Genomic DNA, 55,389 nt, shown 5'->3' with positions numbered 1-55,389 from the left:
GAGCGGACGGGGCCAGGTGATCTCCTCCAGCCGGGTCATGCGCTCCTCGTATTCGATACCGTCCGACTTCATCTCGGCTATCGCCGCGTCGCGCGCGACCTTGCGCTGGGCGAAAAGCAGTGGGCGCGGATCCTCGAGGGTGGACTCGAGGATCGAGAGCACATCGAGTGAGTATGTTCCCGAGTCGGGGTCGAGGATCTCGAAGGCGGCCAGCGCGAACGACGAGAGCGGATTGGTGAGCGCGAAGTTCTCCGGCATGTCCACCGACATCGCGACGTTCTTGCCGTCCGGGTCGGGAGCATCGAGTTGGATGACGATGCCGGACTCGCGCAGGCCTCGGTACAGCTCGATGGTGTGCCGGATGTGGCGGAGTTGCCGGTTGCGTGGCTCGTGATTCTCCTCGAGCAGATGCCGCAGTGCCGCGAAGCAGTCACCCGGCCGCGTCAGCACCTCCATCAGGATCGCCGTGGTCATCCGGAAATGCGACCGCAATGGCTCGTCGGGTGCATCGATGAGTTGGGTGAATGTCTTCTCGCCCCAGGAAACGAAGCCCTCCGGCGGCTTCTTGCGGACCAGCTTGCGGAGCTTCTTGGGGTCGTCGCCCGCCTTTGCCACCGCCCGCGCATTGTCGACGTCGTGCTCGGGCGCCTGGACCACCACATAGCCGATGCTGTCGAATCCGGCGCGGCCCGCGCGCCCGGCGATCTGGTGGAACTCACGCGCGCGAAGACGTCGGACCCGGGTGCCGTCGTACTTGCTCAGCCCCGCGAACAGCACGGTGCGGATGGGCACGTTGATGCCGACGCCGAGGGTGTCGGTACCGGCGACGACCTTGAGTAGTCCTTGTTGCGCAAGACGTTCCACGAGCCGTCGGTAGCGCGGCAGCATCCCGGCGTGGTGCACGCCGATCCCGGAGCGCAGCAGTTTGGACAGGGTCGCACCGAAACCGGTGTGGAAGCGGAAATCGCCGATGGCCTCGGCGATGAGCGCCTTCTCGGTCTTGTCGGCGATCTTGGCCGACAACAGCGCCTGGGCGCGTTCCACTGCGGAGGCCTGGGTGAAGTGGACCACGTAGACGGGCGCGCGACCCGCGGAGATCAGGTTCTCGATGGTCTCGTGAATCGGCGTCATCGCATACGTGTGCTCGAGTGGTACCGGCCGATCGGTGCCGGTGATCGCCGACGTCGGGCGTCCGGTGCGTCGCTGAAGGTCGTCGACGAAGAACGAGACGTCGCCGAGAGTCGCCGACATCAAGAGGAACTGCGTGTGCGGCAGTTCGATGAGTGGCACCTGCCACGCCCAGCCCCGGTCGGTCTCGCCGTAGTAGTGGAACTCATCGGCGACGAGAGTGCCGATGTCGCTGCGCGATCCGTCACGGAGTGCGAGGTTGGCCACGATCTCGGCCGTGGCGCACACGATCGGGGCATCGGCGTTGACGGCGGCGTCGCCGGTCACCAGACCAACGGACGCCGCGCCGAACATCGCACACAGCTCGAAGAACTTCTCACTCACCAACGCCTTGATGGGCGCGGTGTAGTAGACCCGCTCGCCACGACAACGCGCGAAGTGGATCGCGCCGGCAGCGACGAGGGATTTGCCGGACCCGGTGGGTGTCGCGAGGATCACGTTGCTGCCGGCGATGAGTTCGAGAAGGGACTCTTCCTGGTGCGGATAGAGCTCGATTCCCCGGTCATTCCACCAGTCGGTGAACGTTTCGAATGCGGTGTCCTCGTCGGCCACCGGGGTCAGGACGGACCCCGGTGCCGCGCTCACATCGGGGATGGGGGACCGCCTGCGCCGTCGTCCGGACCTTCGCTGTGCGTGTTGCCACCATCGGGGTTGTCACTGTCGCGCACCTGCTCGGCGAGGAAGCGTTCGAGTTCGGCGCCGAGTTCGTCGCCGCTCGGGAGGTCCTCTTCGGCCGCCAGCAGCGACGCACGTTCGGCCTGAGCCTGCGTGAAGGTGTCGTACTGCGTCTCGAGCGCGGCGACCACCGACTCGATCTCGGCGTTGCCCGAGACCTCGTTGTCGACCTGCAGACGGACCTTCTCGGCTGCGTTCTCCAGTGCGACGACCGGCAACTGTAGGCCGGTCACCTCGCCGACCGCGTCCAGCAGACGCGCGGAGGCCGCCGGGTAGTCGGTCTGCGACAAGTAGTGCGGCACATGGACGGACAGGCCCGCTGCGCGGTGGTCATGTTCGCTCATCCGCAATTCCAGCAACATCGACGCGCTGGCCGGCAGCTTCATCTCCGATCCCCAGCGCGGCAGATCGCCGAGCCGGTCCGGATCGTCGCCGTGTGCGGTGATCGACGGCGGGCGGGTGTGCGGGACGGCCATCGGGATGGCGTTGAGTCCGATGACATCGGTCACCCCGAAGCGTTCGGCGAGCCGCCGCACCGCGTCGACGAACTGTTCCCAGCGCAGGTCGGGCTCCGAACCCGCGAGCAGGAGGAACGGTCGGCCCGCGGTGTCGCGGATCGCATGCATCGTCAGTGATGGCATCTCGACATCGGTGAACTTGTCACCGCTGAAGGTGACGGTCGGTCGACGTGACCGGTAGTCGATCAACTCGTCGGTGGAAAACGTCGCAACCAGTTCGGAATCAAACGCATCGCGCAGGTGCCGTGCTGCCAGCGCGACAGCGTGTCCTGCATCCGCAAACCCCTCGAGGGCATGGAGCAGCACCGGTCCGGTGCCCTCGTCGTTCGAGACCTGGGGCGCGGGGAACTCCAGCGAGTACAGCGAACTGTTCTCGGCGGGCCGCTCGTCCATGGGTCGTCCCTCCTCGTCGTGTGTATGTCGATTCTCTCGCATCGGCGCCCGGCAGGGCCAATTTCGCAGATCGATGCGGTATTCGTCAGTGTCAACACGCCGACGCCGGCCCGGATTCCCGGCCGGCCGGATTCGCCGGGGTGTCGGTGCGCCGGGCCCGCACCGGTCGATGGCACAGTAGGCCCTTGTGACCACAACCAAGAGGCACCAGTTACGACGTCCCGTCGTGCTCGCCCCGCTGCTGGTCGGGACGGCGATTCTCGTGGCTTCCGGGTGCACGGTGGACGGGCAGGGGGTAGCCGGAGCGGCCGATCTCTCCGGCGACTCGGTGGCGGCATCGGATTTCCCGGGCGGTTCGGCGAGTCGCGTGCCGGCACCCGCGGTGCCGGCCGCCCTCGCCGACATCACCGGTCGTCCACTCCATGGATCGGTGACCCCGCCGCAGTGCACGCCCGCGGGCCTGCCCTCCGACGGCGCGGCGGTGTTGGTCGGTTCGGATCCCGACGATTCGACCGCGACCTTCACCTCCGCGGTCACCAGGGCAGGCAAGTCCCTCGCCGACGTGACCACGCAGGCCAGGAATTGCCCGCGGGTGCTCTCCGGTTCGGCCCCGACCGCGACATCGCTGGTGACCGTTCAGGTGCTCCAGGCCCCGAAAGCGCAGTCGGTCGACACCGCGGGACTGCGTCGGCAGATCGCGACGGGCAATGTCGGGTCGTCGGCGCTGACAACCGGGACGACCGCTCTGATGGCGCAACGCCGCGGGGTGCGGGTCACCGTCGAGTACCGGCATCAGGGCGCCGAGCCGATGTCGGCACGAGAAAGCGATCAACTCGCGGCACTCTTCGACAAGGCGGTCGACGCGGCCTTCGGTTGATACGGCCGTCGGCCGACCCGAACCCGGACCGCGCGATGTGCTTTCCGCATCGTGCCTGCATGATCTGTGGATTTTCGCGAGTGTGTGGACAACCTCGTGTCAACTGGCGGTCGCAGGGGTCGGCGGCGTCGGTTGCGCCGGTGCCGCACCCGACGATGACCGCATGTCTGCATCCACCAATTCCAGGTCCCTGTCATCATCTGCACTGCTGACGGCCGTGCCGGGTCTGCTCGGCTTCATCCCCGACCGTTCCTTCATCCTGCTCGCATTCGGCGACGACCCGCACGTGGTCCGGACCGCGATGCGTCACGACCTCGTCCTCGACGAGAGCGGCGACATCGTCCCGGCCCTGAAGTCGGTGCTCACCGATCTCGCAGAGGTGTGCGTACGCAACGAGATTCGTGCCGTCGTCGCGGTGATCGTCGATGATCGCCACCCGGCAGGCGACGATCGGTACCGGCGGCTCTGTGCGATAGCTGATCGCCGATTCGTCGAGATCGGCGGGATCTCGGCGGGGTTCGTGGTGCCGGAGTTCGCGGACGGGGTGCGATGGCAACGGATCTGGGACCCACGCCCTGCAGCTGTCCGCCAGATGTGCGCGCCACACACACCGCCGATCGCACCGTCGGCGTCGCCCCGCGGTCGGCTCGGCAATCCGCACACCAGCCCGACCGCTGTTCAGCAAGCGGTGACCACCGGCCGGCGGGTGCTCGCTCGCCGCTCGGACATGGCGGCGATGCTCGCACCGCTCGACCATTGCGCGGGAGACCACTGCGCACGAGACCACTGCGCACGAGACCAGCGCGAAGGAGGCCACGGCGCAGACGATCACGGCGACGATAACCAGTGCGAAGCCGATCCGGCGACCGATGCCGGGCTCCTCCGTGGTGTCGTCGAACAGGTGATCTCCACGATGCCGTCGCCGACGAGCAAGGTGACCGGACCACGGGCGCTCGATTGCGCGACGGTGACGATGCTCGGTACCGCACTGACCCGCCTGCCGGTCCGGGATGCGGCACTCGCGCTCGCGGTGACCGATCTACGGCACGCCGCCGAGATGTTGTGGCGAGAACTGGCGCGGCGGCTCACCGGCTCGCAGCGGGCGAGTGCGGCAACGCTGCTGGCGCATCTGCACTACATCAACGGGGAGGGCGGATATGCCGGTGTCGCGCTCGACTGCGCGCTCGCGGCGGACCCGGAGTGGTCATTGGCAGTGCTGCTCGACAGCGCACTCCGTGGCGGTATGCCACCACGGATGCTCCGCGCGATGATCGACGACAGCTACGAGGTTGCGCACTCCCTCGGCGTTCCGATGCCTGCGCCGACACCGGAGCTCGAGGCGAGCTGAACGATCAGACCTTGTCGACGAAGACCGAGTGGGCCATCTCCTCGGACAGCTCCAGACCGTCATGGCCCGGCGAGGTGACCATTGCCTTCTCGCGATTGATCGTGACCGTCACACGGGCGTTGGGCACCACACCTGCATCGCGCAGTTCGCTGATCAGATCCTGGTCGGACTGGGCATGTTCGGACAGCCGCCGCACGATCACGACGACGGGGTCACCCTGGGGCAGGTCGGACAGCCGGGTGGCGCCGTCGCTCAGCGGCGCCTGCTCGGCGCCCAGCAGTTCCAGCCCGGGAATCGGATTGCCGTAGGGGGAGGTGGTCGGGTTGTCGAGAACGGTCAGCAGTCGCCGCTCGACGTTCTCGCTCATCACGTGCTCCCAGCGGCAGGCCTCCTCGTGGACCTGGTCCCAGGGCATCCCGATGACGTCGACCAGCAGACGCTCGGCCAGGCGATGCTTGCGCATCACGGCGACGGCCAGGTCACGGCCGCGGTCGGTGAGTTCGAGGTGCCGGTCGCCTGCGACGTGCAGCAGGCCGTCACGTTCCATCCGGGCCACCGTCTGCGAGACTGTCGGACCGCTTTGCTCCAACCGTTCGGCGATGCGGGCGCGGAGAGGGACGATCCCCTCTTCTTCGAGGTCGTAGATCGTCCGCAAGTACATCTCAGTGGTGTCAACCAGATCGTTCACTGTGCGCAGTCCCTTCGTCTAGGCCCAAGGGTACCCTGATCAGGCCATGTGACCCTTGCGCGTGTCGGACGACACGCATGGCAGTGCGGCAGTGGGGGGTACGTCGGTGCCGCGCTCGGGACGAAGTGCATCGGTGGCCATCGGAAGCCACTAGCCTGAGGTCGTGACGCGGACGACGAGCGACGAAGCGGCGGCAGTCATCTGGAGCGAGGATTTCCTGTCCTACAAGTGGGCGCACACCCACCCGATGAACCCGGTCCGCCTCGCCCTGACGATGACGTTGGCGCAGAGCCTCGGCGTGCTCGACGGCGTCGACAGTCGCGCTCCTCTCGACATCGATGACTCGGCTCTGACAGTGGTGCACTCCACCGACTACATCGACGCGGTGCGGGCTGTCGGATCGGGGACGGCGTCGCTGTCGGGGCCACTGCTCGAGCGGCTCTTCGGGCTGGGGGATTCCGACAATCCGGTGTTCGACGGGATGCACGAGGCCGCCCGGTTGCTCGTCGGCGGCACGCTGGCCGCTGCGCAGGCGGTGGCGTCGGGGTCCGTGCGACGGGCGGTGAACATCGGCGGCGGGATGCATCATGCGATGAAGGCGAGGGCGGCCGGCTTCTGCATCTACAACGACTGCGCCATCGCCATCCGGTGGCTGCTGGAGAACGGGTATGACCGGATCGCCTACGTCGACATCGACGCGCACCACGGAGACGGTGTCCAGGTCGAGTTCGCCGCGGACCCGCGCGTGCTGACCGTCTCACTGCACCAGCACCCTGCGACACTGTGGCCCGGAACGGGATGGCCCACCGAGGTGGGTGACGGTGACGCCCAGGGGTCGGCGGTGAACGTGGCCCTGATGCCGGACATCACGGATCGATTGTGGCTGCGCGCCTTCCATGCGGTGGTGCCCTCGGTCCTCGAAGAGTTCCGGCCACAGATCCTGATCAGTCAGTGCGGCGTGGACAGTCACCGCGCCGACCCCCTCACCGATCTGGCACTGACGGTCGACGGCCAGCGTGCCGCGATGCAGGCGATGCGCGGGTTTGCCGACAAGTACTGCGACGGGCGTTGGATTGCAGTGGGCGGCGGCGGCTATGGCGTCGTGAACGTGGTCCCCCGCAGCTGGGCCCACCTGATCGGGATCGTCCTCGGCCGTGACGTCGACGTCGAGACCACGATCGACGAATCGTGGTGTGCCACCGCCGAGCAGATCGCCGAGCAGGTGCACTCCGATTACTCGCAGGCCCCGGTGACGGTGATGGGTGACGGCGGAGATGTCGGCTATGTGGCGTGGGACGGCGACACGGGTCAGGACCCGCCCGAGGGGATCAGCGACTCCGCGCAACGCCAGACCGACCGGGCGATCCTGGCCACCCGCCGTGCGGTGTATCCATTGCACGGTCTCGATCCGGAGGACCCCCGTGACTGATCCGAGTGACGACCTGATCCCATCGAGAGACCCTGCGACGGAATCGAAACCGACGGACGCTACGGCGCCGGGGAGTACGGCTGCACCGACCGGGGAGGCGGCCGACCGGCCTCAGCCGCGTGAGCCGTGGGACTACCCTCGCCATTGGATCGCCGATGTGTTGGCCTCCGACGGCGGCGTCGTTCACCTGCGGCCGATCATCCCCGACGACGCCGATCGTGTGGTGCGGTTCCATGCCGGGCTGTCGGAGCGGACCCGATACATGCGGTACTTCGGGCCGACGCCGACGTTGCCGCCGCGCGAGGTGGCGCGCATGACGACGGTCGACTATCAGAAGAGAGTCGCGCTGGTCGCAGTGCTCGGGGGCGACATCATCGCGATCGGCCTCTACGAAGGACTCGAGTTCGACGGCAAGCCCGAGTCGGCCGAGGTCGCCTTTGTGGTCGCCGATGATCACCAGGGCCGTGGGCTCGGCCCGATCCTGCTCGAGCATCTCGCCGGGGCGGCGGCGGAGAGTGGCTTCGTCCGCTTCGAGGCGGAGGTGCTCAGCGAGAACCCGAACATGGTGGCCGTGTTCCGCGATGCCGGGTACCAGCTGTCGCGCAACTTCGACGGCAGCACCGTGCACGTGGAATTCCTGATCGACCCCACCGAAGCGCTGTTGTCGGTGCGCAACGCGCGCGAACGCGCCTCCGAGGCGCGCAGCGTCGCCAACCTGCTCCGGCCGTCGTCGGTGGCCGTGATCGGTGCCTCCACCGACCCGAAGAAGGTCGGTAATGCCTTGCTCGCCAACATCATCGCCGGGGGATTCACCGGCCCGGTGTTCCCGGTCAACGGGCCCGGCCCGGCCGACGACGCCGACGAGACCGCGGCGGCGACCGGCGCGCCACGAACGGCGCACGGACCGGGTCCCGTGCGGTCCACACCGGCGCAGCGACGCAGTCATGAGCGGCCGCCCTCAGTGCGCGGGATCCGGGCGTACCCGACGGTTCGCGACATCCCGGATCCGGTGGATCTGGCGGTGGTCGCGGTACCCGCGGCCAGTGTCGACGAGGTCCTCGACGACTGTCTCGTGAAGGGGGTCCGGACGCTGGTCGTGGTCTCGTCAGGGTTCGGCGAGAGTGGCGAGGCGGGCCTGGAGAGTGAGCACCGACTGCTCGAACAGGTCCGTGAACACGGCATGAGGCTGGTGGGCCCCAACGCACTGGGCGTCGCCAACAACGAGCCGTCGGTGGCGCTCAACGCGACGCTGGCACCACGCATCCCGGCCACCGGGCGGGTCGGCTTCTTCTGTCAGTCGGGCGCACTCGGGATCGCGATCCTCGACACCGCCGCACGCCGTCAGATCGGCCTTTCGACCTTCGTGTCGGCCGGCAACCGCGCCGACGTGTCGGGCAACGACCTGCTCCAGTACTGGGACACCGACACCGCGACGGACGTGATCCTGCTCTACCTCGAGAGCTTCGGAAATCCACGCAAGTTCTCCCGGATCGCCCGACGCGTCTCGCGTTCGAAGCCGATCGTGGCGGTCAAGTCGGGAAAGGGGGCGATGACGGCTGCGCGCGCGGCCCGGTCGTCGGCGGCCAGCCTCGACGACCAGATCGCCCAGATGGTGCTGGAGCAGGCGGGGGTCATCCAGGTCGACACCATCTCCGAACTCTTCGACTGCGCAACGATCTTCGCGTACCAGCCGTTACCGCGCGGCCCACGTACACGCATCATCGGCAACTCGTCGGTGCTGGGCAGCCTGGCCGCGGAGACCGCCCGCGGTGGTGGCCTGGAGGTGACCGACACGATCGACCTCGGCGCGGGCGCGAGTGAAGACGCGTTCGAGGCCGCGGTGACCGACGCGATGGCGGATCCGTCGGTGGATGCGGTGATCGTCGTGTTCGTCCCACCGGTGGCCGTGGACGCCGACTGGCATGCGCGCGCGCTGATGGCGGCGGCCAACACACAGATCCCGCGTGCCGGAGATGCCGCCGGCGGGCCGGACTCGAATCACCCGAAACCGATCGTGACGACATTCCTCGCCGTCGAGGGCATCCCGCCCGGGCTGATGAAGCCGGGCGTCAACGGTCTGCCGGACGTCGGGTCGATCCCGTCGTACGGGAGCCCAGAACGCGCGGCCAACGCGTTGGCCCGCTCGTGGCAGTATGCGCGGTGGCGAGAGCGGCCGGAATCGGAGATCCACCGTTCCGGCAACACCGACCCGGAGGCCGCGCGCGGCTATGTCCGCGAGGCGATGGAGAATCTCGTCACCGGCGGTGGCGACACCGACCCCGGCCTGACTCTCGGACATGTCGAGTCGGCGACCGTGCTGGGCTGGTACGGCATCTCGATCGTGCCGTTCCGAGAGGTCACCACCATGCACGAGGCGTCTGCCGCAGGACGCGACCTCGGGTTCCCGGTCGCGGTGAAGGCGACCTCCCAGACGTGGCGCGGGCGCCTCGACCGTGAGGGCGCCCGGCTCGACCTCCCCGATGCGACCGCGGTTGTCACCGCCTTCGCCGAACTCAGCGAGCTGACCGGTGATCGGGTGCTGCACATCCAGAAGATGGCTCCGAAGGGGATCGGGACGATGATCCGGGTGCGCGACGACCGTTCGTTCGGATCGCTCATCTCGTTCGGACTGTCGGGGCGGACATTCGATCTGTTGGGTGACCACGGATACCGGGCCATCCCGCTGTCGGCGCTCGATGCGTCGGACCTGATCGACGAACCGCGGTCATCCGCACTGCTGCGTGGCTATGCCGGCGAACCGCCGGTGGACCGAGCGGCGCTGGCCGATCTGCTCCTGCGGATCTCGACGCTTGTCGAGGACATCCCCGAGGTCCGCGAGGTGGTCCTCGACCCGATCCTGGCTTCACCGGACGGCGCCGCGGTGCTCACGGCCCTGATACGTGTCGGTCCGGTGCCCACACGAGCGGACACCGGACCGAGACGATTGGGTTAGAGATCAGCTGGCATAGGCGCGCAGGCGCTCGGCGCGCTCACCCTGACGGAGCTTGCCCATGACCTCGCGTTCGATCTGCCGCACGCGCTCGCGCGACAGCCCGAACATCCGGCCGATCTGGTCGAGAGTGCGCGGCTGGCCGTCGTCGAGGCCGTAGCGCATCCGGATGACCTGCTGCTCACGCTCGTCGAGGGTTGCGAGCACCGAGCGGATGTCAGAGTGCAGCAGACCGGCGATCACGGCGTTCTCGGCGGAGGTCGCCTCGGCGTCCTCGATGAAGTCGCCCAACGGCGCCTCCTCGTCGCTGCCGACCGGCATGTCCAGGCTGACCGGGTCACGGCTGTGGTCGAGCAGGTCGGCGATCTTCTCCGCCGGGATACCCGACTCGCTGGCGAGCTCGTCGTCGGTCGCCTCGCGGCCGAGTTGCTGGTGGAGTTCGCGCTTGATGCGCGCCAGCTTGTTGACCTGCTCGACGAGGTGGACGGGCAGCCGGATGGTGCGACTCTGATCGGCCATACCGCGGGTGATGGCCTGACGGATCCACCATGTCGCATAGGTCGAGAACTTGAAGCCCTTCGCGTAGTCGAACTTCTCCATCGCGCGGATCAGACCCAGATTGCCTTCCTGGATCAGGTCGAGCAGCGGCATACCGCGACCGGTGTACCGCTTGGCCAGGGAGACCACCAGCCGGAGATTGGCCTCGAGCAGGTGCGCCCGGGCGAACTCGCCCTCGCGGACGATGACGGCGAGGTCACGCTTGCGGGTTGCCGACAACCGCTTCTTGGTGGCCAGGAGGTTCTTGGCGTAGAGGCCTGCCTCGATCATCTTGGCGAGTTCGACCTCCTGCTCGGCGTTGAGCAGAGCCGTACGGCCGATGCCGTTGAGATAGACGCGAACGAGGTCGGCAGCCGGGGACTGTGCATCCAGATCCTGCTCCGTCATGGCGGGGCGGGTCCGGGTGGAAGTGGGATCGTCGGCGAATCCAGTAGTCGTGGTCGGGCGTGAAACTGTCGAGCGTGACATTCGGCCTCCTGACTTGAGTGCGTTCATGAGGTCCAACGCGTTCGGGGGGGTGAAAGTTCCCGGGGGTTCCCGCGACTGCGTCGTCTGAGATGGACGTGACCAGCGGTTACCACGAGCCGATTCAGCGGGCTACATGAGAAGTTGCTGAGAGTGTGGGTCAGCGGGAACCGCGTTCCGAATCGTCCTCGGCCTGATCGCGTGGGGTGTCCGTTGTCGAGTCGACGACATGGGATTCGGGACTGGCGGCGGTGCTGCCCAGCGACATCGGTTCGACGACGGAATGATCGGCGCCGTATTTGTATTGCGGCGCCTCGCCACGCTTGCGCGGCGGCCGGTCGTTGGCGATCAGGACCGCGACCCACGGGATGGGGATCGAGATCGCGACGATCGCGAGCGCGAGCAGACCGTTGTGTGTCGAGCTGTAGACGATCCCGGCGATCACCAGGGCGGGAACGCGAAAGGCCATCAACGTGAGGTACTTGCGCACCCTCGCGCGCTGCTGATCTTCGAGAGATCGATGGGCATCGGTGATCAGGAAGGCGTCGCGGTCGTCGCGATGGGGTACTCGGGCACCATCCGTACCGGTGCCCCCGCGTGCCCCAGATCCGTCGCCAGCCATGATTCCACTGTCCCACTTTCGGGTGCGGATTGCATCGGCGGGATCGTTAGGTCGGGCTGCCCTGCGACGATCGATCGGACCGCGACGGCGGGCGATCGACGCGGCTGGCAGCGGACACCTGGTGTGTCGCACAATGGAGCACATGGGAACGCAGACGATTGAGCGGCCGGACCTCGACGAACGGACCGACGTCGACGAACGGCCTGATGCCGACGCCACCGACAGGGGCGACGACGACCGCCCCAAATTCTTCCACTACGTGAAGAAGAACAAAATCGCGGAGAGCGCTGTGATGGGGAGCCATGTGGTCGCGCTGTGCGGCGAGACCTTCCCGGTCACGCGCTCGGCCAAGCCCGGGTCTCCGGTGTGCCCGAAATGCAAGAAGATCTACCAGCGGATGAAGAAGAGCTGAGCGTCGCGGTCGCTCACGCGACCGGACCGTCGTCGGGCGGACGTGCACGGGTGGGGCGTGGACGTACCGGTTGATCGCGCCCGGTACCGGGATCATCCGAGGACCGGCCACGCCGGATCGGTCCGGAGGACAGGCGGTCGGGCAGCGTCTTGAGCTGGCCGGTGATGTCAGAGGTCTGCGACGACACCCAGTCGCGCACCTGGGTGGACGCGGCCGGCTTGGCCGGCCACAACGACTGGACCGCGGCGTTGAACTCGGCGCCGACCACGATCGCGAATCCCAGAAAGAACGTGAACAGCAGGAACGCGATCGGGGTCGCCAGCGCTCCGTAGGTGTAGCCGGCCCGGGTGATCGCGGTCAGGTAGATGCGCAGGATATAGCTCGCGATCCAGAAGAACACCCCGGCCACCACCGCGCCGCCGACCAAGCGGTGCCAGGGCAGCGGATTGGGCAGCGCCAGGTGGTAGAGCGTGGTGAGCACGATCAGCATCAGGGCGGCGACGAACGGGAAGTAGCCGTAGTCGATCAGCTGGGTGACGATCGGATCCCAGGATTCGGGCACGATCTCGTGCAGATAGTTGGGGCCAAGGGCGACCAGGGGCAGCAGGAACACCGCGATGATCAGGAACCCCACGTAGAGGAACAGGGCGAAGAAGCGCTGCCACACGGGATTTCGGACCTGGTGCTGGTCGTGGGCTCGCACGATCGACGCGACGAAGCAGGAGACCGCCGACGAGCCGGCCCATAGGGAGATGATGAAGCCCGCCGAGATCACCACGACCTTGCCGCGCCCGAGGACGTTGTCGACGGTGGGTTTGATGATGTCGCTGACGACGTTGTCGGAGAAGGTGCGGTTGGCGAACGCGATGATCCGCTCATAGATCACGTCGACCGTGTCGGGGCCGAACCATCCGGCGATGTAGCCGACGCTCCCGAGGATCCCGAGTACGAGCGGTGGCAGCGAGAGGGCCTGCCAGAAGGCGGCCTGCGCGGCCCAGCCGACGACGCCGTCGTCCCAGGCCTTCTTGATGGTCCGCCATACCAGCCGGTGCAGATTCGGCAGCACCGGCGGGCCGGGCGGGTGCGGGATCTCGACGGCGGGGTCGTCGTGGCCGGTCAGCGCTCGCGTATCGCCGCGGTCCGGTGGACCCTCCTGTTCACGGCCGAGCGTCTCTGGGGCGGGTGACCGTCGGCGGTTGCGCGTGGACCCGGGTTCCGTCTGCCGGCGGTTCGGTCGGGACGCCTGAGGGACGGTCGGTGGGGCAGGATCGACGATGGGGGTGGTCGGCATGCTCCCGTCGGGGCTCCGGCCCGCAACACCCCGGTTCCGCGCGTACGGCCCAGCCGCCGACGACGTGCTGTCCTCGGTGATCGGTACAGGGTTCCGGTTGCGACTGTCTATGGCTCCAGCATCCCTGATCACGCACCGAAGCGGGTGACCGGTCCCGGCGTGGTGTGTGGTGTGTCGGATCCGCCACCCGCAGACGGGACGATCTGTGCCACACCCGCGACCGAGTGCGCGTCGCCCGAGCCGTCGTCGGCGGCCCCCGGTAGCATGGCCCGCGTCCCCTTGAGTGTGCGGATGGATCGGGAGCCGAGCGACCGGGCCGGGCGAAGATCTCGTGCACGAGGGGATGTTTCATGCCCCCGGAACGTGGTGTCCGGCCCCGATGACAGGTGTCAGGAGCAGTGCAGGAGTGACTTCAGCAGCCCACGACGACCCATCCGCCCACGAGGTGCCGGTTCCGGCAGACCCGGCGCTGCGAGCCTGGCAGCGGCGCGCACTGACGAAGTACCTGACGCGCCGTCCCCAGGACTTCCTCGCGGTGGCCACGCCCGGTGCCGGTAAGACCACCTTCGGGCTCCGGGTGGCGCGCGAACTGCTCGACGACCGGACAGTCGACCAGATCGCCGTCGTCGCGCCGACGGAGCATCTGAAGCACCAGTGGGCCGAGGCTGCCGCCCGAGTGGGGATCGCGCTGGACTCTCGGTTCAGCAACTCGACCGGCCAGACCAGTTCGGATTACCACGGGGTGGTCCTCACCTATGCGCAGGTCGCTGCGCATCCCACTCGGCATCGCGTGCGGACCGAGAACCGGCGGACCCTGGTGATCCTGGACGAGATCCACCACGGCGGCGACGCCAAATCGTGGGGCGACGCGATTCGTGAGGCATTCTCCGACGCGACGCGCCGTCTGGCGCTGACCGGCACACCGTTCCGGTCCGACGACTCGCCGATCCCGTTCGTCACCTATGAACCCGAGGCGGGCGGGGTGCTGCGGTCCAAGGCCGACCACACCTACGGCTATGCCGACGCGCTCGCCGACGGAGTGGTCCGCCCGGTGGTCTTCCTCGCTTACAGCGGGCAGGCCAGCTGGCGGACCAGCGCAGGCGAGGAGTTCACGGCGCGCCTGGGTGAGCCACTGTCCCAGGAGCACACCGCGCGGGCCTGGCGGACCGCGCTCGACCCGCATGGCGATTGGATTCCCGCGGTCCTCGAGGGCGCGCACACGCGTCTGCGTCAACTACGCGCCGGCGGTATCCCCGATGCGGGTGGGCTGGTCATCGCCACGGACCAGACGACCGCGCGTGACTACGCCGAGCTACTCACCGCGATCACCGGCAAGCGACCGACGATCGTGCTCTCCGACGATCCCAAGTCGTCGTCGCGGATCGCCGAGTTCGCCGCGTCCGATGACGAATGGATGGTCGCGGTGCGCATGGTGTCGGAAGGTGTCGACGTGCCGCGACTCGCGGTCGGCGTCTACGCCACCAGCGCCTCGACGCCCCTCTACTTCGCACAGGCGATCGGTCGCTTCGTGCGTTCCCGGCGCCCGGGGGAGACGGCGAGCGTCTTCCTGCCGTCGGTGCCGGTACTTCTCGGCCTCGCGAGCGAGATGGAAGCGGAACGCGACCACGTGCTGGGCAAACCACACCGCGAGAGCGACGGTCTCGACGACGCGCTGCTGATCGATGCGAACAAGCAGAAGGACGAACCCGGTGAGGATGAGAAGGCTTTCGAGTCGCTCCACGCCGACGCCGAACTCGATCAGGTGATCTTCGACGGTGCGTCGTTCGGCACGGCGACCTTCGCGGGCACCGACGAGGAGTCCGACTACCTGGGGCTCCCCGGTCTGCTCGACGCCGAGCAAATGCGCGCCCTGCTGCGCAAGCGGCAGGCCGAGCAGGTGTCGGATCGCACGGCCGCCGCGGCGGTGGACGCACCCGCGCCGACCCCCCGCCCCGCCGGCGAGAATCTGCACGCGTTGCGCAAGGAGCTCAACGGGCTGGTCGCGATGCATCACCACCGGACGGGCAAGCCGCACGGCATGGTGCACAACGAGCTGCGGACGCGGCTCGGCGGGCCCCCGACGGCCATGGCCACCGCCGATCAGTTACGAGATCGGATCGCCGCGCTGCGCGAGTGGCGCTGATCGGTCGACGTCGGACCCGGATACGAGAAGGCCCGGCCGGAATCTCCGGCCGGGCCTTCTCGGTTGCTCGTGTCGATCAGACCAATTCGCTCGCGGATTCCACGACCGTGGCGGACAGCTCGACGAGCTTCGCCTCGTGTTCGTTGAAGTGATGACGGCAGAAGAGAAGCTCTCCGCCCGCGGGCAGTACTGCCCGAACCTTGGCGGCTGCGCCGCAGCGGTCGCAGCGGTCGGCAGCGGTCAGCGGCATGGAGATCGGGGATGTGGTGGCGGTGTCTGACATGGTTCCTCCGTCCCGGTCCGGCGGGTCCGTCCGAGGTCGGTCGCCTTTCCCTTCGTGAGCCGACACATCGGTCTGATGCGTCGCCCTCACCTTCTCAGACGTTTGGGGGTTTCGTATTGTTCCGAGAGCCCGCGCGGGTGTGTCGTCACTCACCCGTAACACACCGATCCGCGCCGGCAACAAGCCCAGGATCGGGTGTTACACCGAGTGCGACCCCGATCACACCTCCGATCACACTTCGGGCCGTGCCCGCGCGTCGCCGCGGCGGATCAGCCGGCTGACGACACGGACTCGACAGCGGTCGGTGTCACATCGACCGCACGCTCTTCGCGCTCCCGGCTCACCGCGTCCGAGGACTCGTTCTCGCGGTCGCGCAGGTACTCGCGCAGCGAATAGACGAACGCGGCCGCCCAGACCGCGACGACGACCACGTAGATGGCCGTCTGCACCGCGGACGGGACGTCGACGAGCTCGCTGTGCAGGAGTGAGCGCGTGTTGGTGAGCACGATCAGACCGCCGACCGACGCGCCGAGCAGTCGCGGCGGGATGTGGCGCACCAGCCAGGCCGCGATGGGAGCCGCGACGACACCGCCGACCAGGATCGCGCCGACCCACGCGAAGTTGATGCCCTGGGATCCGAGGCTGAACAGGAAACCCAGGCTGGCGGCGACCGCGATGATGAACTCGCTGGTGTCGATCGAACCGATGACCTTGCGAGGCTCGAGCCGTCCGCTGGCGAGGATCGCCGGCGTGCCGACCGGTCCCCAACCGCCGCCACCGGTGGCGTCGACGAACCCGGCGACGAGGCCGAGAGGGGACAGGAACCGTTTGCGCAGCGGCTTGCCGAGGTGATGGCGGGGGATGCCCTGCAGCGTGAAACGGGCCAGGATGTAGATGCCGAGGAGCAGCAGGATGATCGCCATCAGTGGGGCGGCGGCCTCGGTCGACAGGTTCGAGAGCACTGTCGCACCCAGGAAGGAACCGATGGCACCCGGTATCGCGATCCGTCGGACCACCTTCCAGTCGACATTGCCGAAACGCCAGTGGGAGATCCCGGACACCAAGGTGGTCCCGATCTCGGCGAGGTGGACGGTGGCCGACGCCGCGGCCGGGTTGGTGCCGACGGCGAGGAGCAGCGTGGTGGTGGTCACGCCGTAGGCCATACCGAGGCTGCCATCGACGAGTTGCGCGGCGAGGCCCACGAGGCCGATCAGAACGATGGTTCGCATGGTTGGGGTCTTTCAGGTCAGGTGACGGTGACTGAGCAGAAGTCCACCGGACCCGACCGTGCGCCAGATGCGGCGTCGAGGTACGGAGATCGTGACCGGGACTTCGTGGGTCGACGCGCCGCGGGGATCAGCTGATCGGGCCGCGACGCCGACGACACAACATCGACGCCACGCGCAGCAGGTCGACGGGCCGTCGGGTCACGAGCATGCGCAGAATCGTAGGACGTGCGGCACGCGAACCGGGTATTGCGCACCCGTGGAAATCTCTGCGGGCGCAACCTTGACAAATTGGCTGTCGTCGGGCACTTCTGATCGGCATGACCGGACCCGATGAATCACACCGTGGCATCGACGACGACGGACCGCGATACCTCGTACACCTGTGCACCCGCGACGAATGGGAGACCGCGCGACAATCCGGCCACCGTCAGCCGCCATCGCTCACCGACGCGGGTTTCGTCCACCTGTCGGCTCCTGTGCAGGTGCATCTGCCGGCGAATCGATTGTTCGCCGGACACGACGACCTCGTGCTGCTCATCGTCGACAGCGCGCTGCTCGACGCGCCCGTCGTGTGGGAACCCGGGGTGCCGGACGATCCCGAGAGCATGCGTTTTCCGCATCTCTACGGCGCGCTGCCCACTCACGCGGTGGTCGAGATGCGCGCCTATCGTCCAGACGGTGCCACCGGAATGTTTCTGCCGCCGTCGATCTGAGATCGGCGGCGGCAGAAACAGGATTGCGGCGGTCGGGCGCCTAGTCCAGGTAGTCGCGCAGCACCTGGGAACGTGACGGGTGCCGCAGTTTCGACATCGTCTTCGACTCGATCTGGCGGATACGCTCGCGGGTGACGCCGTACACCTGCCCGATCTCGTCGAGGGTGCGCGGCTGACCGTCGGTCAGACCGAAGCGCAGGCGGACCACGCCGGCCTCGCGCTCGGAGAGCGTCTCGAGCACCGACTGGAGCTGATCCTGCAGCAGGGTGAAGCTCACCGCGTCGACCGCGACGACGGCCTCGGAATCCTCGATGAAGTCGCCGAGCTGGCTGTCACCCTCGTCGCCGATGGTCTGATCCAACGAGATCGGCTCACGCGCATACTGCTGGATCTCCAGCACCTTCTCCGGCGTGATGTCCATCTCCTTGGCGAGCTCTTCGGGAGTGGGCTCGCGGCCCAGATCCTGGAGCAGCTCACGCTGGATGCGGCCGAGCTTGTTGATGACCTCGACCATGTGGACCGGGATGCGGATCGTGCGTGCCTGATCGGCCATCGCGCGGGTGATCGCCTGTCGGATCCACCAGGTGGCATACGTGGAGAACTTGTAGCCCTTGGTGTAGTCGAACTTCTCGACGGCGCGGATCAGACCGAGGTTGCCCTCCTGGATCAGGTCCAGGAACGCCATCCCGCGGCCGGTGTACCGCTTGGCCAGGGAGACCACCAGTCGCAGGTTCGCCTCGAGCAGATGGTTCTTGGCGCGGTTGCCGTCCCGCGAGATCCAGTTCAGATCACGCTTGGACGCGGTGCTGATCTTGTCACCGGAATCGACGAGTCGACGCAGTCGCTCGGTGGCGAAGAGGCCTGCCTCGATGCGCTTGGCGAGCTCGACCTCCTCTTCGGCGTTGAGGAGGGCGACCTTGCCGATCTGCTTGAGATAGGCGCGGACGGAGTCGGCCGATGCGGTGAGCTCGGCATCCTTGCGCGCCTGACGGAGCGCTTCTGACTCGTCCTCGTCCCAGACGAAGTCGCCTGCCGTCCGTTCTTTCTCCTCCGGGACCTGTTTGCTCTTGGCCGCGGCAGGCTTGGCTGCGCCTGCTGCTGCCGGGACCACCACGGTCTCTTCGGCGTCATCGGTCTCGGCGTCCTCGCTGTCGGGCGAGTCGTCATCGTCATCGTCGTCGGCGGCGATGTCGTCGATCTCGACATCCTCGTCGATCTCGCCGTCGGGGGCGTCGATGTCGTCGATCGTGCCGGAGTCTTCGACGTCCTCGGTCGACTCGACACCGTCGGCATCCGACGGTGTGGTGGCCTTCTTGGCTCCGCGCTTCGCAGGGGCCTTCTTTGCCGCCTTCTTGGCGGTTGCCTTGCGAGCGGGCGCCTTCTTGGCCGCTTTCTTTGCGGGTCGCTTGGCCGGCGCGTTCTCCGTGGCGGTCGTCGCGTCTGTCGAATCGTCGACGTCGGCCTGGCGGGTCTGGGTGGCTGCCACGTACAACCTTTCGGAACTGACTATCGTGAATCTCTCACGGCGGCATGCGCCGACGCGGATCAGGGCTTGATTTCTCGGTGCGTGATCACCGGTGAGGACCATTGTAACGACATCGCCCCGCCGGATGTGACAAAGACCAGGTCAGTGAGTTGTCGGGACGGTGCCGACGGTCCACAACCGGACTAGGTGCGAAGGCCGGCATCGACGGCCATCGCCGCACCCACGATACCCGCGGTGTTGAGCAGGGTGGCCGGAACCACGGGCGTCTTGTTGGTCAGGTGCGGGATCCATTTGTCGGACTTGCGGCTGATCCCGCCCCCGACGATGAAGAGCTTCGGCCAGAGCAGTGCCTCGTATGCCTCGAGGACATGCGAGAGCTTGTGCGCCCACTTCTCGTAGGTCCAGCCCTTGTCCTCCTTGACCTTCGACGACGCCCGGTGCTCGGCCTCCTTGCCGTCGATGATCATGTGGCCGAGCTCCGTGTTCGGGACCAGGGTGCCGTTGATGAGGATGGCGGTGCCGATGCCGGTGCCCAGGGTGAGCAGCATGACCACCCCGTCGACGCCTGCGCCGCCGCCGTGGCGGTCCTCGGCCATCCCGGCCGCGTCGGCGTCGTTGAGCACGGAGACGGTCCTGCCCGACAACGCGGAACTGAACAGCTCATAGACGTCCGTGCCGATCCAGCCCTTGTCGATGTTGGCGGCGGTGCGCATGGTGCCGTCGGTGATGACGCCGGGCAGCGTGAGCCCGACCGGTCCGGTCCAATCGAAGTGGTCGACCACTTCTGCGACGCCGCCGGCGACGGCATCGGGGGTGGAGGGTTGCGGGGTCAGCACCTTGAATCGGTCGCCGACGAGCAGTCCGGTGTCGAGGTCGACGATCCCGCCCTTGATCCCGGAACCGCCGACGTCGACTCCGAATCCGAGATTGGCTCCCGGGTGGGCGGTGCTCGCTACCTCGGCGTCGGTCATGTCGGAGTCCTCTCTGATCCACCCAATGGGAACTTGCGCGGCCTCAAGGCTATCCAGCCCGAGCACACCGTGCGCGAGGTCGATGCAAAGTCGTCACCCACTGCACGGCCGCCGTGTAGGACGCGATGGTCAGGACCGAGCCCCTGTGGGCAGATCACGCCGCGGTGTGCTCACATAGGGACGTGACGGATCATTCCGGGCCAGAGGTCCTCGAGCGCGTCGCGATTGATGTGGCGCAGCGTGCGGCCGACCATGTGCGACGACGCCGCCCGGAGCTGTTCGGTCCGGGACCGGGCCACGATCCCGATGCGGTGCGCACGGATGCGGACACCCCGGACGCGGATGCGGCACCCGTCAGCACCAAGTCGACCCCGACCGATCCGGTGACCCTCGCCGATACCGAGACCGAGCAGCTGATCCGCTCGGAGCTCCGGTCCCGGCGCCCGGGGGACGAGATCCTCGGCGAGGAGGCCGGTGGAACCGTGGACGTGCCCTCCGGAGTGCGGTGGGTGGTCGATCCGATCGACGGCACGGTGAACTTCATGTACGGCATCCCGGCTTACGCGGTCTCCGTCGCGGCCCAGGTGGACGGTCGGTCGGTCGCCGGTGCGGTGGTCGATGTGGCTCGCGCCGTCACGTACTCGGCCGCACTCGGCGGCGGCGCCCATGTGGATGCCGGTGACGGGCGGATCAAGCTCTCCTGCAACCCGATCGGTCGTCTGGATCTGGCTCTGGTGGCCACCGGGTTCTCCTACGACGCCGGCCGTCGCGCCACGCAGGGGGCGATCATCGCGGAACTGCTTCCGCGGGTGCGGGACATCCGCCGTGTCGGTGCTGCAGCACTCGATCTGTGCATGGTGGCGAGCGGTGCGGTGGACGCGCATTTCGAACACGGGCTGAGTCCGTGGGACTGGGCCGCCGGTGGGCTGATCGCCGCCGAGGCGGGCGCGCAGGTGTCCACGCCGCCCCCGGACTCGCGTTCGGGTGACGGCCATCCGACGATCGCGGTGGCGCCTGGCATCGCGGACGACTTCCTGCGGCTGCTCGACGGCCTCGGGGCCCGCAACCTGATGCCGTCGGCCTAGATCTCGCCGCCGGCCGGGCCGGCCGGCAGGAGGGCCTCAGCACGACGGTGGCAGCACGAAGGTGTCAGCAGGACGCCGAATGTACGGCCTTGACCAACGTCGGGTCCGCGCCGGTGCGCGGGTCCTTGGGATCGGCCGATCGCAGCGCCTCGAGGGCGGCCTGTGCATCCTGCGATTGCTCGCGGCCCTCGTAGTACTTGCCGAGCGCGACATCGACCCCGGTGCCCTGGCGCCCGTCGTCGACCAGCTGGGCACAGGGGAGTGCCAGCCAGACCGCGGCGGCGCTCGCCTTGCCTGCCGGACCGAATCGGATCTGCGCGTAGCAGGACAGGTCCTGGTTGGTGTAGACGGTGTCGTCGCCATACGGGTTGTCGGGAACCGGATTGAAACCCTGGGCGGTCAGGTCGTCGGACACCGACCGCGCCGCGCCGCGCTGCGACGACGCGTTGAGCACCCGGACCTGGAACGTCGACAAGGCGGCCGGCGTCGCCGCCAGCATCTCGTCGCGGTTGGCCGGGGCGACCGTGGCGGGCGCCTGCGATGGTGCGGGCAGCCCGGGATCCGGAGCGGCCGCGGCCGAGGGTTGAGCGGGTGCCGGCATCGGCTGGTTGCAGTTGGTCGGCACCGCGACCGGACCTGAATCGGCTAGCGCGACCGCCCAGGTGATCAGACCTGCAACCAGCAACACGACCGCGACGATGATCGCCGGACGCATTCGGCGTCGACGAAACGGCCGACCCTTCGCGTCGACCGAGGACCCCGATGTTAGCTGCGACACCACCGTGAACTGGCTCCTTCTCCGACGCGCGACCTTGGCGCCCACTGTAAACGGTGGTCGTCGGCGCGCGACGCAGGCAGGCCGCACTGTGGAATAACGCCTGTACAGGGCGCCCTGCCCGTCGCGTTGGAGCGCGGGTCCGGCGCCGCCGCGCCGTGCGCATCGACGCGCCGGGGAATGATCCGCCCGAGGTGATCGTTGACCGAGCCACGTCGGTGGACTAAGCTTCGGGCGCCCGCCCCTCCAAACAGCGGGGGGCACGTGGATTGAATGTGATGAAGATCACGCCGATCCGCAGGGTTCTGGGTAACGAATTGCACCGGTCACGACGTTGTAGAGACGCCGCCGGCAAGACAATCCCGGCGGGCTCGCGCACCTAGGTTTGTTCGGTCACAAGCCGACATCCGAGAGCGCCCCTCACACTCTCTCAAATAGGTAAGGCACACAATGGCTACTGATTACGATGCGCCACGACGCACAGAGACCGAGGACGTCAGCGAGGATTCCCTCGAGGAGTTGAAAGCGCGACGAAGCGAAGCCCAGTCCTCGGCCGTCGATGTCGACGAGAGCGACACCGCCGAATCGTTCGAGCTGCCCGGTGCGGATCTGTCGGGCGAGGAATTGTCGGTCCGGGTGATCCCCAAGCAGGCCGATGAGTTCACTTGCACGAGCTGCTTTCTCGTCTACCACCGCAGCCGACTCGCCCGCGAGAACGGCAGTTCGATGATCTGCGTGGACTGCGCCTGACGAACCGATGAGGGAGGCGGGTCGTCGATGCAGACCCCGCCTCCACGCTCAGTCGGCGATACCCGCCTCCGCTGCCGCGTCGGGTAGGTCGAGAGCGGCGAGCAGCGCCGACGGATTCCGGGTCGACACGAGCCAATACGGTGTCGGGTCATCGGGATCGTCGAGCACCAGCAGCACCATCGTCTTGACCCAAGCCTTGTGCATGAGGAATGCGGCCGGGTCGAGCTGGCGACCCAGTGCTGCACTCTTCGCGGTCGCGGGGACGGTCGCCCCGCGAGCGATGACCGCCCGCGGCAGCCGGGCGCGGCCGGCATGCAGTTCACGATCCGGGGTCACCCGGACCGATGCGCGGCCCAGCGACCACAGCATCCACGCGCACAGCAATCCGACCACCACGTAGCCCGCCACGCTCCACGTCGCGCGGTGCGCCGACAGCTGGATCTCGTAGCCGAGCACCCCCGTCACGACCGCTGCGGCCACCCACCACCACCACGGCACGTGGAGGCGTTCATGGAAGCGGTCCGACCCCGAGTTGCCTTCTCCCGCCGATCGGTCTGCGTCGCCGGGGAGCCCGGGATGATCGTCGCCGGACGGCGAATCGGCCGGATTCTCAGGTGATGCTGGAGGAGTCACGCGACCAGCGTAGTCTGCCCTCGTGACGCCGAAATCCTCCACTGCGGCATCTGGCCGACCCGACCTGATCGGGGCGCTGCGGGTCCGCCGACTCGATCCGGACATTCCATTGCCCACCCGCGCACATCCCGGCGACGCGGGTGTCGACCTGTGTTCGACGATCGACCTCGAGCTGCCGCCGGGTCGCCGCCAGCTGGTCGGCACCGGCCTCGCCGTGGCTCTGCCCCTCGGTACCGTCGGACTTGTCCATCCCAGGTCCGGCCTGGCCGCACGTGCCGGGCTGTCGATCGTCAATTCGCCGGGCACGATCGACGCCGGATACCGCGGGGAGATCAAGGTCTGTCTGATCAATCTCGACCCCGACGAGCCGATCTCGATCGCACGCGGGGACCGGATCGCCCAATTGCTCGTCCAGCGCGTCGAACTGCCGGAGCTGGTCGAGGTCGACGAGCTCGACGACACGAGTCGCGGTGCCGGGGGATACGGCTCCAGCGGTGGTCATGCGGTGCTCGCAGATGCTGTTCCGGAGATCGACGGGGATTCTGGTCCGTGATCCGACCGGCGATGCACCCGACGAGCGAACACTTCCCGAGGAGTACACGACATGGCACGAGATGAGCAGGGCGAGTTGCGGATCGGCTCGGCCGAGGGCCCGTACGACATCGAGGCCCTCGACACTCCCGCCGAGGAGCTCGAGAACTCGCACCTCGACTTGGGTTCGGTGCTCGTGCCGGTGGTCGAAGGTGGTCAGGTCACGGTGGAGATGTCCGCCGAGCACGAGCCCGAGGCCGTCTACCTGGTGACGCCGCACGGGCGGATCAGCGTGGGTGCGTTCGCCGCACCGAAGTCACCGGGACTGTGGCGTGAGGTGGTGACCGAGCTCGCTGCCTCGCTGCGTGACGAAGGTGCGCAGGTGGCGATCGAGGACGGCCACTGGGGACGCGAGATCATCGCCACCGTCCCCGGCGCGGCTCATCGTTTCATCGGCGTGGACGGCCCGCGATGGATGGTGCGTTGCATCGCAAGCGGGCCCGACGAGACCGCCGACGAGCTCGGCAGGCTCGCTCGGGCGGTCCTGGCCGAGTCCGTGGTGCGCCGCGGTGACGAACCGCATCCGCCGCGGGACGCGCTGCCGATCGTGTTGCCCCCGGTCCTCGCGGAGCAGGTCGCGGCAGCGCAGCAGCAGATGCTCGACGATCAGACGGCGGGCGATGACGCGGGCGCACCGGCAGATTCCGCCGAGGCGTCGGTGCCCGGCGGAGCGCTGGAACAGGTCGCTTCGGCCACCGTCATCAGTGACGACGCGGTGCCGCCGGCGATGGAGGAACCCGCGCCGATCGAACAGCCAGTGGTGGAGGACGACGAGCAGATGCCGCGCTCATCCGGGTCGGCGATGCAGCGCTTCCGTCGCAACCGGCGCGGCTGAATCGGTAGTCGACCGTCTCAGCAGATATCGAGCCACCCTCGCGCGCAACCGAACCCGAGAACTGCAGGGTTGTTCCCCCAGTCCGCGAGGGTCACCTCGGTCAACGCGGACCTCGGTGCCGCGGCCGCCCATTCCCGGCCGACCTCACCGGGATGGACGGGGTCGTCGACGGCCGTGGTGATCGCCAACGGCGCGGTGAGAGTGGCGATCTTCGAGAGGTCGGGGGAATGGAACCCGGCAGCCTCGGTCAGCTGATCGGCGAGACCGGGATGCAGTGCCCGCCATGAACGACTCAGTTCGGCCGCGAGCCAATCGGGACTCGAGGCGGCCATCGCGACGATGGTCGGTTCGAGGCCGTCTGCCGCGAGCGCGCCGGCTGTCGCGCGGGCGCTCCACGCGGCGGGCGCGGCGGCGGGGTCGCCGGTCCAGGCCGGCAGCGCCGCCCACACCCCGGCGCACGGGCTGTGCAGGGCCCAGGAGAGCGCGATGGCGGCACCGATGGACACACCGCCGACGATGAGTGGACCGGCATCGTCGGCGAGTTCGTCGAGACTGCGGAGATGCCCGTCGACCAGGTTTTTCGACGGTTCGAGCGCTATCAGTGTGAGACCGATCTCATCGGCGGCGGGTCCGAACGCGCGGTGCACGTAGTCGGCGTCGGAGCCCGTACCGGGCATGGCCACGATCGTTGTCGGCACCCTCCGATCGGACCCTGCTGTATCGGGCATGTCATGATCATGCCCGACGTTGAACAGGGAGCAAGAAGAGGATTACGCTGGCGAGTGCGAGCAGGGTTTCAGCCCAGCCCACTTCGCCTCGCAACAAGTCACCCAGGAGGGTGTGATGGCCACCACCGGTTATCTCAAACGGTTGACGCGCCGATTGACCGAAGATCTCGGAGATGCCGACGCCGTACAGATCGCGGAGGAGTCGCGTGCCACGGGTGCGCAACGCGCCGCGGAGTGTTGTCGTGGCGATGAGGTCACGATGCACGGTGAGCTGCGAGCGGTGGAGACCTGTTCGCGATCCGCGAAGGTCGGGGTGAAGGCGGAGTTCTTCGACGGTTCCGACACCGTCGTACTCAAGTGGCTCGGCCGGAACCGGATCCCAGGGATCGAACCCGGCCGGAAGTTGACCGTACGGGGTCGGCTGGCCGAACACGACGGCACCAAGGTGATCTACAACCCGTACTACGAACTCTATGGCTCAGACGACGAATGATCCGTCGGCCGGCGGACCCGCCGATGACGCGGCCGGCGTCGACGGCCGACCGGACCGTGTCGACGAATCCACCGATCACGACTCAACGCCCGCTCCGACGATTCTCGAGCAGATGGGCGGGGTCTCCGGGCTGATCTACTCGACGGTGCCGATCGTCGTCTTCGTCCCCGTCAATGCGGTGTGGGGCCTGACGGCCGCGATGATCGCGGCCCTCGTCGTCGCCGTCACGATCTTCGGCGTGCGTCTCGTCCGCCGCGAGCCCCTCAACCCGGCCATCTCGGGCCTGATCGGTGTCGCGATCTGCGTGTTCATCGCGCACAAGGTCGGAGACGCCAAGGGCTACTTCCTTTTCGGCATCTGGACCACGCTCGCGTACGCCGTGGCCTTCGTGGCGTCGATCGTGGTCCGATGGCCGTTGGTCGGCGTCGCCTGGAACCTGATCAGCGGCGATGGCATGGCGTGGCGCAAACATCGAAAGACCTTGGTCGCCTACGACATCGCCACCGCGTTCTGGGCGCTGGTGTTCCTCGCCCGATACCTCACCCAGTCCGAACTCTACGATCACGGCAGTACCGGATGGCTCGCTGTCGCGCGCATCTCCATGGGCTGGCCGCTGACCGCGCTCGCGGTGCTGGCCACCGTTTTACTCGTCCGGCGTGCGACTGGTGAAGAGGAACAGATGGAGATCTCCGACGATGCGGCCGGACCGGACCGGGATGCCGCTGCGGGGGTCGCGGACAACCCGCTTCGCTGACATCCAGCTCTGCTGACGTCCAGCACCACTGAGTACCGAAGGCCCGCCGGTCGCGGCTCGGCGGGTCGCCCCCTCGGCGGGTCGCCCCCTCAGTGGATCTGCCCCCTCAGTGGATCTGCCCCCTCAGTGGATCTGCCCCCTCAGTGGATCTGCCCCCTCAGTGGATCTGCATCGCCTGGTGCAGTTCGGGCTCGGCTTCGGCGGGTGCGATGAAGACGAGCTCGTCGCCGCCCTCGATGGCGTCGTCGCTCTGGGGCACGATCACCCGACCGCCGCGCAGGATGGTGACCAGTGCCACATCCCGGGGGAGTGCCAGTTTCCGCACCGGCTTGCCGGCCAACGGGGTGTTTGGAGGCAGGGTGAGCTCGACGAGGTTGGCCTGTCCCTGCCGGAATGTCATCAGGCGGACCAGATCGCCGACCGAGACCGCCTCTTCGACCAGGGATGCGAGAATGCGTGGCGTCGAGACCGCCACGTCGACACCCCAGTCGTCGCCGAACAGCCATTCGTTGCGCGGATCGTTGACCCGGGCCACCACCCGATTGACCGCGAATTCGGTTTTCGCGAGCAGGCTCACGACGAGATTGGCCTTGTCGTCGCCGGTCGCCGCGACCATCACGTCGAACGTCTGCAGCGATGCCTGCTCGAGATTGCTCAGTTCGCAGGCGTCGGCCTGCACCCATGTCGCCTCCCGCACCGACTCACGATCGATGTGGGAAGGGTTGCGCTCGAAGAGGGTGACCTCGTGCGAATTGAGCAGGAGCTCGCGGGCGATCGAGCGCCCGACTGCGCCGGCACCGGCGATGGCGACCTTCATCGTGTGTTCTCTCTCACCCTCAGTCAGTTGCGGTGTACGGTGCCCGCGCGGTTGCGCGGGCATTGACGAGATTGTCGGTCAGTGTGGCTGCGTAGATGACATCTTCTTGTTGGAGAACAGTTTTCATCTCCGGGAGAATCGGACGGCCGAGCCGGGTGAGGAAGGCGATCCGGGCGCCGGTCTCCTCCTGGAACTTCCCGACGGTCACCCCGATCCACGTTTCGTCGATGTCGAGCTGGGCGATGGCGAGTGATCCCGACGGATCCCGCCACGCAGTGGTCGTCGAGGTCTCCCCGAGGGCCGAGACGAAGCGTTCGGTCGTCCACGGCACGGTTGCGACGGTCGGGATGCCGAGTCGTTCGTAGACCTCGGCCCGCTTGGCGTCGTAGATGCGTGCCACGACGCGCTCCACGCCGAATGTCTCGCGGGCGACACGTGCCGCGATGATGTTGGAGTTGTCGCCCGAGGAGACCGCGGCAAATGCGTCGGCGGTCTCGATCCCTGCCCGTGTCAGGACATCCCGGTCGAAGCCGACGCCGATCACGGTGGTGCCGCGGAAATCGGGACTGAGCCGGACGAAGGCCGAATGATCGCGATCGATGACCGACACGGTGTGGCCGCGCTTCTGCATCGCCATCGCCAGCGCCGACCCCACGCGCCCGCAACCCATGATGACTACCTGCACGTCCATCCTCTCCACGGCGTTTGTGCCCGAGTCTGTGCCCGGCGCGGTACGCGCTGGACGCATCGAACCTACCCGCACGGGTGGACCGGCGCGCGAGACCTCCGACACCGGGTCGTTTGCTCCTTGTGGCCCGGGCCCGTGGGCCCTTGTGGCCCGGGCCCGTGGGCCCTTGTGGCCCGGGCCCGTGGGCCCTTGTGGCCCGGGCCCGTGGGCCCTTGTGGCCTTTGTCTACTACACGCTCTAGTGTTGCCTGGTGTCCACCGTGTCCAAGGCGTCCGTGGCGACAAAACGTCTGCTGCTCGGCCGCCCGTTCCGTAGCGACAAACTGGGTCACACCCTGTTGCCCAAGCGCATCGCGCTTCCCGTGTTCGCCTCCGACGCGATGTCGTCGGTGGCCTACGCGCCGCAGGAGATCTTCCTCGTCCTGTCCGTCGCGGGTCTGAGTGCACTGGCCTTCACACCGTGGGTCGCCCTGGCCGTCGCCGTGGTGATGGTCGTCGTCGTGGCCAGCTATCGGCAGAACGTCCACGCGTATCCGTCCGGCGGCGGCGACTACGAGGTGGCCACGGTCAACCTGGGCCCCAATGCGGGTCTGACGGTCGGCAGTGCGCTGCTGGTCGACTACGTCCTCACGGTCGCGGTGTCGATCTCGTCGGCAGCGGAGAACATCGGCTCGGCGATCCCCTTCGTGTCCCAGCATCGGGTGTGGTTCTGCGTCGCCGCGATCGTCCTGATGGCCGCCGTGAACCTGCGCGGGATCAAGGAGTCGGGCTCGGTGCTCGCCATCCCGACGTATGCGTTCATCATCGGTGTTCTCGTCATGCTCATCTGGGGATTCACCGAGCTGTACATCCTGGACGAGCCGGTCCGGTCGGAGGCCGCAGATTTCGGCATCCGTCCCGAGCAAGATCACCTGACCGCGATCGCCTTCGTCTTCCTGATCGCGCGGGCGTTCTCGTCGGGTTGTGCGGCGCTCACCGGTGTGGAGGCCATCAGCAACGGAGTGCCGGCCTTCCGCAAGCCGAAGTCCCGCAACGCGGCGTCCACCCTGTTCCTGCTCGGTGCGTTTTCCATCACATTGCTGCTCGGTATCGTCCTGCTCGCCCAGCGCATCGGCGCGAAATATGTGATGAACCCGGCCACCGACCTGATCGGCGCCCCCGAGGGATACCAGCAGAAGGCGATGATCGCCCAGCTCGCCCACGCCGTCTTCCATTCCTTCACGCCCGGCTTTTACTTCGTCGCGACGGCCACCGCCCTCATCCTGTTGCTGGCCGCGAACACCGCGTTCAACGGGTTCCCGGTGCTCGGCTCGGTGCTCGCGCAGGACCGTTTCCTGCCGCGGCAGCTGCACACCCGTGGCGATCGCCTCGCGTTCAGCAACGGGATCCTGTTCCTGGCGCTGGCGGCCATCATCTTCGTGGTGGCATTCGGCGCCCAGGTCACCTCGCTGATCCAGCTCTACATCGTCGGTGTGTTCGTGTCGTTCACCCTCAGCCAGACCGGCATGGTGCGGCATTGGACGCGTCATCTGCGCACCGAGACCGACCCGCGGGCCCGGCGGCGGATGATGCAGTCGCGCGTGATCAACTCGATCGGCCTGGTGATGACGGCCACCGTCCTGGTGGTGGTGCTGATCACGAAATTCCGTGCGGGCGCGTGGATCGCGATATTGGCGATGGTGGCCCTCTTCGTGATCATGAAGCTGATCCACCGGCACTACGCGACCGTGCAACGCGAACTCGAACTCGAGGAAGACGAACCGGTACTGCCCAGCAGGACTCATTCGATCGTGCTGGTATCGACGCTGCACCTGGCCACGAAGCGTGCGGTTCTCTACGCCCGCGCCACCCGGCCCGACGTCCTCGAGGCGATCACGGTGAACGTCGACGATCGCGACACCCGCAAGCTGGTGTCGCAGTGGGAGGCGAGCAACATCACCGTGCCGCTCAAGGTGATCGCCTCCCCGTACCGCGAGATCACCCGCCCGGTCATCGAATACGTCCGCCGGGTCCGGCGCGAATCCCCTCGGGACGTCATCACCGTGTTCATCCCCGAGTACGTGGTGGGGCACTGGTGGGAGCAGATCCTCCACAATCAATCGGCCCTGCGTCTCAAGGGACGTCTGCTCTTCGAGCCCGGGGTGATGGTCACTTCCGTCCCGTGGCAGCTGACGTCGTCGGATCGCCTCAAGAACCGCGACCTCGCATACTCGGCTCCCGGTGACACCCGTCGCGCCCTCGGTGGCGACTCGGATCAGCCGTGAACGAATCCGGCGCCGGCGGTGTGGGTGCCGAACTGATCGTCCGGCCCGACCGCCCGGCGAACGGCGGTGAGTCCGTCGGCCGCGTGGACGGGCGCGTCGTGTTCGTTCGTGGGGCCATCCCCGGCGAGGTGGTCCGCGTGCGGGTCACCGACGACCGGCGGGAGAGCTTCCTGCGCGGGGACGTGATCGAGGTCCTGGAACCGTCGGTGCACCGGATCGATCCGCTGTGCGACGCCGCCCGTCACGGGGCCGGGTGTTGTGACCTCGGTTTCGTCGACCTCACGCACGCACGGGATCTGAAAGGGCAGGTCGTCCTCGATGCGCTGGCCCGGATCGGCGGGTTCTCGGCAGCCGATCTCGAAGGCGTCGGCGCGGGCGAGGTCCTCGCACTCGGGGACGACGGCACCCACTGGCGGGTACGCACCCGACTCGGTGTCGACGCCGAGGGGCGCGCCGGGATGCACGCGTTTCACGGTTCGTCGATCATCACAGATCATTCCTGTGCCGCACCGGAACCCGGGATGGTCGACGGACTCGGTGCGTACTCCTTCACTCCAGGTGCGGATGTCGCGGTGGTGGCCGACATGGCAGGCCGTCGCCATATCACCGAACTCGCGCCGCCCCGGGCGCGCGTCCGCGGGCGCCGTCCCGGCGCGCGGGGGCGCACACAATCGGCGCGCCGGGGCCGCGACGCCCCCCGCGCTCACCGGGTCGTCGACGGTGATCCCGTCGCCGCCCATCGCGTCGGGGACCGGATCTGGCAGATCCCGGTCGCCGCGTTCTGGCAGGCTCACCGGGCGGCGCCATCGGCGTATGCGCGCACCGTGATCGAACTGCTCGCCGACGCGGAACTCCCGGCCCGGCCCGATCCGCTCGTCGCGTGGGATCTCTACGGCGGCGCCGGCGTCTTCGCGGCGGCGATGCTCGACGCCCGGAACGATGTACTCGACGCCCTCGGTTCCGTTCATGTGGTCGAGTCCGATCCGGCCGCCCTGTCTGCCGCCGAGCAGACGTTCGCCGACGACGACCGCGTCACCCTTCACCGTGGCGAGGTGGCCGGTGTGGCGGCCGGTCTGCCGGCGCCCGATCTGGTGGTCCTCGATCCACCGCGCACCGGCGCCGGGCCGACCGTGATCGACGTCGTCGCCGACGCAGATCCGGCCGTGATCGTCCATGTGGGCTGCGATGTCGGGCGCTTCGCCCGTGATCTGGCGCTCTTCGCCGAACACGGCTACCGGCCTCGGGCGATCCGCTCGTTCGATGCATTTCCGCTGACACACCACGTGGAGGCCATCGCCTGCCTGGTGCCCGCCCATCGCGGGGTGTGACGGAGTCGTCGCGCAGGCGCCGCCTTGCGGGGCGAGGAGCCGATGGTCGGGTCCGTAGACTGTTGAGAACATGACCGTGTGTGCCGTAGGGCCCGGTATGCCGATCGCGCCGACAGCCCCGGTGCGCTCATGAGCCGGACCGTGGAATTGTGATGGAGGATTCGATGGGCGTGCTGGACACGATCGGTTCGCCGGCCGACCTGCGGACGCTGTCGTCGGAAGAGATGATCGCTCTCGCCGGGGAGGTTCGGGAATTCCTCATCGAGAAGGTCTCGGCCACCGGTGGCCACCTCGGCCCGAATCTCGGAGTGGTGGAGCTGACGCTCGCGTTGCACCGCGTCTTCGACTCGCCGACCGATCCGATCATCTTCGACACCGGTCACCAGAGCTACGTCCACAAAATCGTCACCGGCCGCATGGATGGGTTCGACACCCTGCGGCAGAAAGACGGACTGACCGGCTATCAGGACCGGGCCGAGAGCGAGCACGACTGGGTGGAGTCCTCGCATGCATCGGCGGCGCTGTCCTACGCCGACGGGCTCGCGAAATCCTTCGAACTCACCGGGCAGGACACGCGCACCGTGGTCGCGGTGGTGGGCGACGGCGCGCTCACCGGCGGCATGTGCTGGGAGGCCCTGAACAATATCGCCGGTGGTGACCGGCCTCTCGTCATCGTCGTCAACGACAACGGGCGCTCCTACGCCCCGACGATCGGCGGGCTGGCGCGGCATCTGTCGGGGCTGCGTCTGCAACCGGGTTACGAGCGCTTTCTGGACGAGAGCCGCAAGGTGGTCAAGCAGTTGCCCGTCGTCGGTCCGCCGGCCTACGCCGTCCTGCACGGCATGAAGAGCGGGTTGAAGGATCTGATAGCGCCGCAGGCGATGTTCACCGATCTCGGACTGAAGTACGTCGGTCCGGTCGACGGGCACGACATCGGGGCGTTGGAGTCGGCATTGGGTCATGCGAAGGCCTTCGGCGGCCCGGTGATCGTGCACACCGTCACCCGTAAGGGGATGGGCTATGCGCCGGCGGAGAACCACGAGGCCGACCAGATGCACTCGACAGGCATCATCGATCCGCGGACCGGCCGCGCCACCAGCGTGTCGCCGCAGGACTGGACCTCGGTGTTCTCGGCCGCCCTGGTCGAGGCCGGCGCGCACCGCGACGACGTCGTCGCCATCACCGCGGCCATGCCCGGGCCCACCGGGTTGACGCCGTTCGGCGAGAAATTCCCGGACCGCATGTTCGACGTCGGGATTGCCGAGCAACACGCGATGACCTCGGCTGCCGGATTGGCGCTGGGCGGGTTGCATCCGGTGGTCGCGATCTACTCCACGTTCCTCAACCGCGCGTTCGACCAGCTACTGATGGATGTGGCGCTGCTGCGGCTGCCGGTCACGCTGGTTCTCGACAGGTCGGGCATCACCGGACCCGACGGTCCCAGCCATCACGGCATGTGGGATCTGTCGCTGATGTCACTCGTCCCCGGTCTGCGCGTGGCAGCGCCCCGTGACGCCGTGCGTCTGCGTGAGGAGTTCGACGAGGCGCTGGCCGTCACCGATGGCCCCACCGCGTTGCGGTTCTCGAAGGGTGCTGTGCCGGAAGATATCCGGGCGGTCGAGCGTCTCGACGACGGCCTCGACGTGCTGTACCGGGCCGCACCGGGGGTGGGCGACGCGTCCGGCGATGTGCTGATCGTCGCGGTCGGTGCGTTCTGCGGGCTCGCGATCGACACGGCACAACGGTTGGGGCAGCAGGGCATCGACGCGACCGTGGTCGACCCGCGGTGGGTGTTGCCGGTTCCGGCGTCGATACCCGCTCTCGCGGCGCGGCATCGGCTGGTCGTCACGCTGGAGGACAGCGGTGTGCGCGGTGGCGTCGGGTCGGCGGTCAGCGATGCGCTCTCGATGGCCGACGTCGCGGTTCCGGTGCAGCACCGAGGGATACCGCAGGACTTCGTCACGCATGCGTCGCGCGGGGAGTTGCTCGCCGAATTCGGCCTCACCGCACAGGATCTCGCGCGCACCATCACCGCAACGGTGGCCGGTATGCAAGCTGTTCCGGGCATGGACGACACGGCCGACCTCGGTGACCACACGGAACACGCCGAGAACGCGAATGTCGAACCGTCGAGTCGGAGCGTCGACCCCGACGCCTGAGCCATGTGGTCGGAGTCAGTCCGTCGGGTCGACGGTGACGTCGTTGAGCCCTTCGGCGATGGTCGCCGCGCACAGGTCCCGTTGCCACTGCCGGGCGCCGAGCGCGGCCAGGCGGTGGTCGACGGCCTCCGCAGTTGCGGGCAGATCGACACCGTCCCAACACAGTTGGCGAACCGTGTCGGGGGCGAGCAGATTCTCGACCGGTAGGTCGTGCGCTTCGGCGATGTCGCGGACCAGAGGTCGAACCATTGCGGCACGGGCGGCTGCCTCCGGATTGCGCTGATCCCATCGGTTCACCGGTGGCAGACCGACCGATGGTGACTTGCGGGACGGCAGTTCGTTGTCCGGCAGTTCGCGGGCCCGCTGCAGCGCCGCCAGCCAGATGTGTGCCTGCCGGCGCTGCCGGGGGCCGCCGAACACCGGCAGCCGGGTGAGTTCGGACTGCGTGGTCGGGTCGGCGTTGGCCGCGGTGACGATCGCCGAGTCCGGCAGAATTCGTCCAGGGGCGACATCTCGGCGCTGCGCGAGTTCTTCGCGGGCGGCCCACAATTCCCGGACCGCGGCCAGGGTGCGGGTGTTCTTGATGGTGTGAATGTTGGATGTCTTGCGCCACCGGTCGGTCCGCGGTGGCGGCGCCGGACGTTCGAGAACGGCACGGAACTCCTCGCGGGCCCAGTCCGACTTGCCGGCCTCGACGAGTGCGGCGTCCATCGCGTCGCGCAATTCCACCAGTACCTCGACGTCGAGTGCGGCGTAGTTGAGCCAGTCGTCGGGAAGCGGGCGTCGCGACCAGTCGGCGGCGCCGTGACCCTTGACCAGGCCGAGCCCGAGGAACTCGGCCACCATGGCCGCCAGATTCACCTTGGCCAGGCCGAGCAGACGCCCGGCCAGCTCGGTGTCGTAGAGCTCCCGGCAGACGAAACCGAGTTCACGCAGACACGGCAGGTCCTGGTCGGCGGCGTGTAGGACCCATTCCGGGCCGTCGAGCGCGGCGATGACAGGTGCGAGCGCGTCCGGGTGTTCGATCGGGTCGAGAAGAAATGAGCCTGCGCCGAGTCGCCGGATCTGCACCAGATAGGCCCGCTGGGAGTAGCGGTAGCCCGACGCCCGTTCGGTATCGACCGCGATCGGCCCGTCGGCGGCCGTGATCAGCGCGGCCGCCTCGGCGAACTCCGACGGCGTGGTCAGCACTGCGGGGACGCCGTCGACAGGGTTCAGGAGCGGCGTCGTGGGCGGTCCGGCAGGTTCACCCGCGGACGTGTCGTCGGACTCACCCGGTGGTGGGCCCGCGGGCTGATCGTCACCGGTGGTCATGGCCGAATCCGTGGCGACTCAGACCGAACCCAGTTCGGTGACGCCTGCCGGTGGCAGCCCGGCGGCCGCGGCCAGGGCGTCGCAGAACGCCTCGAGGTGCGCACCGAGGTCGAGGCCGGTCGCGGTCCACGAGGCGCGCAGTTCGAGCTGATGTGCCCGTGGCGGCCCGGCGATGTCGCCATAGCGCACCGACGTCGTCGACGTGACGGTGCCGCCTAGTGCGGTCACGTCGACGACACGTTCCGGCGACGACGCCTCGGTGGTGGCGGTCTCGCCCGGCGGCACGCCGAGGGCATCGGACAGCCAACTCCAGGCCACCTCCGGCAGGAGCGGGTCCATCGCGAGCGCCGCCTCCACCTCGGCCTGGATGTAGGCGACCAGGCGCATCGTCCCGTTCCAGGCGTCCTGGCCTGCCGGGTCGTAGAGGAGGATCAGACGCCCGAAGGAACTGCCGGTCGAGTCGACCGGGATCTCGTCGGGATCGTCGGTACCGGGCCGGACCTCGGCACCCACCGCGTAGCTGTAGGGGGCCAACCGTTGCGGTGGGCGGATCGGACCGACCTCGATTTCCGGCCGGATCCGCGCGGCGTGCAATGACTCGACCGCGGTGCGGAAGTCAGCAGGCTCCGTCGGAGCTCCAGAAGAGGTCACCGTTCGACGGTAGGGCGGGCCACCCCACCGTCGTCGGAGGCGCGCCGACACATGGCAGAGTAGGCAGTGATGTCCGAGACAACGCGATCCCAGGCCCGTCGTGCGCACCATCGTCCGATGGTCGCCGCGGCCACCGGCGAGACACCCAGCCGCCGACCGGTGTGGTTCATGCGCCAGGCGGGAAGATCCCTACCGGAGTACCGCGCCATCCGGGCCGACCACGGCATGCTCGAGTCGTGCTTCGATCCGGCACTGGTCTGCGAGATCACCATGCAGCCCGTGCGCAGGCACGACGTGGATGCCGCGATCCTGTTCTCCGACATCGTGGTGCCGTTGAAGGCAGCGGGCATCGACCTCGACATCGTGGCCGGTACCGGCCCGGTGATCGCGCAACCGATCCGGACGGCCGCCGATGTCACGGCGCTGCCGCGACTGGAGCCCGAATCCGTTGGCGCGATCGCGGGCGCGATCGAGCTGCTCCTCGACGAACTGCCCGAGGCCGCGGCGCTGATCGGTTTCGCCGGCGCGCCGTTCACGCTGGCGTCGTATCTGATCGAGGGCGGACCGAGCCGGAACTATGCGCGGACCAAGGCCCTGATGCACGGTGAACCCGAGACGTGGCATGCCCTGATGGGCCGGCTCGCCGACATCACCATCGCATTCCTGCGCGTCCAGCTCGACGCGGGCGTCGATGCCGTCCAGCTGTTCGACTCCTGGGCCGGCATGTTGTCGCTCGCCGACTACCAGACCTACGTGGCGCCGCACAGTGCGCGTGTCTTCGCCGAGGTCGCCGACTATGGTGTGCCCCGCATCCACTTCGGCGTCGGTACCGGCGAACTGCTGGCCGCGATGGCCGACGCGGGCGCCGACGTGATCGGGGTCGACTGGCGGGTGCCCCTCGACGAGGCGGTGCGCCGCGTCGGACCCGGAAAGGCCGTCCAGGGCAACCTCGACCCGACGCTCCTGTTCGCCGGACCCGACGTGGTCGACCGTGAGGTACGCCGGGTGATCGCCGACGGCGAGCGGGCGGTCCGCGCGGGCGCGACCGGGCACATCGTCAATCTCGGCCACGGTGTGCTGCCCGACACCGACCCCGAGGTGCTGACCCGGGCCGTCGAGCTGATCCACACCATCTGATGACCCGGGTCGCGGTAGTCGGCGGCGGGATCTCCGGACTCACCGCCGCATACCGGCTGCGCCGGGCACTCGGCCACCACGCGCAGATCGATCTGTTGGAAGCGGGCGAGCGACTCGGCGGCGATCTGCGGACCCTGGAGGTCGGTGGTCAACACGTCGACGTGGGGGCCGAGGCGTTCATCGTGCGCCGGCCCGAGGCGCTGGCACTGATCACCGAACTGGGACTGTCCGATCGGGTCGTCTCGCCGACACCGCGTCGGCCCGCCGTCTGGGCCGGGGGGCGGCTGCACCCGATGCCCACGCCGGCTCTGATGGGTATCCCCGTCGACGCGGAAGCCGTTGCCGGACTGGCTGATCCGGCCGATCTGGACCGAATTCGGGCCGAACCGGAGCGGGCCCTCGGCTGGAATGCGGACAGCGCGCCGACGGTGGGGGAGCTGGTGGCGGACCGCTTCGGCCCGTCGGTCGTCGCGCGCAGCGTCGACCCCATGCTGGGTGGCGTCTACTCGAGTCTGGCGGGCGACATCGGCGTGCGCGAGTCGATCCCGGCCCTGGCGGCCCGCCTGGATGCCGGCGCACCGAGTCTGTCGGCGGCGGTCGCCGATCTGACCTCCCCGGCGACGGGCTCCGGCCCGGTGTTCGGGACGCTGACCGGCGGTTACTCCGTACTGCTCGACACCCTGGTCGACGCCGCCGGGATCGAGCCGCAGTTCTGCTCGTTCGTGAGAGGAGCGACGCCACGGTCTGACGGCTGGACCCTCGACCTCGGTGACCGGGCCACCGACTACGACGGGGTCGTGCTGGCGACCCCGGCCTGGCTCGCCGGTCACATCCTGCGCCGCTCGCTGCCGGACCTCGCCGCTCCGCTGATCGCCGTCGAGCGCGCCTCATCGGTGGTGGTGTCCATCGCGCTCGCGCCGGGCACGCCGCTGCCGGACCATTCCGGGGTGCTGGTTGCCACCGGAGACAGCTTGCGCGCCAAGGCCTTCACGTTCAGCTCGCAGAAGTGGCCGCATCTGTCGGGCGACGACCGTCCGGTATCTGTGCGGGCATCCTTCGGCAGGTTCGGCGCTTCGGTACCCGACGACTGCATCGAAGGAGGAGTCGACACCCGGATACGTGACGAGGCTCTCGAGGATCTCGACGAGGTCTGTCGGGCGGCGGGGGTCCCGGCGCCGTCGGCACGCGTGACCGATGCGTTCGTGCAGCACTGGACGAACGGGTTGCCGGTCTATCGCCCGGGACACCTCGCGGCCATGGCCGACGTGCTGGCGTCGCGGCCCGCCCGCCTCACTTTCGCGGGCTCTGCCTACGCCGGGGTCGGCGTGCCCGCCTGTATCGGCCAGGCCGGGCGTGCGGTTACCGACCTGCTCGCGGATCTCACCTGACCGAGCCGACCTCGACCGGCCGTACCTGGCTGGCCGGATGGATTCGTCCGGTGGCACCATGAACTCATGAGCCGCTTGGACTATGCAGACCTCAATTCCACCGTTCGTTATCTGATGTTCTCGGTCTTCGCGGTCCGGCCCGGCGAGCTCGGGACCGACCGCGATCAGGCGAAGGCCGACGCCACGGACTTCGTCAAGTCGCTGGAGGACTCCGGGGTGGTGGTCCGCGGCGTGTACGACGTCTCGGGCCTGCGCGCCGATGCCGACTTCATGATCTGGTGGCATGCCGAGGAGGTCGAGCAACTGCAGGCGGCGTATGCGCGGTTCCGTCGAGAGACGATCCTCGGGAAGGCCTGCGATGCGGTGTGGAGCAACGTCGCATTGCACCGTCCGGCCGAGTTCAACAAGAGTCACATTCCGGCGTTCCTGGCCGGCGAGGAGCCCGGCAACTACATCTGCGTCTACCCGTTCGTCCGGTCCTACGAGTGGTACCTGCTGCCCGACGAGGAACGCCGCAAGATGCTCGCCGACCACGGCATGGCCGCCCGTGCCTACAAAGACGTCCGGGCCAACACCGTGTCGTCGTTCGCGCTCGGCGACTATGAGTGGTTGCTTGCGTTCGAGGCGCCCGAGTTGCATCGGATCGTCGACCTCATGCGTGACCTGCGCGCCACCGAGGCGCGTCTGCACGTACGTGAGGAGACCCCGTTCTTCACCGGCCCGCGGGTCGAACCGACCGCGCTCATCGACGCATTGCCCTGAGTATTTTTGCCCTGAGTATTGCGTGGTCTCGATATACCTCCGGCTACTCGATCGGCGGTGTGGTTCTGCTGATCGAGTAGCCATCGAACGGAGTGCGGAGATGTATCGACATCGCTCTCAGTCCTCGGCGGGCTCGAGCGTGAGGCTGATCGAGTTGATGCAGTACCGGAGATCGGTCGGGGTGTCGTAGCCCTCGCCTTCGAAGACGTGCCCCAGATGGCTGCCGCAGTTGGCACACAGCACTTCCACGCGGCGCATGCCCAGTGTGGTGTCGACGCGTTCGATGACGGACTCCCCGGCAAGTGGGGAGAAGAACGACGGCCACCCGCAATGCGACTCGAACTTCTGCTCACTTCGGAACAACTCGGCGTCGCAGGCGCGGCAGCGGTACACGCCGAGGGTCGTGGTGTCGGTGTACTCGCCGGTGAACGGTGCCTCGGTGCCTGCCTGCCGCAGGACGCGATACTCCGCAGGGGTCAGCCGTTCCCGCCACTGCTCGTCGGTGATCTCGGCAGCGTCGGAATCGGCAGGAGGGTTCGAGGTCATTTCTCCACGGTAGCCACTGCGCCCCGGCCCTCGCCACCGTCGCCGGACAGCGCAGGCGGCACCGGGACCGCAGTGTCGGCACCGGCACCGGCACCGGCACCGTCGTCGAGCGACGTGACGCCGGCGCGACGCATGTCGAGGTACCGGAACAGCAGCGAGCAGAAGACCGCGATCATCAGCAACGACCAGCCCCAGGTGACCTTGTTGAACTCCAGCTGTCGGCCGAAGGCCTCCCACCGCACGGAGTAGAACGAGTCGAAACTCATGCAGCCGTACACGCCCAGCCATGCCGGCCAGTTGCGCATCGTCGAGCCGGTCAGGAAGACGGTCATCAGCAGCGGGAACAGCAGCATCGAGTAATAGCCCTGGCCCAGTGCGCCCACCAGGAAGGTGGTCACCAGCAGCACCCCCGACGACGTGGTGAGCCACAGCAGTTCGTCGGTGCGCCGGTAGTACCGGTAGAGGAACCAGAGGGCGAACACCGCCATGGCCAAGAACGCGACGCGGAGCAGGATGATCAGCCAGTCCGCCACCCCGAAGTAGGCGCCGTTGCCGGCGATCGAGCTGTTGTAGTAGTCCCGGGCCTCGTTGAGATACGGCATCGTCCGGGTGATGAATTCCTTCGGATCGACCACGAGCGGCCAGGCCACCACGGTCAGGATCACCGGAATCCCGATGGCAGTGACCAGGACCCGCCACTGCCGGTTGAGCAACGGCAGCAGCAGCAGCGGCAACAACACGGGTTTCACCGCGATCGTGAGCCCGATCGGGACTCCGGCCCAGAGATCTCGGCGCCGCATCATCAACAACATGAAGGCGAGCATGCCCAGCAGGACAAAGGAATTGAAGTTCGTGAAGATCAGTGTGTGCGCGACGGTCTCGGTACTGAAGAAGAAGAACAGGACCACCGGCACGACCCACGACCGCGCGGAGTATCCGAAGAGTTTGGCGAGCAGGTAGGCACTGGCGACGAGCGCGATGACGCTCAGCGCGATGAACAGCCAGCGTGCGCGCTCGGGATCGATGATGGCCATCGGGGCCATCAGCAGGGTTCCCGACGGCGGGTACAGGTAGTGCGGATCGACGGTGTTGAGGTTCTCGCCGTAGACCGGTTGACGATTCAGGAACTGCAGCGCCGCCTGGTAGACGGGCTTGAAATCGTCGGTGCGGTCGCCGTTGACGCCGAGGATCACCGAGCGGTGGAAGATCATCATGATGGTGATCGGCCACAACACCAGCGGGATGGTTCGCTGCGCACTCATCTGCGGGTGGAGGTACCTGTCGAGAATCGCCACCCGCGAACCGTACTACGTCGGCGTGCCCACATCCGCACAGCCTGTGCCCTTCGCGGTGCGCCGGTGCAGGTCGGTCAGGTGGGGCAGCCGCGTTCGGTGGGCTCCCCGAGGGGCCGATTGCCGAGGTACTGCGTCACCGTGTCGGCGGCGCATGCGCTGCGCGCCAGCACCGAGTAGCCCAGACCGTCCCACGAGACGGTGGTCGGTGTGACGCCGGCCTTGATGAACAGGGCCTTGAGGGCGTCCGCCCCACCGGCGCCGTTGATCGGATCGTTCGCGCCCGCGAGCACCAGCGGATCGATCGGGAGCGCATTGGGCGGATTGGTCGGCGTCGAGGAGGCCCAGCCGTTGCACCGCAGCATCGAGAGTGCGCTGTCGGCGCCGGTGAGCGGGTTCTGCTTGGTCCACGCATCGACCAGCCCCGGGATCTCGTTCTGGCCGATCGGGCCGCTGACGTCGTTGCAGCGGGAGACCAGCTGCCCGTCACCGGTTCGCAGTCCCTCCGCGCGCTCGGCGAGCGCACTCAGCGCGGCGGTGTCGCCACGGTCGGCGGCAGAGATAGCCGAGGCCAGATCGGTCACCGCCTGCGGGCGGTTGGGGGCCAGCGCCAGTGCGGTGGTGATCGCCGACAGGGCCTCCGTGTCCGAGATACCGCCGAGACGCCCGGTGCGGCCCTTGGCGAGGACGTCGCCGATGGTCGACGCCCCATCGGCGCCCAGCGGGCAGGATCCGGCGGTGACGCAACTCTGCGCGAACGACCGCAGGGCGGCCTGCACCCCGGTCGCCTGGGCGGCGGCACGGTCGCGCGCGTTGGCCCCGTACGCGGTCGGGGTGTCGAGGACGATGCGTCCGGCACGTCCCGAGTAGTTACTGGCGTAGGCGAGCACCACGTCGGACCCTTCGCCGACCCCGATCAGACCCAGATGCTCGACGCCCCATCGGATGCGCAGGGCCTCGATGTCGGCGGCGGCAAAGCCCGCGCCGAAGTCGAGCTGGTGTGGGGTCAGCGTCTCGGTGCAGCCGTCCGACGCCGACGATGCGGCCCGCGCGAGCCGGTTGATGCGCTCGGACTGGTCGGCGGCCCCGGCCTCGGGGAGTCCGTTACGGCTCATCGCCGACCGCTCGATCCGCGTCATGCAGTCGAGGTCGCCGCTTGTCGGGGTGCCCCGACGGTCGATCGCCACCACCGGGTGCTGCGACAGCAGGCTTCGGCCGGGTCCGGTGGCGAGCATGAGGAGCGTGCGCGACGACGGCAGGTCCGAACCGGAGGTGAGCACGAGCGGTGCGGCGTCCTTGGGCGTGGCGGCCACGCGTGCCCGGGTCAACGCGACCGCCAGCGTGTCGCCGGTCGGATTGTTCGGATTGACGGGGACGTCGAGTTCGGCGCACTCGAGGGTGACCCCGCCGGGCACCGGTACGCCGAAACGGGCTGCGAACGGCCGGGCGCAGCCCTTCCAGTCGAGGTCGGTCCTGGGTGCACCGAGTGCTGGCAGGGCGGGGGCGGCCTTCGACGACGACGGTGGGGCGTCGCCACCGCCGCCGCCCGTCACGGCGTCAGGACCCAGGTCGGGCCCGATCGCGCATCCCGACAGGCCCATCACCGCCGCCATCGCCGCGGCCGCGAACAGCATCGCGGCGGACCGTGATCCGATGCCGGCGGGCCGCCGGGGTGCTCGTCGCATGTCCGCGAGCCTAGTCATCCCGGCGGGGCATGCCTGTCATGCCTCCTCCGGGGATGCGCGGGTCCAGCGGATGAACACGAAGCCGTCGTCGTCGGTGATGATCGTGACCGGGCGCATCCGGTGCAGGGCCGCCTGCGCGGGGTGATGCGCTATGCGGCCGGCGTCGCCGGCGACCGCGTTCGGACTGGTGGTGACGCAGAGTTCGTCGAGGACGTCGTCGTCGATGAACGATCCGAGCAGCGTCGGGCCACCTTCGCTGAGAGCGCGCACCCAGCCCCGCTCGGCGCACACATCGAGGACCGCGTTCATGTCGACGTCATCGTCGCCGCAGTCGATCAGGGTGGCACCGGCGTCGCGGAGTGCGGCGCGCCGGTCCGCGGACGCGGCCCGGCAGGTGAATACCACGGTGTCGGGTTGGGCGAGGGGGGCGTACTCGGTGGGGATGGAGAGGGTGCGTGAGAGCAGGGCGAGGGCCGGCGCCGGGGCCTGGTCGCGTTCAGCGCGCACGGCCGTGAACACCTCGTCGGGCGATGGCTGACGGTACCCCTCGACGACGGCCGTCCGGGCGCCCACGATGATCACGTCGGCCAGCGCCCGCAGCACCCGGAAGACGGCTTTGTCGCCGGGTCCGGCGAGGCCACCGGAGCGGCCGTCGTGGGTGACCGCACCGTCGATGGAACTGACCATGTTGACCCGGAGATACGGGCGGGGGAGGCACGGTGGCGAGGCGGGCCGATCCGGATAGGGATACTGCTCGGCGAGCCACCGCAGGGTGGTGGCCTCGTCCTGCGTCGATGTGACCTGGGTCGCTTTCTGAAGACCGAACATGACTCCATCATGTCCGAGGTGGCTACCCTCCCCTTATGACGGCACGACTCTGCGATCGGAATCCGATGGTCGCCCCCGAGGCGCTCATCGACGAGATGGTGCCACCGTCGACCTTCGATACGGTCAGCTTCGATTCGTACATCCCGGATCCCGCCGAGCCCTCGCAGGCGCAGGCGGTGTCGAAGGCACGGGATTTCGTCGCGCGCGCGAGCAAGGTCCGGGGCGGCAAGCGTGGCCTCTTCTCACGTAAATCGACCGGTCAGGGCGTCGGCCTCTACCTCGACGGCGGGTTCGGTGTCGGCAAGACCCACCTGCTGGCCTCGATCTACCACTCCATGCCGGAACCGAAGGCGTTCGCGACCTTTGTCGAGGTGACCCACGTGGTGGGTGCACTCGGATTCGTCAACGCGGTCGAGCGGCTCTCCGATCACACCGTGCTGTGCATCGACGAGTTCGAGCTCGACGACCCGGGCGACACGATGCTGGTGTCACGACTGCTGACCGAGCTCACCGCGAAGGGGGTTTCGATCGCCGCGACCTCCAACACGCTCCCCGGTCAGCTCGGCGAGGGGCGATTCGCCGCGCAGGACTTCCTGAGGGAGATTCGCAAGCTGTCGGCAGTTTTCGAGACGATCCGGGTGGACGGCCCCGACTACCGGCACCGCGACCTCCCGCCCGCTCCGGAACCGCGCAGTGACGCGGAACTCGAGGAGGTGGCCGCCTCGACGCCGGACGCCACTCTCGACGACTTCGACGCGCTGTGTGATCACCTGAGCACGCTGCACCCGTCCAAATACAAGGATCTGGTCGCGGGTGTCTCGCTGGTCTGCATCGAGGGTGTGCATCCGGCGAAGGACCAGTCGGTGGGGCTGCGTCTGGTGGTGCTGGCCGACCGCCTCTACGACGCCAACATCCCGGTGACCGTGTCAGGGAGCAAACTCGACGAGATCTTCACCGACGAGATGCTCGCGGGCGGGTATCGCAAGAAGTATCTGCGTGCCACGTCGCGTCTGCTCGCGCTGTCGCGGTTCGCGGAATCCACCGTCTGACGGGCATTCCCGGTCAGTTCAACCGCTGCGCCATGATGAAGTCGTGCTCGATCGATCCGTTCAGGTCGAAGGTCTTCACACCCACTCGGGTGAAGCCCATTTTCGCGTAGAAGCGAAGTGCGCGAACGTTTTCCTGGTTGACGCCGAGCCACGCCAGTACGCTGCCGCGCTCCCGCGCCAGATCCAGTGCGGCACGCATCAAATCGTGCGACGGTGGAGTATCGCGCCCGAGCGCGTGATGATCGGGTGCGACATACATCTTGGAGATCTCGGTGACCGGCCGCGCGGTGACCACCGCCGCCACATCGGGGTGGGTCGGGGCGCCGTGGTGGATCAACGCGTAGCCCACGATCGGGCCCTGGACGCCGTCCCGCGCGGTGAGTACGTCGCTGTCGGGGCTGTGGATGTACCCGGCGAACCGCTCCGGGCGCAGGTTCTCCCGGATGAACCCCGCGATGTCGTCCGGCGTCGAGTGCGGTGGGCACGCCAGGGGGAAGGTGGCTGCCGCGACCTCGGCCACGGCACTCGCCTGGGCCGGGTCGGTGACGGTCTCGATCAATGCTGCGACGGGCACATTCGCAATCTACGCCCGGGTCGTGAGAGCGTCACTCGCCGGGCGTCGGGGCAGCAGCCGGCGGAAGCCCACCGGAGCGTCGTGCGGCCTGTATGTCCCGGGCCACCGCGTCGCCGATGAGTTGTCCACCGCTGGTGAGCATTGCCCGCCGCCAGGGCACCACACCGTCGATCTCGATCTGGATCGACATGGACAGGACCGTCCGGATCAGCACGATGAGGCCCAGGATCAACGCGTCCTCGATGGACGGCTTGGACGTGATGGTGCGGATGAGGTCGGCGGCGACCAGGACTTCGAGCCCGAGGAGGATCGCTGCGCCGAGGGTGTTCCGGAGGATGCCGAATGCGACCCGCCCGCCGTCGTCGCGAAGCAACGATCGGGCGCCGAGCACCACCGCGATGACGAATCCGCCGATCATCGCGAGCGCACCGATCACCTCGAACGCCACTGCGACGCCGGTGAACACGGACTCGAAATCCATGGGCGTCAGCCTACGCACCAGCGAACGGTGAGGAGGGGTCTACTCGCCTGCGAGATCGGCGGACAGGTCGGCCACCTCCACGCCCTCGGGCACCTGCACCTCGGTGATCCGTTCGGGGACATCGTCGAACTCGAGTTTCAGTGCCTTGCTCATCGTCGCGTGCATGTCGTACATCGTGGTGATGTAGGTCAGCTGGAGGATCTGGTCCGGCGGCAGGTGTTCGGCGAGCACGTCGAACACGCCGTCCGGTACCCGCCCGCCGTCGAGCACGAGCGCATCGGTGTAGGCGAGCACCGCTCGTTCGAGCGGGGAGAACAGGTCGCTGACCTGCCACGCCGGGATGGCCGCGATCTTGTCCTCGGGCATCCCGAGCGATCGCATCTGCTTGCAGTGCTGCGAGAAGACGAACTGGCTGCCGCGCGCATACCCCGCCCGGCCCTGGCCGAGCTCACGCAGCAGCGGATCGACGGTCGAGTTGCGGTACAGGGCGAATCCGCGCACCGCGTGACCGAACACGGCGGGGGACTGGGCGAAGACGGTCCACCAGTCGCCCGGCGTCGCGTGGATGGTGCCGTGGTCGACGGCCGGGTCCTTGTCCTTTCCGAAGAGGTGATCGTAGAAGTAGAGGATCTTCTCATCGGTGACGTCGGCACGGTGGACCTCGGGCAGGCGTGGCATCGGGTTCCTTTCTCGGCGGTGCAGGTCAGTTGGATGCGTGAACGTGGCGGTCGGCCGCCGTCTTTGGTTCATGGGAAACATCCGCATCGGTGAATTCTCTTGTCCAGCAGGCGAACTCCAATAGAACGCCATCGGGATCCTGGAAGTAGAACGACCGCACGAAGGTACCCGGGTGCACGTGGCGCGAGACGCCGGCAGGGCTGTCGTCGTGGTTGAGCACCGGGCTGACCGCGACGTCCTCGGCCTCCAGTCGGGACCGGTACTCGTCGAACTGTTCCGGCGGCACGGCGAAGGCCACATGGTTCATCGACCCGACGGCGCTGGCGAGTTCGCCTTCGTCGGGCCGTCCCTTGGGTGCGGCGATCCCGGGTGCGGCCTCGGGGGAATTCGCCAGCCAGAAGAACGCCACCGTGTTGCCGCCGCCGCAGTCGAAGAAGAAATGCTGGCCGAGTCCCGCCGGCAGGTCGAGTGTCTTGACCAAGGGCATGCCGAGCACGCCCGAGTAGAAGTCGATCGTCCGGCGCATGTCGGCACACACCAATGCCAGGTGATTGATGCCGCGGAGTTCGAACTTGGGGTTCGTGGTCGACATGGAGCTCCTTCCCGAACATGACTTGACTGTCATGTCATCTTCTTGGATAGTCTTGAACGTGGCGAAGTCGTCTGTCAACACCCCGACAGCACCGGTTGATTCGCTGTCGCCGCGGGGGAGGGCGACGCGTGACTCGCTGCTCGACGCCGCCACCCGGGTCTTCGAGCGCGTCGGCTTCCTCGACGCCCGGGTCGAGTTGATCGCGCAGGAGGCCGACGTCTCGTACGGCACCTTCTACCGATACTTCGAATCGAAGGAAGAGGTCTTCCGCGAGCTGAGTACGCGGCTGTTCACCGATGTCCATCTCCGCGAACCGTCGGCACCGGGCCGGACGCCGGCCGAGCGGCTGATCGCCTCCAATCACGCCTATTACCAGGCGTATCGCCGCAACGCTCGCATGATGGCCATCGTCGAACAGGTCGCGACCTTCAACTCCGAGTTCCGAGAGTTGCGGCATCGGCATCGGGCGCAGTGGATCGAGCGGACCGCCACCGCGATCGCACGATGGCAGGACGAGGGTCGCGCGCGGGCCGCGCTCGACCCCACCATGGCTGCGCGGGCGATGGCGGCGATGGTCGACCACAGCCTGTACCTGTGGTTGGTCCAGGGCGAGGACGCCGACGAGACGAAGTTGCTCGACACCCTCGACCAGATGTGTCTGGGCGCGTTGGGCCTCGACGATTGAGACCACGGTCGTCCACGCGTGGGCGGCCGGAGACGAACGGGGAGATCGATGACGATCGACGAGTTCGCGGATCCTCCACGACGGCGGATTCGTTCCGGAGCACGCGCTGACCGGGTCCCTCGCCGACGCCACGGAGTTGTCGATTCCGGGTACATCGGCCCGTTGCATGCCGTGGCGGTTCGACGCCGCGCGACCTGGACACAATGATGACCCGATGAGAAAGAGCACATGATGACCGACCTGGCGACTTCCGTACCGGGCGACGACTTGGCCCAGCTATGCGCTCGCATGCGCGCCTTCATCGACGACGAGGTGATCCCGCGCGAGCGCGAGCTGACCGGCGACGAGGATGCCTCCACCGAGGTTCTCGGCGGATTACGCTCCCGTGCAAAGGAACTCGATCTGTGGGCACTCGGCCACCCGTCGGACGTCGGCGGTGGTGGTGTGCCGTTCATGGACTTCGTCCACCTGAACGAGATCATCGGACGATCGGAGTTCGGTCAGCTCGCGGTCGGTTCGGTGACCATGCAGGACACCATCATGCTGCACAAGCACGGCACCGAGGAACAACAGCGTCGGTGGATCCCCGGCATGGTCGCCGGTGACCTGCTCCCGTCGGTGGGGCTGACCGAGCCAGAGGTCGCCGGATCCGATCCGACACTGATCGCGACCCGTGCGGAGCTCGACGGCGAGACCTGGGTGATCAACGGCCACAAGTGGTTCACCACCGGCGTCAACCGCGCGGCGTATTGCTCCGTGTTCGCGCGGACCGAAGACGAGTCGGCGCCCCGACATTCGCGGATCAGCTCGATCATCGTGCCGACCGACACTCCGGGCTTCGAGATCGTCCGCGCGATCCCGACGATGGGTCATGACCCGAGTGACCACTTCGAGGTCCGTCTGACCGATGTCCGGGTTCCGCGGGAGAACCTCCTCGGCGAACGGGGTAAGGGCTTCGTGATCGCGCAGGACCGGCTCGGTCCGGGCCGGATCTTCCACTGCATGCGGTGGCTCGGCCAGGCCCAGCGCGCATACGAATTGATGTGTGAGCGCGCCAATTCCCGCTTCGTCCATGGCTCGTTGCTGGCCGAGAAGGGTGAGATCCACCGATACATCTCGGAGTCTGCGGCGGAGATCCAGGCGGCCCGCCTGATGACCCTCGATGCTGCCCGGGTGATGGACACCGGCGACGATGCGCGCGTCCAGATCGGCCTGATCAAGTTCTGGGGTGCACGTATGCTCCACAACGTGATCGACCGTTCGATCCAGGTGCACGGCGCTCTCGGCCTGACCGCCGACACGCCACTGGAGCGGATGTACCGACAGGCCCGCTACGCGCGCATCTACGACGGTCCGGACGAGGTGCATCGGATGTCGACCGCGCGCCGGTTGCTCCGCGACCCCGACGCCGCGCCGTGGCGGTGAGCACGACGATGACCGACAGCAGTGAGGCGCTGGCCGCCGGGATCGGCGCCGTGCTGGCGAAGGCCACCGGCGCGGAGATCGTCGTCGACGGCGTCCGCCGGCTCACCGGCGGAGCCAGCCGTGAGACCTGGGCGGCGCGCACGCACTCCGGTGTCGGGGAGCGCACCGTGGTGCTGCGGCGCGACCCACCGGGCCATGGCGAACCCGCCCGGATGCGTGCCGAGGCCGCCTGTCTGCGTGCCGCGGCCGATGCGGGCGTTCCGGTCCCGACCCTGATCGCCGCGGGCGACGACTCGCCGGGGATCGACGCCCCCTATCTCGTGACCGACATGGTGGCCGGCGAGGCGATCGCCCGGAAGATACAGCGCGACGAGGAGTTCGCCACGGTGCGTGGCCACCTCGCCCGGGAGATGGGCCGGGTGCTGGGGCTGATCCATCGCACTCCTACCGACACGCTCGACATGCTCGACGACCGCGATCCGGTCGACCTCATCGAGACGATCTATCGGGACGTCGACGACCCGCGACCCGCGGTCGAGACCGGCCTGCGATGGCTTCGCGACCATCGACCAGGCCGACGGCCGGACACCCTGGTGCACGGCGACTTCCGCATGGGAAACCTGCTGATCGACAACTCGGGCATCCGGGGTGTGCTCGATTGGGAGCTCGCTCATCTCGGTGACCCGATCGAGGATCTGGGGTGGTTGTGTGTGCGCGCGTGGCGCTTTGGCCAATCGCCGCCGGTGGCGGGGGTCGGCTCACGCGAGGACCTGCTGGACGGTTATGGCGACGTCACCGGCGACCGTCCCGACCCCGAGGAGCTGCACTGGTGGGAGGTCTACGGAACACTTCGATGGTTGGTGCTCAGCCGATTTCAGGCCTACCGGCACCTCAGCGGCGCCGAACACTCGCTGGAACTGGCGGCGGTCGGTCGCCGGGTCTGCGAATCGGAGTACGACCTGCTCCTCGCACTGGGCCTGCTCGACGAGCCCGGGCACGATGTGCATGCCACCGCTGCGGCCAACAGACTGCACGATCGGCCCGCGCTGACGGAGATCCTGGACCTCGTGTCCGAGACGCTCCGAGACGACGTCCTGGGTGCGTTGCCGGCCGAGAGCGGACGAGAGAAGTACCTGCTGAGGATCTGCCTGAATCTGCTCGGCATGGTCGATCGTGAGATCGACAGCAGCGCAGATCAAGTCGTCGTAACGGATGGTTTGGCGGCACTGGGTTTCGCCGACGAGGTGACGCTCGCACAGGCGATCCGCGCCGGAGACGTCGATCCGGCGGCGGCCGGTGTCCGTCCCGCGATGTCGGCGGCGGTGCTCGCTCGTCTTCGGGTTGCGAATCCCCGTCATTTCGATCGTTGATGACGGCGTGAGGTCCACAACGGCCGGGACCCCGTGGTCGGATGGCGGCGGAGACACCCACAATCAGTGCCCGTGACCGCGCCAATCGTGGTTCACTTGTCGCGGTCAGCCTGTGCCGGTGGATGTCCGCGCCTGGACAGTCATACGTCGTCGCATCGCCGTCCCTGACGGGCGCAGGTTGGGGGAGTGCCGGGTGGGCTGGGGGAAATGGGGGAGGACCTTCATGTGGCGGAAACCTGTCGTCGTGGGCATTGCCGTGTGCATCGCGATCGTGGGCGCGCTGACGGGAGCCCCGTCCGCGGGGGCGGTACCGGCACCGGTACCGGACGTGTCGACTCCCGCCGCGAGCGGGGCGAGACTCGTCGCCGTCACGATGTCGTCGCCGGCACGCGCGACGGTGACGGTCTATTCCGCCGCGATGGGGAGGCCCACCAACCTGTCGGTGCTTCTTCCGCGGGATCAGGGGACGCCGCGGCCGACGCTCTACCTTCTCGACGGTATCGACGGCGGTGTGTATACGAACTACACCGAGAGCGGGTGGACTCGCCAGACCGACGTCGCGCGATTCATGGCCGACAAGGATGTCAACGTCGTGCTGCCCATCGGGGGAACGGGTTCGTATTACACCGACTGGACGTCGCGGGATCCGGTGCTCGGACTGAACCGCTGGGAGACGTTTCTGACCAAGGAATTGCCGCCGCTCATCGATTCCCGCTTCCGGGGAAACGGGGTGAACGCCATCGGCGGGCTCTCCATGGGGGCTTTGGGCGCAATGTCGCTTGCCGTGCGGAATCCCGAGCTCTATTCGGGCGTCGCGGCATTCAGCGGTTGCCTCGACCAGGGGAGTACCGAACTCCGCCAGGCGACCGCGGCAACGGTGGCCACCCGCGGCGGTAACCCCGACAACATGTGGGGACCGCCGGGCGACTCGGACTGGGCGGCGCATGATCCTGCTGCTCGTGTTTCCGCGCTCAAAGGAAAGCCGATCTATGTCGCGGTCGGCAACGGGCTCCCTGATCCCTCACTCGGGCTCGCCGGTATCGCGTCGCCCGTGGGCGGCATCCTCGAGAGTGTTGCTCTGCGATGCACGATGAGTTTCCGGGAGAAGGCGGACCGGGCCGGCGTCAGGGCGACCTACGACTTCCGTGCCGGACTGCACTCGTGGGGTTACTGGGATCAGGATCTCCACCGCGCGTGGCCGACGCTGGCCAAAGCTCTGCGCGTCGGCCGCTGACGGGCCGCGCGACGCGGACGCCACATCGTCTTCGTCGCGAGAATCATCCAGTGCCTAGATCGATCCGGCCCAGCGTGCGATCAGATCGCGAATGCGTTGCTCGGTGAAGAGGTCCGCGCCGGTGTCCGGGTCGATGTACGGCGAGGCATCGGCGGCGACGACGAGCCGGTACCGATCGGGATTGTCCAGGTTGTGTACGACCCCGCCGATTTCCACCCGTGCGGACCTGCCGGGCGTCGTGACATGGAAACCGTGCGGCCGCGTGAGCGCGTTCAGTTCCTCGATCTTGGAATGTGACGGACCCGGGACCTGAAAGCTCACAATGCGACCTCCTCGGTGTCGACGATCTTTCCCACTGCCCCAGGGTAGGGCGGTGGCGGCTGGAGGCGGACGTCCGTGCGGGCAGTGGTGCGCAACAACAAGAAAGGTACTCTCGGAAGGGTGCCTGACCTGCGATGACAGTCGTGCGAAACCGGGTCACTCCTCAGGCACCGGCGCCGCCGTCGACCGGCACGATCGCGCCGGTCACCATCGAGGCGCGGTCACTGAGCAACCACGCGGCCGCCTCCGCCACCTCGCGGGGCTCGGCCATCCGGCCGAGCGGGATAGACGCGTTGATGTGCTCGATGATGCCAGGTGTCGCTGCCTCCCACGTGTCGATCATCTCCGTGGCCGTGCCGCCGGGGGCGATCCCGTTCACGCGGATCTTGTGAGGGGCCCAGCTCACGGCGGCACTCTCGGTGATGCTGTTGAGTGAGCGCTTCATGGCACCGTACGCGGGCAGGTCGGGGTTCGCGCGCCTGCTACCGATGCTCGAGGTGTTGACGATCGCCCCGCCGCCGCCTCGTCGCATGAGCGCGGCCTCGGCGGTCATCGCAGTCCAGTGCGCCCGGAAGTTCACCGTGAATTGCTCCTCGATGTCCTCGTCACTCGTCATGTCGAGTGGGCCGGGCTGCTGGATCGCAGCACCGTTGTTGAACGCGCCGTCGAGCTGTCCGTGAAAGTGCTCGATGCGGTCGATCGCAGCGCCGATACTTGCGCGGTCGGCGAGGTCCACTGGCACGGCATTCGCCTCGGCACCGTCGGCACGGATCTCTTCGACGATCTGCTGCAGTGCATCGATGCAGCGGGCAGCGAGCACGACGCGAGCGCCTTCCTGCGCAAAGAGCCGGGCCGCGGCCGCCCCTATCCCGCGGCTCGCGCCGGTGATGAACACGACCTTTCCGACGAGCAGGCCGATGGGTGCGATGTCTTTGTTGTTCGTCATGGTGACAGCGTCAGGCAGCCTTCACGCCGGATACAGGCACAGTCAGTACCAGGATCCATCGGCGCACGAGCGTCCATACTCGGGGTATGGACAGGCAGGAGCTCGGGGAGTTTCTCCGGAGCCGTCGCGAGCGACTCCGCCCGGAGGACGTCGGCCTCCCGTCCGGTTCGCGCCGGCGGACACCAGGTCTTCGTCGCGAGGAGGTCGCGGTCCTCGCGCACATCTCGACCGAGTACTACGTCCGCCTGGAGCAGGGCCGGGCGCCGCGACCGTCGAGTGAGGTCCTCGCCGGGATCGGAGGCGCGTTGCGGCTCACCGATACCGAGTCCGATCATCTCCACGTCCTCGCAGGGACCGCTCCGAGCCGTACCGCACTGCATCGACGCGACGTCCGCCCCAGCATCCTCGCGCTCCTCGAGCGGCTACCCCAGACGGCCGCTTTCGTGACGTCCGCGGTCTTCGAGGTGCTGGCGTGGAACGACCTCGCTGCCGCCCTCATGGAGGACTTTGCCGCACTCGCGCCGGGCGACCGCAATCTCGCGCGCCGAGCATTTCTCCGGCCGACCCACGCCGAGACGGCGCTGTACGGGGTCTCGGACGCCGCAGAGTTCCGGCATCACGTTGTCATGGAGCTTCGCTCGACCGTTGCCCGGTACCCGTCCGACCCCGCCGTGTCAGCCCTCGTCGAGGAGCTCCGCAATGCCAGCCCCGAGTTCGCCCGACTCTGGGAACGCCATGACGTGCAGGCTGCGCCGATGCTCACGAAGACTTTCCGTCATCCGGTCGTCGGGGAGATCACCGTCGACTGCGACTCACTCACACTCACCGACCGCGACCAGACGCTCGTGCTCTACAGCGCACCCCCGGGGTCCCCGTCCGCCGAGGCCCTGGCGCTTCTGAATGTGCTCGGCGTGCAAGCCAGGGACTACCTGCCGTAACCGAGTGGCAAGGCGCAACGGCCGGACAGCAGAGACGCGGCCCCCGATCATCTCGGAAACCGCGTCTGAACTGTGTAAATAGTGGTGCGCGATACTGGGATTGAACCAGTGACCTCTTCCGTGTCAGGGAAGCGCTCTCCCACTGAGCTAATCGCGCGTGACTATGAAGTTGGTGTTCTTTGGAGGCGGCGACGGGAATCGAACCCGTGTGCACGGCTTTGCAGGCCGTTGCCTCACCACTCGGCCACACCGCCAATTGCGAGAGGACTCGCTCGCCGAGCGGATGACGGGATTCGAACCCGCGACCCTCACCTTGGCAAGGTGATGCGCTACCAGCTGCGCCACATCCGCATGGTCGGGAGCTGATCTTGTGGATCTTTTGTTGCTCTCGACGCGAAGCAGAACACTATCGGACCACTCCACACCTAGCCAAATCGCCTGGTCAGCGCATCGCGTCATGCCGGTGAAACATGACGACACGACGACAGGGTGGGGATTTGGGTTCCGCATGCCAACCCGTGTAATCTTCCTCCTCGTGCACTGGCGCCGAGCGCGCCGAGCGCGGTCCCGTGGCTCAGTGGAAGAGCGTCCCGTTCACACCGGGAAGGTCGCTGGTTCGATCCCAGCCGGGACCACCGAGTCAAAGGCGTCATTGCGCTGTCGCGCACAACATCTGCACTACGTCGGCTGTCTTCCGGGCCGGGGTCGGCACCCAGGCCAGGAAACCGACTCTTTGCGCTTATGTGGGACACCGCGGCGGATATCAGTGGGTATGTACCGTCGCGGTCGATCCGACATTGCGCAACGCGGGAACCGCGTGCTCTGGCAAGGCCTTCCGCCTCGCACGCGGCCCAGAGGGCAAAGGCCTCATGTGTGACCGCGGGCGCTGGATTCACGTCCGCTCGATGTGACACCACGCCCACTTGCCGCAGAGTGCGGCGCTCCGACGCCGTCGCCGTAAATCACCCGCCCGGCGGCGGCCCCGTGACCATGTGCTTACGCTCGAACTCCGGTGCTTCGGGATCGCTGTGGACGATTTCGCAGTAGGTCACCGGCGGCTGACGGAGTACGAGTCCGGAGGCGGGTGAACATCGGTTGATGTCAGAGACGGCGATGCGGCGGGTCACCTGCCACGTCGTCAGATCGCATTCCGGCGAGACCGCCACCAGGTTCCCGCGCTCACTACCGGGCGAGTAGCAACTCCCGACGTGCAGATTGGGGGCCAGGCACATCGCGCCGTAGAACGTCATCGTCGAGGTATGTCGACCGTCGAAGTCCTTGATCACGTAGCGTCCGAAGGCGGTCTTGCCCTTGTCCCGGTCCGCGCACGTGGTCGTCCTCTCGAACGTGTGCGA

At 67.8% G+C, this 55,389-nt stretch carries 54 protein-coding genes and 4 tRNA genes (2 of these 58 running past the window's edge); 26 read left to right on the top strand and 32 right to left on the bottom strand.

The genetic code is table 11. The features are described 5' to 3' along the window. Window positions 1–1,773 carry the 5' portion of a DEAD/DEAH box helicase gene (locus tag ACLQ3I_RS20125; RefSeq protein ID WP_425804232.1) on the bottom strand. It extends 333 nt beyond the left edge of the window, so only the first 1,773 of its 2,106 coding nucleotides appear in the window; it begins with the start codon at window positions 1,771–1,773; the stop codon falls past the left edge of the window. Next, complete coding sequence (locus ACLQ3I_RS20120; protein WP_425793813.1) at window positions 1,770–2,774, bottom strand: PAC2 family protein; 1,005 nt, start codon at window positions 2,772–2,774, stop codon at window positions 1,770–1,772. The genes ACLQ3I_RS20125 and ACLQ3I_RS20120 overlap by 4 nt, the downstream gene beginning before the upstream one ends. Window positions 2,775–2,961: 187 nt before the next feature. On the opposite strand from ACLQ3I_RS20120, the gene ACLQ3I_RS20115 reads away from it, so the two are divergent. Both ACLQ3I_RS20115 and ACLQ3I_RS20110 read left to right on the top strand, forming a co-directional pair. Beyond that, window positions 2,962–3,651 (top strand): hypothetical protein, encoded by a 690-nt coding sequence (locus tag ACLQ3I_RS20115; RefSeq protein ID WP_425804229.1) that lies wholly within the window; start codon window positions 2,962–2,964, stop codon window positions 3,649–3,651. 163 nt (window positions 3,652–3,814) lie between these two features. Further along, window positions 3,815–4,999, top strand: coding sequence for a DUF4192 domain-containing protein (locus tag ACLQ3I_RS20110; RefSeq protein ID WP_425804227.1), 1,185 nt, complete (start codon window positions 3,815–3,817; stop codon window positions 4,997–4,999). Between the two features lie 4 nt (window positions 5,000–5,003). On the opposite strand, the gene ACLQ3I_RS20105 is transcribed toward ACLQ3I_RS20110, so the two are convergent. After that, window positions 5,004–5,687 carry an iron dependent repressor, metal binding and dimerization domain protein gene (locus ACLQ3I_RS20105; protein WP_425804225.1) on the bottom strand — a complete coding sequence of 228 codons (684 nt, stop codon included), beginning with the start codon at window positions 5,685–5,687 and terminating at the stop codon, window positions 5,004–5,006. A gap of 163 nt (window positions 5,688–5,850) precedes the next feature. Between ACLQ3I_RS20105 and ACLQ3I_RS20100 the strand changes: the two genes are divergently transcribed. Then, window positions 5,851–7,116 (top strand): acetoin utilization protein AcuC, encoded by a 1,266-nt coding sequence (locus ACLQ3I_RS20100; protein ID WP_425793817.1) that lies wholly within the window; start codon window positions 5,851–5,853, stop codon window positions 7,114–7,116. After that, on the top strand, window positions 7,109–10,069 hold the full coding sequence (locus ACLQ3I_RS20095) for a GNAT family N-acetyltransferase (RefSeq protein ID WP_425804222.1): 2,961 nt from the start codon (window positions 7,109–7,111) through the stop codon (window positions 10,067–10,069). The genes ACLQ3I_RS20100 and ACLQ3I_RS20095 overlap by 8 nt, the downstream gene beginning before the upstream one ends. 3 nt (window positions 10,070–10,072) lie before the next feature. Here ACLQ3I_RS20095 and ACLQ3I_RS20090 read toward each other — a convergent pair whose 3' ends face one another. Then, window positions 10,073–11,092 (bottom strand): sigma-70 family RNA polymerase sigma factor, encoded by a 1,020-nt coding sequence (locus ACLQ3I_RS20090; protein WP_425793819.1) that lies wholly within the window; start codon window positions 11,090–11,092, stop codon window positions 10,073–10,075. Window positions 11,093–11,249: 157 nt separating this feature from the next. After that, window positions 11,250–11,711, bottom strand: a complete 462-nt coding sequence (locus ACLQ3I_RS20085; RefSeq protein WP_425793820.1) for a DUF3099 domain-containing protein — start codon at window positions 11,709–11,711, stop codon at window positions 11,250–11,252. A 142-nt stretch (window positions 11,712–11,853) separates the two neighbouring features. On the opposite strand from ACLQ3I_RS20085, the gene ACLQ3I_RS20080 reads away from it, so the two are divergent. After that, window positions 11,854–12,123: a DUF3039 domain-containing protein gene (locus ACLQ3I_RS20080; RefSeq protein ID WP_425793821.1), complete on the top strand. Its 270-nt coding sequence runs from the start codon at window positions 11,854–11,856 to the stop codon at window positions 12,121–12,123. Between the two features lie 13 nt (window positions 12,124–12,136). Here ACLQ3I_RS20080 and ACLQ3I_RS20075 read toward each other — a convergent pair whose 3' ends face one another. Both ACLQ3I_RS20075 and ACLQ3I_RS20070 read right to left on the bottom strand, forming a co-directional pair. Further along, window positions 12,137–13,414: a YihY/virulence factor BrkB family protein gene (locus ACLQ3I_RS20075; protein WP_425804220.1), complete on the bottom strand. Its 1,278-nt coding sequence runs from the start codon at window positions 13,412–13,414 to the stop codon at window positions 12,137–12,139. Between the two features lie 128 nt (window positions 13,415–13,542). Next, window positions 13,543–13,680, bottom strand: a complete 138-nt coding sequence (locus ACLQ3I_RS20070; RefSeq protein ID WP_425793823.1) for a hypothetical protein — start codon at window positions 13,678–13,680, stop codon at window positions 13,543–13,545. A gap of 140 nt (window positions 13,681–13,820) precedes the next feature. Between ACLQ3I_RS20070 and ACLQ3I_RS20065 the strand changes: the two genes are divergently transcribed. Continuing rightward, window positions 13,821–15,557, top strand: a complete 1,737-nt coding sequence (locus ACLQ3I_RS20065) for a DEAD/DEAH box helicase (RefSeq protein ID WP_425793824.1) — start codon at window positions 13,821–13,823, stop codon at window positions 15,555–15,557. Window positions 15,558–15,633: 76 nt separating this feature from the next. Here the strand turns inward: ACLQ3I_RS20065 and ACLQ3I_RS20060 are convergent, their stop codons facing one another. Next, window positions 15,634–15,840: a DUF7455 domain-containing protein gene (locus ACLQ3I_RS20060; RefSeq protein WP_161059271.1), complete on the bottom strand. Its 207-nt coding sequence runs from the start codon at window positions 15,838–15,840 to the stop codon at window positions 15,634–15,636. A gap of 269 nt (window positions 15,841–16,109) precedes the next feature. Then, entirely contained in the window at window positions 16,110–17,069 is a 960-nt protein-coding gene (locus ACLQ3I_RS20055; protein WP_425793826.1) for a sulfite exporter TauE/SafE family protein, read from the bottom strand. A 317-nt stretch (window positions 17,070–17,386) separates the two neighbouring features. Here ACLQ3I_RS20055 and ACLQ3I_RS20050 point away from each other — a divergent pair, with 317 nt between their 5' ends. Next, entirely contained in the window at window positions 17,387–17,782 is a 396-nt protein-coding gene (locus ACLQ3I_RS20050) for a DUF952 domain-containing protein (protein WP_425804218.1), read from the top strand. Window positions 17,783–17,822: 40 nt separating this feature from the next. On the opposite strand, the gene ACLQ3I_RS20045 is transcribed toward ACLQ3I_RS20050, so the two are convergent. Together ACLQ3I_RS20045 and ppgK are read right to left on the bottom strand one after the other, a co-directional pair. Continuing rightward, on the bottom strand, window positions 17,823–19,268 hold the full coding sequence (locus ACLQ3I_RS20045) for an RNA polymerase sigma factor (protein WP_425804215.1): 1,446 nt from the start codon (window positions 19,266–19,268) through the stop codon (window positions 17,823–17,825). A gap of 182 nt (window positions 19,269–19,450) precedes the next feature. Then, window positions 19,451–20,239, bottom strand: coding sequence for a polyphosphate--glucose phosphotransferase (gene ppgK, locus ACLQ3I_RS20040; RefSeq protein WP_425804213.1), 789 nt, complete (start codon window positions 20,237–20,239; stop codon window positions 19,451–19,453). A gap of 182 nt (window positions 20,240–20,421) precedes the next feature. Here ppgK and ACLQ3I_RS20035 point away from each other — a divergent pair, with 182 nt between their 5' ends. Next, complete coding sequence (locus ACLQ3I_RS20035; protein WP_425804211.1) at window positions 20,422–21,324, top strand: inositol monophosphatase family protein; 903 nt, start codon at window positions 20,422–20,424, stop codon at window positions 21,322–21,324. Window positions 21,325–21,388: 64 nt separating this feature from the next. Here the strand turns inward: ACLQ3I_RS20035 and cei are convergent, their stop codons facing one another. After that, the gene (gene cei / locus ACLQ3I_RS20030) at window positions 21,389–22,105 is read right to left on the bottom strand and encodes an envelope integrity protein Cei (RefSeq protein WP_425793832.1); all 717 of its coding nucleotides are present in this window, start codon (window positions 22,103–22,105) and stop codon (window positions 21,389–21,391) included. A gap of 444 nt (window positions 22,106–22,549) precedes the next feature. Between cei and ACLQ3I_RS20025 the strand changes: the two genes are divergently transcribed. Further along, window positions 22,550–22,849 carry a DUF4193 domain-containing protein gene (locus ACLQ3I_RS20025; RefSeq protein ID WP_425793833.1) on the top strand — a complete coding sequence of 100 codons (300 nt, stop codon included), beginning with the start codon at window positions 22,550–22,552 and terminating at the stop codon, window positions 22,847–22,849. Between the two features lie 48 nt (window positions 22,850–22,897). On the opposite strand, the gene ACLQ3I_RS20020 is transcribed toward ACLQ3I_RS20025, so the two are convergent. Next, window positions 22,898–23,482, bottom strand: coding sequence for a DUF3093 domain-containing protein (locus ACLQ3I_RS20020; protein WP_425804209.1), 585 nt, complete (start codon window positions 23,480–23,482; stop codon window positions 22,898–22,900). A 22-nt stretch (window positions 23,483–23,504) separates the two neighbouring features. Between ACLQ3I_RS20020 and dut the strand changes: the two genes are divergently transcribed. Continuing rightward, entirely contained in the window at window positions 23,505–24,035 is a 531-nt protein-coding gene (gene dut / locus ACLQ3I_RS20015; RefSeq protein WP_425793835.1) for a dUTP diphosphatase, read from the top strand. A 51-nt stretch (window positions 24,036–24,086) separates the two neighbouring features. Continuing rightward, window positions 24,087–24,908, top strand: coding sequence for a DUF3710 domain-containing protein (locus tag ACLQ3I_RS20010; protein WP_425804207.1), 822 nt, complete (start codon window positions 24,087–24,089; stop codon window positions 24,906–24,908). A gap of 17 nt (window positions 24,909–24,925) precedes the next feature. Here ACLQ3I_RS20010 and ACLQ3I_RS20005 read toward each other — a convergent pair whose 3' ends face one another. After that, a complete protein-coding gene (locus ACLQ3I_RS20005; protein WP_425804204.1) occupies window positions 24,926–25,636 on the bottom strand; it encodes an alpha/beta hydrolase in 711 nt (236 codons plus the stop codon). Between the two features lie 115 nt (window positions 25,637–25,751). Between ACLQ3I_RS20005 and ACLQ3I_RS20000 the strand changes: the two genes are divergently transcribed. Together ACLQ3I_RS20000 and ACLQ3I_RS19995 are read left to right on the top strand one after the other, a co-directional pair. After that, on the top strand, window positions 25,752–26,129 hold the full coding sequence (locus tag ACLQ3I_RS20000) for an OB-fold nucleic acid binding domain-containing protein (RefSeq protein WP_164308364.1): 378 nt from the start codon (window positions 25,752–25,754) through the stop codon (window positions 26,127–26,129). After that, the gene (locus ACLQ3I_RS19995; protein ID WP_425804201.1) at window positions 26,110–26,883 is read left to right on the top strand and encodes a DUF3159 domain-containing protein; all 774 of its coding nucleotides are present in this window, start codon (window positions 26,110–26,112) and stop codon (window positions 26,881–26,883) included. Before ACLQ3I_RS20000 ends, ACLQ3I_RS19995 begins: the two co-directional genes overlap by 20 nt. 157 nt (window positions 26,884–27,040) lie before the next feature. Here the strand turns inward: ACLQ3I_RS19995 and ACLQ3I_RS19990 are convergent, their stop codons facing one another. Together ACLQ3I_RS19990 and ACLQ3I_RS19985 are read right to left on the bottom strand one after the other, a co-directional pair. Further along, entirely contained in the window at window positions 27,041–27,700 is a 660-nt protein-coding gene (locus ACLQ3I_RS19990) for a potassium channel family protein (RefSeq protein ID WP_425793840.1), read from the bottom strand. A gap of 19 nt (window positions 27,701–27,719) precedes the next feature. Next, a complete protein-coding gene (locus ACLQ3I_RS19985; RefSeq protein ID WP_425794014.1) occupies window positions 27,720–28,385 on the bottom strand; it encodes a potassium channel family protein in 666 nt (221 codons plus the stop codon). A gap of 253 nt (window positions 28,386–28,638) precedes the next feature. Here ACLQ3I_RS19985 and ACLQ3I_RS19980 point away from each other — a divergent pair, with 253 nt between their 5' ends. The 3 genes from ACLQ3I_RS19980 (at window position 28,639) to dxs (ending at window position 34,138) form a co-directional block, all read left to right on the top strand. Beyond that, window positions 28,639–30,651 (top strand): APC family permease, encoded by a 2,013-nt coding sequence (locus ACLQ3I_RS19980; RefSeq protein WP_425804199.1) that lies wholly within the window; start codon window positions 28,639–28,641, stop codon window positions 30,649–30,651. Continuing rightward, window positions 30,648–31,979, top strand: coding sequence for a class I SAM-dependent RNA methyltransferase (locus ACLQ3I_RS19975; protein WP_425804196.1), 1,332 nt, complete (start codon window positions 30,648–30,650; stop codon window positions 31,977–31,979). Before ACLQ3I_RS19980 ends, ACLQ3I_RS19975 begins: the two co-directional genes overlap by 4 nt. A 164-nt stretch (window positions 31,980–32,143) precedes the next feature. Next, window positions 32,144–34,138, top strand: a complete 1,995-nt coding sequence (dxs, locus tag ACLQ3I_RS19970) for a 1-deoxy-D-xylulose-5-phosphate synthase (protein WP_425804439.1) — start codon at window positions 32,144–32,146, stop codon at window positions 34,136–34,138. A gap of 15 nt (window positions 34,139–34,153) precedes the next feature. Here dxs and ACLQ3I_RS19965 read toward each other — a convergent pair whose 3' ends face one another. Together ACLQ3I_RS19965 and ACLQ3I_RS19960 are read right to left on the bottom strand one after the other, a co-directional pair. Then, on the bottom strand, window positions 34,154–35,452 hold the full coding sequence (locus ACLQ3I_RS19965) for an HRDC domain-containing protein (RefSeq protein ID WP_425793842.1): 1,299 nt from the start codon (window positions 35,450–35,452) through the stop codon (window positions 34,154–34,156). Window positions 35,453–35,470: 18 nt separating this feature from the next. Beyond that, on the bottom strand, window positions 35,471–36,103 hold the full coding sequence (locus ACLQ3I_RS19960) for a DUF3000 domain-containing protein (RefSeq protein WP_425793843.1): 633 nt from the start codon (window positions 36,101–36,103) through the stop codon (window positions 35,471–35,473). A 69-nt stretch (window positions 36,104–36,172) separates the two neighbouring features. Here ACLQ3I_RS19960 and hemE point away from each other — a divergent pair, with 69 nt between their 5' ends. The 3 genes from hemE to hemQ all read left to right on the top strand — a co-directional run bounded on the left by hemE (window position 36,173) and on the right by hemQ (window position 39,390). Next, the gene (gene hemE / locus ACLQ3I_RS19955) at window positions 36,173–37,240 is read left to right on the top strand and encodes a uroporphyrinogen decarboxylase (protein ID WP_425793844.1); all 1,068 of its coding nucleotides are present in this window, start codon (window positions 36,173–36,175) and stop codon (window positions 37,238–37,240) included. Next, window positions 37,240–38,628: an FAD-dependent oxidoreductase gene (locus tag ACLQ3I_RS19950; protein WP_425804194.1), complete on the top strand. Its 1,389-nt coding sequence runs from the start codon at window positions 37,240–37,242 to the stop codon at window positions 38,626–38,628. Before hemE ends, ACLQ3I_RS19950 begins: the two co-directional genes overlap by 1 nt. Window positions 38,629–38,694: 66 nt before the next feature. Continuing rightward, on the top strand, window positions 38,695–39,390 hold the full coding sequence (gene hemQ, locus ACLQ3I_RS19945) for a hydrogen peroxide-dependent heme synthase (protein WP_425793846.1): 696 nt from the start codon (window positions 38,695–38,697) through the stop codon (window positions 39,388–39,390). Window positions 39,391–39,507: 117 nt separating this feature from the next. Here hemQ and msrB read toward each other — a convergent pair whose 3' ends face one another. From msrB to ACLQ3I_RS19925, 4 genes are all read right to left on the bottom strand, one after another. Then, complete coding sequence (gene msrB, locus ACLQ3I_RS19940) at window positions 39,508–39,936, bottom strand: peptide-methionine (R)-S-oxide reductase MsrB (protein ID WP_425804192.1); 429 nt, start codon at window positions 39,934–39,936, stop codon at window positions 39,508–39,510. Then, a complete protein-coding gene (locus ACLQ3I_RS19935; protein WP_425804190.1) occupies window positions 39,933–41,231 on the bottom strand; it encodes a glycosyltransferase family 87 protein in 1,299 nt (432 codons plus the stop codon). The genes msrB and ACLQ3I_RS19935 overlap by 4 nt, the downstream gene beginning before the upstream one ends. Window positions 41,232–41,305: 74 nt before the next feature. Then, window positions 41,306–42,841 (bottom strand): alpha/beta hydrolase, encoded by a 1,536-nt coding sequence (locus ACLQ3I_RS19930; RefSeq protein ID WP_425804436.1) that lies wholly within the window; start codon window positions 42,839–42,841, stop codon window positions 41,306–41,308. A gap of 108 nt (window positions 42,842–42,949) precedes the next feature. Further along, a complete protein-coding gene (locus tag ACLQ3I_RS19925; protein ID WP_425804188.1) occupies window positions 42,950–43,741 on the bottom strand; it encodes a dihydrofolate reductase family protein in 792 nt (263 codons plus the stop codon). 35 nt (window positions 43,742–43,776) lie between these two features. Here ACLQ3I_RS19925 and zapE point away from each other — a divergent pair, with 35 nt between their 5' ends. After that, window positions 43,777–44,790 (top strand): cell division protein ZapE, encoded by a 1,014-nt coding sequence (gene zapE / locus ACLQ3I_RS19920; RefSeq protein WP_425793851.1) that lies wholly within the window; start codon window positions 43,777–43,779, stop codon window positions 44,788–44,790. 13 nt (window positions 44,791–44,803) lie between these two features. On the opposite strand, the gene ACLQ3I_RS19915 is transcribed toward zapE, so the two are convergent. Genes ACLQ3I_RS19915 through ACLQ3I_RS19900 form a run of 4 tightly spaced genes read right to left on the bottom strand, consistent with a single transcriptional unit; the run spans window position 44,804 to window position 47,115 of the window. Next, the gene (locus tag ACLQ3I_RS19915; protein WP_425804186.1) at window positions 44,804–45,364 is read right to left on the bottom strand and encodes a GNAT family N-acetyltransferase; all 561 of its coding nucleotides are present in this window, start codon (window positions 45,362–45,364) and stop codon (window positions 44,804–44,806) included. Between the two features lie 31 nt (window positions 45,365–45,395). Then, complete coding sequence (locus ACLQ3I_RS19910; protein ID WP_425804183.1) at window positions 45,396–45,845, bottom strand: DUF1622 domain-containing protein; 450 nt, start codon at window positions 45,843–45,845, stop codon at window positions 45,396–45,398. Window positions 45,846–45,884: 39 nt separating this feature from the next. Next, on the bottom strand, window positions 45,885–46,523 hold the full coding sequence (locus ACLQ3I_RS19905) for a carboxymuconolactone decarboxylase family protein (RefSeq protein WP_425793855.1): 639 nt from the start codon (window positions 46,521–46,523) through the stop codon (window positions 45,885–45,887). Window positions 46,524–46,548: 25 nt separating this feature from the next. Next, window positions 46,549–47,115 (bottom strand): VOC family protein, encoded by a 567-nt coding sequence (locus ACLQ3I_RS19900; protein ID WP_425804180.1) that lies wholly within the window; start codon window positions 47,113–47,115, stop codon window positions 46,549–46,551. A gap of 58 nt (window positions 47,116–47,173) precedes the next feature. On the opposite strand from ACLQ3I_RS19900, the gene ACLQ3I_RS19895 reads away from it, so the two are divergent. From ACLQ3I_RS19895 to ACLQ3I_RS19880, 4 genes are all read left to right on the top strand, one after another. Further along, the gene (locus ACLQ3I_RS19895; RefSeq protein WP_425793858.1) at window positions 47,174–47,800 is read left to right on the top strand and encodes a TetR/AcrR family transcriptional regulator; all 627 of its coding nucleotides are present in this window, start codon (window positions 47,174–47,176) and stop codon (window positions 47,798–47,800) included. A gap of 231 nt (window positions 47,801–48,031) precedes the next feature. Next, window positions 48,032–49,225, top strand: a complete 1,194-nt coding sequence (locus ACLQ3I_RS19890; protein WP_425794018.1) for an acyl-CoA dehydrogenase family protein — start codon at window positions 48,032–48,034, stop codon at window positions 49,223–49,225. A gap of 8 nt (window positions 49,226–49,233) precedes the next feature. Beyond that, window positions 49,234–50,595: a phosphotransferase family protein gene (locus ACLQ3I_RS19885; protein ID WP_425804177.1), complete on the top strand. Its 1,362-nt coding sequence runs from the start codon at window positions 49,234–49,236 to the stop codon at window positions 50,593–50,595. Window positions 50,596–50,818: 223 nt separating this feature from the next. After that, window positions 50,819–51,829 (top strand): alpha/beta hydrolase, encoded by a 1,011-nt coding sequence (locus ACLQ3I_RS19880; protein ID WP_425804175.1) that lies wholly within the window; start codon window positions 50,819–50,821, stop codon window positions 51,827–51,829. Window positions 51,830–51,883: 54 nt separating this feature from the next. On the opposite strand, the gene ACLQ3I_RS19875 is transcribed toward ACLQ3I_RS19880, so the two are convergent. Further along, entirely contained in the window at window positions 51,884–52,150 is a 267-nt protein-coding gene (locus tag ACLQ3I_RS19875) for a hypothetical protein (RefSeq protein ID WP_425793862.1), read from the bottom strand. Window positions 52,151–52,313: 163 nt separating this feature from the next. Beyond that, entirely contained in the window at window positions 52,314–53,096 is a 783-nt protein-coding gene (locus ACLQ3I_RS19870) for an SDR family NAD(P)-dependent oxidoreductase (protein WP_425804173.1), read from the bottom strand. A gap of 86 nt (window positions 53,097–53,182) precedes the next feature. On the opposite strand from ACLQ3I_RS19870, the gene ACLQ3I_RS19865 reads away from it, so the two are divergent. After that, the gene (locus ACLQ3I_RS19865) at window positions 53,183–54,034 is read left to right on the top strand and encodes a helix-turn-helix transcriptional regulator (RefSeq protein ID WP_425804171.1); all 852 of its coding nucleotides are present in this window, start codon (window positions 53,183–53,185) and stop codon (window positions 54,032–54,034) included. Between the two features lie 82 nt (window positions 54,035–54,116). Here ACLQ3I_RS19865 and ACLQ3I_RS19860 read toward each other — a convergent pair. From ACLQ3I_RS19860 to ACLQ3I_RS19850, 3 genes are all read right to left on the bottom strand, one after another. Then, window positions 54,117–54,191 (bottom strand) — tRNA-Val (locus ACLQ3I_RS19860). 23 nt (window positions 54,192–54,214) lie between these two features. Beyond that, a tRNA-Cys gene (locus ACLQ3I_RS19855) sits at window positions 54,215–54,288 on the bottom strand. 24 nt (window positions 54,289–54,312) lie between these two features. Continuing rightward, a tRNA-Gly gene (locus ACLQ3I_RS19850) sits at window positions 54,313–54,385 on the bottom strand. A 212-nt stretch (window positions 54,386–54,597) separates the two neighbouring features. Here ACLQ3I_RS19850 and ACLQ3I_RS19845 point away from each other — a divergent pair. Beyond that, a tRNA-Val gene (locus tag ACLQ3I_RS19845) sits at window positions 54,598–54,669 on the top strand. Window positions 54,670–54,996: 327 nt separating this feature from the next. On the opposite strand, the gene ACLQ3I_RS19840 is transcribed toward ACLQ3I_RS19845, so the two are convergent. Beyond that, window positions 54,997–55,389, bottom strand: the 3' portion of a protein-coding gene (locus ACLQ3I_RS19840; protein WP_425793866.1) for a hypothetical protein. Its footprint extends 249 nt past the window's final position; 393 of the gene's 642 nt are visible here — the last part of the coding sequence; its start codon lies beyond the right edge, outside the window; the stop codon is at window positions 54,997–54,999.

The organism is Gordonia sp. DT101, assembly GCF_049844895.1.
Taxonomy (GTDB): Bacteria; Actinomycetota; Actinomycetes; order Mycobacteriales; family Mycobacteriaceae; genus Gordonia.
The sequence above is the reverse complement of the archived record's forward strand: the minus strand, read 5'-3'. Positions and strand labels throughout refer to the sequence as shown.

Bases quoted from the DNA above. Each gene is read 5' to 3' on its own strand.
- ACLQ3I_RS20120 (WP_425793813.1), bottom strand. From the start codon at position 2,774: ATGGACGAGCGGCCCGCCGAGAACAGTTCGCTGTACTCGCTGGAGTTC.
- ACLQ3I_RS20110 (WP_425804227.1), top strand. From the start codon at position 3,815: ATGTCTGCATCCACCAATTCCAGGTCCCTGTCATCATCTGCACTGCTG.
- ACLQ3I_RS20090 (WP_425793819.1), bottom strand. From the start codon at position 11,092: ATGTCACGCTCGACAGTTTCACGCCCGACCACGACTACTGGATTCGCC.
- ACLQ3I_RS20085 (WP_425793820.1), bottom strand. From the start codon at position 11,711: ATGGCTGGCGACGGATCTGGGGCACGCGGGGGCACCGGTACGGATGGT.
- ACLQ3I_RS20080 (WP_425793821.1), top strand. From the start codon at position 11,854: ATGGGAACGCAGACGATTGAGCGGCCGGACCTCGACGAACGGACCGAC.
- ACLQ3I_RS20075 (WP_425804220.1), bottom strand. From the start codon at position 13,414: ATGCCGACCACCCCCATCGTCGATCCTGCCCCACCGACCGTCCCTCAG.
- ACLQ3I_RS20070 (WP_425793823.1), bottom strand. From the start codon at position 13,680: ATGCTACCGGGGGCCGCCGACGACGGCTCGGGCGACGCGCACTCGGTC.
- ACLQ3I_RS20060 (WP_161059271.1), bottom strand. From the start codon at position 15,840: ATGTCAGACACCGCCACCACATCCCCGATCTCCATGCCGCTGACCGCT.
- ACLQ3I_RS20055 (WP_425793826.1), bottom strand. From the start codon at position 17,069: ATGCGAACCATCGTTCTGATCGGCCTCGTGGGCCTCGCCGCGCAACTC.
- ACLQ3I_RS20050 (WP_425804218.1), top strand. From the start codon at position 17,387: ATGACCGGACCCGATGAATCACACCGTGGCATCGACGACGACGGACCG.
- ppgK (WP_425804213.1), bottom strand. From the start codon at position 20,239: ATGACCGACGCCGAGGTAGCGAGCACCGCCCACCCGGGAGCCAATCTC.
- ACLQ3I_RS20025 (WP_425793833.1), top strand. From the start codon at position 22,550: ATGGCTACTGATTACGATGCGCCACGACGCACAGAGACCGAGGACGTC.
- ACLQ3I_RS20010 (WP_425804207.1), top strand. From the start codon at position 24,087: ATGGCACGAGATGAGCAGGGCGAGTTGCGGATCGGCTCGGCCGAGGGC.
- ACLQ3I_RS20005 (WP_425804204.1), bottom strand. From the start codon at position 25,636: ATGCCCGATACAGCAGGGTCCGATCGGAGGGTGCCGACAACGATCGTG.
- ACLQ3I_RS20000 (WP_164308364.1), top strand. From the start codon at position 25,752: ATGGCCACCACCGGTTATCTCAAACGGTTGACGCGCCGATTGACCGAA.
- ACLQ3I_RS19995 (WP_425804201.1), top strand. From the start codon at position 26,110: ATGGCTCAGACGACGAATGATCCGTCGGCCGGCGGACCCGCCGATGAC.
- ACLQ3I_RS19990 (WP_425793840.1), bottom strand. From the start codon at position 27,700: ATGAAGGTCGCCATCGCCGGTGCCGGCGCAGTCGGGCGCTCGATCGCC.
- dxs (WP_425804439.1), top strand. From the start codon at position 32,144: ATGGGCGTGCTGGACACGATCGGTTCGCCGGCCGACCTGCGGACGCTG.
- ACLQ3I_RS19965 (WP_425793842.1), bottom strand. From the start codon at position 35,452: ATGACCACCGGTGACGATCAGCCCGCGGGCCCACCACCGGGTGAGTCC.
- hemE (WP_425793844.1), top strand. From the start codon at position 36,173: ATGTCCGAGACAACGCGATCCCAGGCCCGTCGTGCGCACCATCGTCCG.
- ACLQ3I_RS19950 (WP_425804194.1), top strand. From the start codon at position 37,240: ATGACCCGGGTCGCGGTAGTCGGCGGCGGGATCTCCGGACTCACCGCC.
- hemQ (WP_425793846.1), top strand. From the start codon at position 38,695: ATGAGCCGCTTGGACTATGCAGACCTCAATTCCACCGTTCGTTATCTG.
- msrB (WP_425804192.1), bottom strand. From the start codon at position 39,936: ATGACCTCGAACCCTCCTGCCGATTCCGACGCTGCCGAGATCACCGAC.
- ACLQ3I_RS19930 (WP_425804436.1), bottom strand. From the start codon at position 42,841: ATGGCGGCGGTGATGGGCCTGTCGGGATGCGCGATCGGGCCCGACCTG.
- ACLQ3I_RS19925 (WP_425804188.1), bottom strand. From the start codon at position 43,741: ATGTTCGGTCTTCAGAAAGCGACCCAGGTCACATCGACGCAGGACGAG.
- zapE (WP_425793851.1), top strand. From the start codon at position 43,777: ATGACGGCACGACTCTGCGATCGGAATCCGATGGTCGCCCCCGAGGCG.
- ACLQ3I_RS19910 (WP_425804183.1), bottom strand. From the start codon at position 45,845: ATGGATTTCGAGTCCGTGTTCACCGGCGTCGCAGTGGCGTTCGAGGTG.
- ACLQ3I_RS19905 (WP_425793855.1), bottom strand. From the start codon at position 46,523: ATGCCACGCCTGCCCGAGGTCCACCGTGCCGACGTCACCGATGAGAAG.
- ACLQ3I_RS19900 (WP_425804180.1), bottom strand. From the start codon at position 47,115: ATGTCGACCACGAACCCCAAGTTCGAACTCCGCGGCATCAATCACCTG.
- ACLQ3I_RS19890 (WP_425794018.1), top strand. From the start codon at position 48,032: ATGACCGACCTGGCGACTTCCGTACCGGGCGACGACTTGGCCCAGCTA.
- ACLQ3I_RS19885 (WP_425804177.1), top strand. From the start codon at position 49,234: ATGACCGACAGCAGTGAGGCGCTGGCCGCCGGGATCGGCGCCGTGCTG.
- ACLQ3I_RS19880 (WP_425804175.1), top strand. From the start codon at position 50,819: ATGTGGCGGAAACCTGTCGTCGTGGGCATTGCCGTGTGCATCGCGATC.
- ACLQ3I_RS19870 (WP_425804173.1), bottom strand. From the start codon at position 53,096: ATGACGAACAACAAAGACATCGCACCCATCGGCCTGCTCGTCGGAAAG.
- ACLQ3I_RS19865 (WP_425804171.1), top strand. From the start codon at position 53,183: ATGGACAGGCAGGAGCTCGGGGAGTTTCTCCGGAGCCGTCGCGAGCGA.